Genomic DNA, 56,928 nt, shown 5'->3' on the forward strand with positions numbered 1-56,928 from the left:
CGTTCGGCCGGCCGCCGGAGGATCGCGGGGAAGTGAACGCCCCGATCGGCCGGCTTCCGGAAGATTCGCACCGTCGCGCGGTACTGCCGGACGGCGCTCCTTCGCTTACTTATTACGAGACGGCGCGGGCCTACCCTTGCGGCGCCACGGCGCTCGACCTGCGGCTGGGGACCGGCCGTACGCACCAGATTCGCGTGCATATGAGCCACATCGGCTGTCCGCTGATCGGCGACGCCTATTACGCCGATCCCGTCTGGGCGGATTCGGCGCTCGGCCGCTCCCTGGACGGCGCGATCGCCCGGCAGGCGCTGCACGCCGCCCTGCTCGCGTTCCGCCATCCCGTTACGGGCGAACCGCTGCGGCTGACCGCGCCGCTGCCGGCCGATCTGCTGGCGCTGGAAGAGAAGCTGGAAGCTTTGCCTTCAACCCCGATAAAGCCGGCCGTGTCCGTTGAAGGAGGATTTTCAGAAGAATGAAGAACAAGCTGCGAGTCTATCAATATGCGAATTGCGATACGTGCCGCCAAGCGGTCAAGTGGCTCAAGGGGCAAGGCTACGAGCCGGAACTGCTGCCGATCTTCGAGGCGCCGCCTTCGGAAGAGGAGCTCTCGCGGCTCATCCCGCTCAGCGGGCTGCCGATCGCCAAATGGTTCAACGTGGCTGGAGAAGCGTACCGGGAGCTGGGGCTCAAAGACAAGCTCCCTTCGATGACCGATGAGGAGAAGATTCGGTTGCTCGCCTCGAACGGCCGGCTGATCAAGCGTCCTGTCATCACGGACGGGAAGCGCGTAACCGTCGGCTTCCGCGAGGACGCGAAGGCGGCGTGGAGCAAGGACATCTAGGCCGCAAGAGGAGATAGAAGATCATCCGAGAGGAGGGAGGCGAACCGTTGGCACCGGGAGAGAGAGAACGGGAGACCGGACGCGGCAAAAGCAAGGGCAAAGGAGCATGGGCATGGGGGACGGGACTGCTCGTGCTGCTGTCCAAAGGCAAGGGCATTCTGCTCGCGCTGCTCAAATTCGGCAAGCCGCTTCTGTCGATGGCGCTGACGGTCGGGGCGTACGCGCTGCTTTTTCCATGGACGTTCGCGCTCGGCTTCGTCGCTCTCCTGCTCGTCCATGAAATGGGCCACGTCTGGGTCGCGAAGCGCAAAGGGCTGTCCGTCAGCGCGCCGATCTTCATCCCTTTCCTGGGGGCGATGATCCTGCTGAAGCGGCAGCCCAAGGATGCCGTGACGGAAGCGGCTGTCGCCCTCGGCGGACCGGCGCTCGGTTCCGTTGCGGCGCTTCTTTGCCTCGGAATCGGCATTTGGACCGGCGGCGAAGTGTGGCACGCTCTCGCTTACGTCGGCGCGTTCGTCAACCTGCTCAACCTGCTGCCGCTGCACCCGTTGGACGGCGGCCGGATCGCCGTCGCCGTCAGCCGGTGGCTCTGGGTGGTCGGCGTCATTGCGGTGCCGCTGGCGATCTGGTTTACGGGCAGCTTTCTGTTCGCGATTTTATGGATCTGGTTTTTGTGGGAGATGTACCAGCGGTTTTTCGGAAGCAGGCGGGCCGGCCGGCCCCACTTCGCGGAGGGCGTCTACCGGGTCGCGACGGATCCGCTGCTTCCCGCTTGGTATTTGTCCGGGGAAGCGCACCGGCGGGAGCTGCCGTTCACGGCGTATTGCCGAATGGACGGAATGCACGTGGTCGAGTTCTGGTGGGAGCCGCTCTCGTTCAGAGGGCAGCTGGAGTTCGTCCAGCCCTGCACGATTCGAAGCGTACATATCGTCCAGGTCGGGCAGCCGGATTCGGACGGAATGGCGGCGGTGCGGGTACGGGCGGAAGGGCATACGCACGAGCCTCAAAACTACTACGAAGTGCCGGCGTCGACGAGATGGCGCTTCGGTCTCGCATACGGCGGACTGGCGGCCGGACTGGCGTGGATGATGTGGTGGGTTCAGCATTGGGGACTATCGATCTAGAGAGGAATAACGAGATGATGAACGGGAAATGGAGATCCGGGCGGCTGGACCGCCTGGGCTCGTCGATCTTCGCGGAAGTCGGGGCCTGGAAGGAGGAGGCGCGGGCCAAGGGGCTCGACGTCATCTCGCTCGACATCGGCACGCCGGCCAGCCCGCCGGCGGAGGAGGTGCGCTCCGCGCTGGCGGCGGCCGCCCTGGAGCCGGACCGCTACCGGTACCCCGGCTCGCACGGCTCGGCCCGGTTCCGGGACGCCGTCCGCCGGTGGTTCCTCCGCCGCTTCGGCGTCGAGCTCGATTCCGAGCGCGAAGTGCTGTCGCTCATGGGGACGCAGGACGGCCTCGCCCATCTGGCGCTGGCGGTCACCGATCCCGGCGACGCCGCGCTGCTTCCGGATCCCGGCTATCCGGTCTATCAGGCCGGGCTTGCGGTGGCGGGCGTGGAGACGATTCCGCTGCCGCTGCTGGAGGAGAACGGCTACCTGCCGGACTTCGGCGCCGTCCCGGAGGCGGTCTGGACGAAAACCAAGTTCATGCTGCTCAATTATCCGAGCAACCCGCTGTCGGCGGTGGCCGGCCGGGACTTTTTCGCCGAAGCGGTGGACGTGGCGCGCCGCAGGCGCGTTCTGCTCGTGCACGACAACGCCTACAGCGAACTGGCGTTCGACGGGTTCCGTCCGCCGAGCGTGCTGGAAATTCCGGGGGCGAAGGACGTCGCGATCGAGTTCCACTCGCTGTCGAAGTCGTTCCACATGGCCGGAGCCCGGATCGGCTTCGCGGTCGGCAATCCCGACGTGCTGGGAGCGCTGCTGAAGCTGAAGGACAACATCGACTTCGGCGTGTTTCTGGCGGTGCAGGAGGCGGCGGCGGCCGCGCTGGAGCTCGATATGGCCGATCCGCGGCCGGCTTCGGTCCTTTACGAGCGACACAAAGACCGGTTCGTGCGGGCGCTGCGGGAGGAAGGCTGGGAAGTGTCGCCTCCGAAGGCGACGATGTTCGTTTGGACGCGGGTTCCGGCCGGTTGGACGTCCCGAGGCTTCGCCCGCGCGCTGCTGGAAGCCGAAGGAGTGGCGCTCATTCCGGGCAACGCCTTCGGCGAGCGGGGGGAAGGCTACGTCCGCATGGCGCTGGTCGAACCGGAAGAGAGACTGATCGAGGCGGCCGGGCGCATCGGGCGGTTCCTTCGCGAACGTTCGCCGGAGCGGGCCAGCGAGGGAACGGCAAGAGATTAAAACCTCGGCGGTCGCAGAGGACTGTCGGGAAGAAGAAGGGAGAGGCAAGATCATGTCCGACGGAGAGAACAAAATTTTGATCGTCGACGGAATGGCGCTGCTGTTCCGGGGCTATTTCGCGCAAGCGTACCCGCGGCGGCTCGCGGACGGGACGGCGACGAACGCGATCTTCGGCTTTCTGCAATATTTGTTCGACGCCGTGAATACGTTCGGGCCGACGCATGTCGTCTGCTGCTGGGACATGGGGAGCAAGACGTTCCGATCGGAGCTGTACGACGGCTACAAGGCGAACCGTCCCGAAGCGCCGCTCGATCTCGTGCCGCAGTTCGATCTGGTCAAGGAACTCGTCGCCGCGCTCGGCATTCCGAACGTCGGCATTCCCGGCTTCGAAGCGGACGACTGCATCGGCACGCTGTCCCGCAGGCTGAGCGAGGAGGGACACGTGTACGTTTTGTCCGGCGACCACGACCTGCTGCAGCTCGTGTCCGAGACGATCCACGTCGTCATCATGAAGAAGGGCCGGGCGAATTATCACGTCTACGACCTGGAATTTCTGAAGACGGAGAAAGGGCTGCATCCCTACCAGGTCGTGGAGCTGAAGGGGCTGACGGGCGATACGAGCGACAACTACCCCGGCGTCAAGGGCATCGGCGAGAAGACGGCGGTCAAGCTGCTGGCGGAATACGGCAGCGTGGACGGCATTCTCCGCAACCTGACGGCGCTAAGCGGCAGCTTGCGGCAGAAGATCGAGAGCGATCTGGACATGCTGCACCTGTCCCGGACGCTGGCGCAGATCCGGCTCGACGTGCCGATCGAATGCACGCTGACCGAATGCGTCTGGCGGGCTTCGGGCGAAGAAGCGCAGCCGGTATTCGAGAAGTTTCGTCTGAGCGCCCTGCTTAAGATGATCGGGTAGGGCGGGAAGGGGCTTGCCGCTCGCGGAGATGGACGCGAGCTGTCCGCCGACTTGACCCGCAACAAGGAAAACCGCCAGGTTCGGCCGCCTGGCGGTTCTTCTTATTTCATCTCGTCGTCGGTTTCGTCGTGAAGATCGTGGTCGCCCGGATAATCGCGGGGAAGCCCGGCATGCAGCTCCCGGTTCTCGTACGTATAGGTGTTCGGCGGGCGCTGCTCCGGTCTCCAGGGCGTGCTCTTGCCGAGCTTGGCGGGCTCGATGCTAGAGCCGTACGGTCCGTCGGGAAATTCCTCGGCGGTCAAGTCGTTGCGCCGGGACTCGACGGTCGAGACGTCGGGCGTCGGGTCCCGCTGATCGTAACGTCGCCAGGACATGGAAGTTCCTCCTTCCGTCGGATTTCCTTCTAGATTGCCCCGGCTTCTTTTTTTCAATCCGTCCGCCCGTCCTAGACCAAGCCCGCTCTCAGCCGCGTAACGCCGAATTCCAGATAAGCTTTCAGGCACGTCAGCGCGTACACCCAGCCTTCTTTGTTCCCCAGCAGGCTGCCGATCAGATTGGCGTCGTTCTCGTCGAAGCCTTCTTCGGTCACCTCGACGATCGTGACGCCGGGTTCCGGCTCTTCCAGCCGGATCGTAACGACGTGATCATCTCCGTACGACCATTTGAAGACGATCCTGCGGTCCTTCTCGATCGTCAGAATGTCGATATCGCCTTGGGCATCGTATTCTTCGTACCGCAGGGTAATCGTCTTGCCTTCCTCCCATCTCGCCGAGCTGGAGGAGAACCAGAAGTTTCCGATCCGGGCCGGATCGACGAACGCTTCGAACGCTTCGCTCGCGGGCTTGTAAATTTGGATTCTCGTGACGTTGTTCATGGCGCTTCTCCTTCTCCTTTTTCTTCTACCGGATGTCCTTCAGCAGCTCTTGATACCCGTCGTACAGCTCCTGCCATCCGAAATTCATCGCGTTATGGCCTGCCATCGAAGGCATGCGCTTGCCGGCCAGCGTGCCGGTCAAGCCGTCCAGGCAAAGATGCCATCCCGCTGCGTAAGAGGGAGCTTGTTCCCGATCCGCGAAGCGGTGCCGGAGTGTCAGCAAAGTCCGGGGCCCCTCTTCCTCGAGTTCCCATCGAAGGATGTCGGGCCCCCATTCGTAAACGAGCAGGCGCGGGGCTTCGACTTCCAGTATGGAGCCTTCCGTCGTTTCCAGCTCGGGCATGTCGATCTGGGCGAGCCGGACCGCGCCGGCCGTCGTCATGTCCCGATTCGGCGCGAACGGTCCCCAGGCGGGGATTCGCTCCGCGTCCGTCAGCGCTGCCCACACCTCCTCGCGGGGATGCTCCAGAACTCTCTCCAGCACCAGCTCCCACTTGTCGTCTTGCTTGACAAGGTGGGGATTTTCCAATTTGCGCGAATTCATTTGCCGTTTTCCTCCCGTGATTTTTTTCGTTGATCGAGATGCGCGGCCAGGGCGTCGATATGCCGGTTCCACTTCGCCCGGTAGGCGCTGAGCCACTCGTCGACGTCCTCGAGCGGCCCGGCGTCGAGCGAGTAGATCCGGCGCTGGGCTTCGATCTGAACCCGCACCAGACCGCTTTCGCGAAGCGTCCGGAGATGCTTTGAGACCAATGGCTGCGACAAGCCGAGATCTTGGACCAGATCGCCCACGCTTGAATCGGAGATCAGAAGCCGATCCAGGATGCGCCGGCGGGACGGTTCCGCGATGACGGCATAGGTGTCAAGCATGTATCCTCAAGCTCCTTTCATGCTTGTATTATAAACTATTGGTTATATAACTACAATAGCATATATAAATGCACACAACTTGCCAGTTGCCGACCTTCGAGGGAATTCTTGTCGGCCCGTCCTCCGGCGCTTCGGTCTGGACGGCTCTGAAGGAAGCGCGGCGGCTGGGCGCGGGCAAGCGGGTGCTGTGCATCGCGCCCGACAACGGAGAGAGGTATTTGAGTTCGGACTTGTTCGGCGAGTAGAATAAACGGAGCGGGTATCGTTCCGCAAAACGGAAGGGGGTATGCAACAGTTGGTTTTCGAACCTCCGTTCGATCCGCTTTATCATCCGTATCCCTCTTATCGCGCACCGGTTTACGCCCGCCGCGGCATGGTCGCGACATCGCAGCCGTTGGCCGCCCAGGCCGGGCTCGACGCGCTGAAGCGCGGCGGCAATGCCGTCGATGCGGCGATCGCGACGGCGGCGGCCCTGACCGTCGTCGAGCCGTGCTCCAACGGCATCGGAGGGGACGTCTTCGCCCTTGTCTGGACGGGCGGCAAGCTTCACGGATTGAATGCCAGCGGTCCGGCGCCGCGCTCGATAACCGTGGAGGCCGTCCGCGCCGCGGGCTTCAGCGAGATGCCGCCGTACGGTCCGCTGCCGGTCACCGTGCCGGGAGCGCCCGCCGCATGGGCCGAGCTGTCGCGCCGGTTCGGGCGGCTCTCGCTTGCGGAGACGCTGGAGCCGGCGATTCGCTATGCCGAAGAAGGCTATCCCGTCTCGCCGACGGTCGCGGACATTTGGGGCCGAACGTTCGAGCAGTACCGGCACACGCTGAAGGAACCGTGCTTCCGGAGCTGGTTCGACGTCTTCGCCCCGGCCGGCCGGCCGCCGGCCGCCGGCGAACTGTGGGCGTCGCCCGGTCACGCCCGCAGCCTGCGGGCGATCGGAAGCAGCGGCGCGGAGGCGTTCTACCTCGGCGAGCTGGCGGAGCGGATCGCGGCTTGCATGAGGGAAGCCGGAGGCTGCTTGAGCGAAGAGGACCTGGCGGCATTCCGGCCGGAATGGGTCGAGCCGATCGGCGTTTCGTACCGGGGCTACGAGGTATGGGAGATGCCTCCGAACGGGCAAGGACTCGTCGCTTTGCTGGCTCTCAACGCGCTGAAAGGCTTCGAAGGGCTGCACGCCGGCAGCGTGGACACGTACCATAAGCAGCTCGAGGCGATGAAGCTGGCATTCGCCGACGGCCAGCGCTATATTACCGATCCGGCTTGCATGACGGCGAACGTCCGCGATCTGCTCTCCGACCGCTACGCGGCGGAGCGGCGGGCGCTGATCGGACGGCGGGCGAGCCTCCCCGACGCGGGCAAGCCGCAGGGAGGCGGAACCGTCTATCTGGCGGCGGCCGACGGGGAAGGCGGCATGGTGTCGTTCATTCAGAGCAATTACATGAAGTTCGGCTCGGGACTGGTCGTTCCCGGCACCGGCATCGCGCTGCAGAACCGGGGCTGCGATTTCTCGCTGGAAGACGGTTCGGTCAACCGGCTGGAGCCGGGCAAGCGGACGTATCATACGATCATTCCGGGCTTTCTGACCCGCGAAGGAGAAGCGGTCGGGTGCTTCGGCGTCATGGGAGCGTATATGCAGCCGCAAGGCCATGTGCAAGCGGTCATGAACATGATCGACTTCGGTCTGCATCCCCAAGCGGCGCTTGACGCCCCGCGCTGGCAGTGGACAGGCGGCCGCACCGTCCTCGTCGAGCCCGGATTTCCGCCCGCCGCGGCGCAGTCGCTCGCGCGCCTCGGCCACGACATTCGCTTCGCGCCGGACTCGGGCGGGTTCGGCCGCGGGCAGATCATTCGGCGCGATCCGGCGACCGGCGTCCTGTGCGGCGGCACCGAATGGCGCACCGACGGCGCGATCGCCGTCTGGTGAGGATAGGACGTCACCGCAGGGGCAGGACAAGGACGCAGGGCCTGCAACCGCCCTGCGTTTTTTTCTACGACAGCATAATTAACGTACATGATTCATGTCCATGGTTTTGTCTATGCCCCATAACGGCACGGTGTGCCGCTAAGTCCCTTGGGAGAGGGCTCGCATGTCCCACAAGCTTTGTTTGTTAATTATGCCGTCGCGGTTTTTTTCAGGATCAGGAGCGGAACGGGCAGGAGATGGGCGGCGTACGCGAAATAGGATGTAGAGAGTCAAGACAGAATGGGACCGGCCGTTTCGACAAAGCGGAACGCTGCGATTCAAGGAGGAACCGAATGAAGCTGCGCTGCGCGGTATTGGACGATTATCAGAACGTTGCCTTGTCGCTTGCCGATTGGTCCGTGCTCGGTGACCGGGTGGAACCGGTCGTGTTCCGGCAACATATCGAGAGCGAACAGGAGTTGGCGGAGAGATTGCAGGATTTCCCGATCGTGGTCATCATGCGGGAGCGCACGCCGTTCCCGGCGTCGCTGTTCGCCCGGCTGCCCCGGCTCAAGCTGCTCGTGACGACCGGCATGCGGAACGCTTCCGTCGATTTGGCGGCGGCAGCCGCGCATGGAGTGGCCGTATGCGGCACGGGGGGCGCCGGGGCGGGCACGGCCGAACTGACCTGGGCGCTCATCCTCGGGCTTGCCCGGTCACTGGTGAAGGAGAACCAAGCGCTGCGGATGAACGGCAGATGGCAGGGTACCGTCGGCGCCGATCTTAGCGGCAAGCGTCTGGGGATAATCGGCTTGGGAAAGATCGGCAGCCAGGTGGCGCAGGTCGGACGGGCGTTCGGCATGGAGGTGTCGGCCTGGAGCCAGAACTTGACCCTGGAGAAAGCGGAGCAGGCGGGCGTCCGCTATGCGGCCAAAGAGGATTTGCTGGCGGAGAGCGATTACGTAACCGTCCATCTGGTGCTAAGCGATCGCACGAGGGGTCTGATCGGCGGGCGGGAATTGGCGCTCCTCAAGCCGACCGCGTACTTGATCAACACCTCGCGCGCGCCGATCGTCGATCAGGCGGCATTGATCGATGCGCTGCGGCACCGGCGGATCGCGGGGGCGGGACTCGACGTCTTCGAGGCGGAGCCTCTGCCCGACGATCATCCGTACCGCTTCTTGCCCAACGTGCTGGCGACTCCGCATATCGGCTACGTGACGGAAGCCGGGTACCGGGTGTTTTTCGAGCATGTCGTGGAGAACATAGGCGCCTATTTGGCGGGCTCGCCGATCAGGACTTTAAGCTGATCGGCGAGCCCGATGGGAGGTTGCCGCTTTCGCGAATCAATCCGTAAAATGAACCTCGCCGAGCACAAAAGTCAAAAACTGGGCCAACTCTCCGGCTTCTTCTTCCGTGAGGCGGAATACCGATTCCAGCACGCCTTCTTCTTCGAGGTCGTCGGCCCCGAGCACGGCGCTCAGGCGCGACTGCATGTCGACGACGAGCTTCTTGCCGTAGAAGCGGTTGGTCGTCATCACCGCCAGGTCAAAGCGTTTGAGTCCCGGCGTGATGAACGTCACGAAGCGGGTCGAGGTCGGCTCCGTGCTGTCGGACAGGAAGTCGTAATCTTTGAGCTGCATGGCGAATCTCCTCCTGGCTTTAGGAATAAGGGCGATCCTGGTAAACGAATCCGGGCATGACGGTCGCGTCGTCGTAGGAAGTGTGGAAAATGTCGGTCGTCGCGGGAGACAGCGGCGGGATTAGCCAAGACCAGCGTCCGGTCGCATTCCGTCCTTCCTTCTCTTCATTGCGGACGAACGATTTGAACTGCTGCGCCGCCGTGTGGTGGTCGACGATCGTGACGCCGGCCGCGCGGAAGGAATGGAGCACGGCGACGTTAAGCTCGACCAGCGCCCGGTCCTTCCAGAGGGTGGAAGCACGGCTGCGATCGAGGCCCATCCGATCGGCGATCATGGGGAGCAGGTTGTAGCGCCGATCGTCCGACAGGTTGCGCGCGCCGATCTCCGTGCCCATGTACCAGCCGTTGAAAGGCGCGGCCGGATAGCGGACGCCGCCGATCTCCAGCGCCATGTCGGAGATGACGGGCACGGCGTACCATTTGGCGGGGAAGCTTCCGAACAGATCGAGCTCGGGATGGCGCAGCGGAACTTCCAGGACGGCGGAAGCGGGAAGCGGAAACCATCGGGGCGCGCCGCCCGCGGTTTGGATGACGAGGGGGAGCAGGTCGAAAGGCGTTCCTGCGCCGCGCCAGCCCAGATCCAGGCAGACGCGGGTAAAGGCGACCGAGGCCGGGTCGCCGACGATGCCTTCGGCCGTCTCGTACCCGGCATACCGCAAAAGCTGGTGATTCCAGATGCGGACGGGCTCTTCTCCGGAAGGGGAGGCCGGCCCGAACACCGTAATCGCCGGTCGAATCTCCCCGCCGTTCGTCGCATAGGCCAAATGGCGGAGCAGCGCCTCGTATACCTGCTCTTCCGTCACGCATTCGCGCGCGTCGAACACGGTCATCCGGTTCCAAAACAGCCTTCCGATGCAGCGGTTGGCGTTCCGCCAGGCCATCCGGGCGCCGTGCTCCAGCTCCTCGTAGGCAAGATCCAAACGGCCGTCTGACCGAATCCGTTCGAGCGCCTGGGCGATCCGGAGCTCCGAGCCCCCCGGATCCGTGCCCAATTCCCGGTGGCAGGTTCGCAGGAACTTCTCCGCCTCGCTAAGCAGATATTCGTTCGTCTCCCGGGCGCAAAAGTTCGTCTCCATTTCCATTTCTTCCTCTCAGACAGGCTCAGCCGCCGGTCATGCTGTCGTTGCTTTAACAGTACCACAGGACGAAGAAGCGGCGCAAAAGACGATCTCGTGACGCTTGTCAAATTCCGGTTCGTCTGCTAAAATGGGATTACATGTTCGGGTTCGGATGAGGAAGCACCTCTTCGTTTTGTGCGGAGAGGTGCTTTTTTGCGTTCGTCTCCGCCTGGCGACGTTCCCCAACGTCATATAGCGCCGCTGGCGCGCCGAGGAGGAGTCAAGGATGGAGATCGTGTTTTTGAATCGGTTCGAACGCGCGGCCGGACCGGCCGACGCCGAGCGGGGCCAGGTATTCATCGGAGAAGACCAAGGGATATGGACGGCGGGCTGGCATCGTTTGTCCGACGACGGGGAGAAAGCCGAGGAACCGTGGTTCGAAGGGACGAGCTGGGAAGAGCTGCTGGCCTCGTTCCGTTTCGGCATCGCGCGCAAGATGAGGGAAGGCTTCCGGCCGATGCTGGACGGCATGCTGGAAGAAGTGCCGTTCTGGGAGCGGCGGCCGCCGCTGCCTTCGATGCTGCAGTGCTACGCCGATCAGTTCGATGCCGAGAAGGAGCTGGCGCCGCTGCGCGCCTGGAGAAGAGCGAAGTCGGCCGAGGAGAAGCGTTCGGCATATCTTGTGGCGACGAACAGGGAGCTCCAGATGGTGGCCGTTTACGTGCCGAAAACGGAAGAAGAGCTGAAGCAGATTCCGGGCTTCGGCAAGACGAAGGTCGAAAAGTATGGGAAAGAGCTGCTGCAGCTGGTGGGCGATCTGCCCCGCGAGCATGCGTTCCCGCTCGATTGGGTAGCGGCCGCGGTGGCGGACGAGACCTACAGCGACTGGGCTTTCCGTCAGAAGGAAGAGAGATTCGGCAAGCAGCAGTCCTTGGTCCAGGAGAAGAAGCGGCTGCTGAGCGGAATCCGGCAAGGCCGGTCGCTCGCCGAATTGGAGAAGGAGCTGAGCTTGACCCGCCGTCTGCTGATCGAGCGCGTCGACCGGCTGGACGAGGAAGGCTACGACGTGCTACCGCTCGTCGAACGGGAGTTGTCGGAACTGCCGCCGGAGGAAGTGCTTGAGGCCGAGCAGGCGATGAATGAGATCGGCGATCAATTTCTGAAGCCGCTTTACCAGCGTCTATACGCCGCAAGCGGAGAGACGGAGCGTTCCTACGAGAAATTGCGAATGCTGCGCATTCGCTTCCGCCGCGCGGGCAAATCGGCGGTATAGCCTTCCATTCCGGCCGAAATCTCGCCACAGCGTCCCCGGCCGGCCTTCCGGCCGGGGAACGCCGCATGATATGATGCCAATTGTGCGAAACAACGGCATTGCGGGGAAGGCGGCTGGCATCGGTGCGGAAGGACAGGAAGATGTCGATCGGAGCGCTGGCGTGGCCGGTCATGATCGAGATGTTTTTACAGTTCGCGATCGGCAGGTCCGATACGTTGATGGTCAGCCGGATTTCCGACGACGCGGTGGCGGTCGTCGGTTTTTCCAACCAATTTTTCAACGCCGTCATGGTGCTGTTCATGCTCGTCTCGAGCGGTGCCGGCATTCTGATCGCTCAGCGGTTGGGAGCAGGCATGGTTCGCGATGCCCGCGTGCTCGGGACGATGGCGATCGTCCTCACCGGCGGCATCGGTCTCGCCGTCAGCCTGACCGTGCTGCTGGGGGCGGGCTGGTTCGCCGACATCCTTCAGGTTCCCCGCGAAATCCAGCCGATGGCCGCCCAATATATGAGCATCGTCGGCGGAGGGATGATCTTTACCGCCCTCGGAACCGCGTTCAGCACTTGCATTCGCAACACGGGCGACACGCGTTCGCCGATGCTTATCGCGTTCGGGATGAACATCGTCCATATGATATTGAACGGCCTGTTTATATTCGGCGCGCTTGGATTTCCCAAGTGGGGACTGTTCGGCGTCGCGCTGTCGACCTTGTTCGTCCGCCTTGCTTCCGCCGTTCTTCTGCTGCATTTGTTCCGCCGGGCGTTCGGAGGCAAGATCGCCTGGCGGGAATTCCCGCATTTCGAGCCGAAGCTGCTGAAGGAGATTTTCCGAATCGGCTGGCCGCTCAGCGTCAACGGCGCTTCGTGGACGTTCTCGCAGCTGGCGATCTTCAGCATCATCGGGCTGATGGGGGCGCAGTCGCTTGCCGCGCGTACTTATATGAACTCGATGGAGTCGTTCGCCTTTACGATCGGCTGGTCGATCGCGCTGGCCGTGCAGATTCTCGTCGCCTATCAATTCGGGTCGGGGAAGCTCAAGGAGGCCTACTTCAGCTGCTACCGGGCGCTTTGGCTCGGCGAGCTGCTCGTGCTGGTCAACACGGGGCTCATCCTTCTGTTCCGCAGGCAGGTCATTTCCTTTTTCACGGGAGATCCGTGGATCGTGGACATGGCGATCTCGCTGCTGTGGCTGAATCTCGCGCTGCAGCCGGGGAAGATGCTGAATATGGCGATCGGGCAGTCGCTGAACGCGATCGGGGACAGCCGGTTTATGATGTCGCTCTCGCTTCCCAGCCAATGGATTGTATCGGTCGGTCTGAGCTATACGCTCGGAGTACGGATGGGATGGGGACTGTACGGGGTGTATGCCGGCATGATTCTGGACGAGTGGCTGCGCGGCGTCATTCTGCTGTACCGCTGGCGCAGGCATCGCCGCAAAGGCTTGTTCGCGTCCGTCTTCGGCAAGAAACCGCCCGCACCGGTCTCCGCTCCCGCGGCCGGAGCCGGGTTGCGGTGACGCGGTCGGGCGGCTTCTCCGCCTCAATGATCGAAAACGCCAGTTATCCGCCGAGGGGGTATCCATCACAGCCAATCTTTCTTGCGGAAGAAATAAAACATGCCCAAACCGAGAAAAGCCATGATGCACAGAAGAACGATCGATCCGGCGCGGTCGTGCATGCCGGGAATATAGTCGAAGTTCATGCCGTATACGCCCGTTATGAACGTGAGCGGCATGAAGATCGTCGTAAGCGCCGTAAAGACGCGCATGATCTCGTTCGCGCGATTGGCGACGCTCGATTGATAAGCTTCGCGCAAGTTGCCCATCAAGTCGCGGTACGTCTCAAACGTTTCGTAGATCTTGACCGCGTTCTCGTGAATGTCTCCGAAGTACTTCTGCAGTTGAACGTCGAACAGCTTAAGCTCCTTCTTGTTCAAAGCGCCGATGACGTCGCGCTGCGGGCCGAGCACCTTTTTAAGCCACAGGATTTCGCTTCGCAAACCGATGATCTCGGTCAAATGAGATTTCTTCGTATGCATCAGAATGTCTTCCTCGAGACCTTCGATGCGCGCCTCGATCCGGTCGCCGACGACGAAATAGTTGTCGACGACGAGGTCGACCAGATGATACAGCATCCGGTCCGGCCTGCTGACTTCTTCCTCCCACAGGATCGGCTTGATTGCCCTCAGCTCGTTGATCTTTTGCTTCGTGACCGTAATCAGGTAATGCCGGCCGAGGAACATGTTGAGCGCCCGCAGGAAAATCTCTTCGTCGTCGAACCGAATGCTGTTGATGACGATAAAATAATGGCTTTCGTACACTTCGAGCTTGGGACGCTGCTCTTCTTCGGTCATGCAATCCTCGACCGCCAGATCGTGGATGCCGAACAAGGGCTGCAGCTCCAGCAAATCGTCGATATCGGCGTCGATCCAATAGAAGCCGTCGTCCGGCGGAATCAGCGCTTCCGTAATGTCGTCGACCATCGTAAAAATTCCGTTTTTTACCAACCGGATTTTCACCGGAATCCGCTCCTTTGCATGTCTGATCATGCAGGGCGATATTCCGCGCGAGAAGGGACGTCAGACGGCGGAGCCGGTCCGCGTCGTCCCTATGACGGCGCAAAGTCGTCCTGCTTGGATGTTTGTCAAGCTGCGACTCGGGCCAGGATGATCTCCTTCCATGGCCGGCTCCCCCCTTTGTTCCCATGTTTTCATCGTTTGCAATTCGTGATAAGTATAATCTTCCGCTAGGTCCCTTTCAAGGACAATTTGACCGCGGACGGGCTGCTTGACTCCCGCGGATCGTTCGGGAACAATCCGCTTGACGGTAGGCCTTTTTTGCAGTAAATTAGGGATAGTTTTCGGCATGACTACAATTGAAGAGGTTTTGCCATCTTATCAAGAGCAGGCGGAGGGACTAGCCCGATGAAGCCCGGCAACCGGCGGCGTATTGCGACGCACGGTGCTAATTCTTGCAGGAATCGCGGAGATCCGCGTTTCCGGGAGATGAGAGAGGCGCACTCGTATCCGTTCTGACGATGACCCTTTCTCATTTATGCGAAAGGGTCTTTTCATGTTCCGTCGCGAAGTTGAAATCTACGAAGGAGGGATCGGAAATGCCGATCAAAGTGCCCGATCACTTGCCCGCCAAGGAAATCTTGGCCTCGGAGAACATTTTCGTCATGGACGAAAGCGTCGCATACCATCAGGATATTCGGCCGCTGCGCATTGCGATCTTAAATTTAATGCCGACGAAGGAGACGACGGAGACGCAGCTTCTCCGGCTGATCGGCAACACGCCGCTCCAAGTGGAGATCGTGCTGCTGCATCCTAAGACGCACACGTCCAAGAACACGTCCGCCGAACATCTCGCGTCCTTCTACCAGACGTTCGACGACATCGCCGATCAGCGTTACGACGGCATGATCATCACGGGAGCGCCGGTCGAGCAGATGCCGTTCGAGGACGTGAACTATTGGGAGGAGCTCAAGGACATTATGGACTGGAGCGCCCGGCGCGTCACTTCGACGTTCCATATTTGTTGGGGAGCCCAGGCAGGTCTGTACCACCACTTCGGCATTCCGAAAGTGGATCTGGACAACAAGCTGTTCGGAGTATTTCCCCATACCTTATCCAAGCGAAACGTTCCGCTGCTGCGCGGCTTCGACGAAATGTTCTACGTGCCGCAATCGCGCCATACCGGCGTGAACCGGGAGGATATCGCGAAGACGCCGGAGCTGGAGATTTGGTCCGAATCCGATGAGGCGGGCGTCTATATCGCGGCGACTTCGGACGGCCGCCAGATCTTCGTAACCGGGCATTCGGAGTACGATCCCCATACGCTTAAATGGGAGTATGACCGGGACAAAGCGAAAGGACTTAGGATCGATGTTCCTAGGAATTATTTCCCGAGCAATGATCCGACGAGACAACCGCTGTCCACCTGGCGGGCGCACGCCAATCTGCTGTTCTCGAACTGGCTGAACTACTACGTTTACCAGCAGACGCCTTACGATCTCGGCGCGGGAATTTAATGCCATAAAATAATTGGGGGCAATGCCTTCCCAAACGCCGGGAGTTCGCCGGTCTCATCACCGCCGGTCCAATCTAAGACCAAGTTCATAGGAGGAGTCATACGCATGCAATTGGAGAGCCGTTTGGCCCAAATCGGGTCCCAGGAGGATCCTGCTACGGGAGCGGTCAGCTACCCGATCTATCAAGCGACGGCATTCCGTCACCCCCGCCTCGGTCAGAGCACCGGGTTCGACTATGCGCGGACAAAGAGCCCGACGCGTTCCGTGCTCGAAGCGGCGGCAGCCGACCTGGAGAGCGGCGACGCCGGGTTCGCCTGCAGCTCCGGCATGGCTGCGCTCACGACGATCTTCGCGTTGTTCTGCCAGGGCGACCACCTGATCGTCTCGCTTGACCTGTACGGGGGAACGTACCGCCTGCTGGAGCAAATTTTGTCCCGGTACGGCATCTCCGCTTCCTATGTAGATACGAACGATATGGACGGGCTGGAGTCGCTCTGTACGGAGAAGACGAAAGCGGTGCTGATCGAGACGCCGACCAACCCGCTCATGATGATTACCGATCTGGAGAAGGTGTCGGCATGGGCGAAGCGCCATAACCTGCTCACGATCGTCGACAATACGCTGCTGACGCCGTTCCTGCAACGCCCGTTGGAGCTCGGAGCGGATATCGTCATTCATAGCGCGACGAAATATTTGGGCGGCCATAACGACGTGCTGGCCGGACTGATCGTAACGAAGGGCGAAGAATTGTCCCGGAAAATGGGCGTCCTTCACAACTCGCTCGGAGCCGTGCTCGGACCGCAGGATTCATGGCTGCTCATGCGCGGAATGAAGACGCTGGCGCTCCGGATGGAACGACACCAGGCGAACGCCCAACGCATCGCCGAATGGCTGCATGAGCATCCGGCCGTGGAAGACGTCTACCATCCCGGCTTGCCTCACCACCCCGGCCATGACGTTCAGAAGCGCCAGTCGTCGGGCAATACCGGCATCTTCTCGTTCCGGATGAAGGACGCCCGGACGGTCGAGCCGATCCTGCGCCACTTGAAGCTGATCGCGTTCGCGGAAAGCCTCGGCGGAGTCGAATCGCTGCTGACGTATCCGGCCGTACAGACCCACGCCGACATTCCGGCGGAGATTCGCCGTAAAGTCGGCGTGGACGACCGCCTGCTGCGGTTCTCGGTCGGGATCGAGCATGTCGACGATTTGATCGCGGACCTCGGCGGCGCGATCGAGGCGGCGCTCCAAGAGATCGGGGAGGCGTAAACAATGGATCCGAAAGAAATAAACGATAAGCAGTTCGCGACGAAGCTCATTCACTTCGGCCAGGAGATCGACCGGACGACCGGCGCGTCGAGCGTCCCGATCTTCCAGGCGTCGACTTTTCACCACTTCGATCTGGACAACCCCCCCGCCCACGACTACAGCCGCTCGGGCAATCCGACGCGGGAAGCGCTCGAGTCTTACATCGCGCTGCTTGAGGGCGGAACCCGCGGCTTCGCGTTCGCCTCGGGCATGGCGGCGATCTCGACGGCGTTCCTGCTGCTCTCCGCAGGCGATCACGTCATCGTGACGGAGGATGTCTATGGCGGCACGTACCGGCTGCTGACGACGGTGCTGAATCGGCTGCAGATCGATTCGACATTCGTGGATATGACGGATTTCGACCAGGTGAGAGCGGCGCTTCAACCGAATACGAAGGCGGTCTTCATGGAGACGCCGTCCAACCCGACGCTGAAAATTACCGATATCGGTCTCGTAACGTCCTGGGCGAAAGAACGAGGACTTCTGACGATGCTGGACAATACGTTCATGACGCCGCTGCGTCAGCGGCCGATCGAGCTGGGCGTCGACGTCGTCATCCACAGCGCGACCAAGTTCCTCAGCGGCCACAGCGACGTCCTCGCAGGACTTATCGTTACGAAGGACGACTCGCTCGGGCGTCGCGTCAAACAGCTTCAGAACGGCCTCGGCACGGTGCTCAGCGCGCAGGAAAGCTGGCTTTTGATGCGCGGCATGAAGACGCTCCAAGTGCGGATGGAAGCGAGCGAGCGGGGAGCCGCTCAATTGGCGGAATGGCTGGATGCCCACCCGGGCATCGAGCGCGTCTTTTATCCGGGCCTCGCGGCGCATCCGGGCCGGGACGTTCACGCGAAGCAGTCGACCAGCTTCGGCGCGGTCATTTCGTTCGATGCAGGCAGCGGCGAGCGGGCGCGACGGTTGATGAGCCGCGTCAAGCTGCCGATCGTTGCCGTCAGCTTGGGAGCGGTGGAGAGCATCCTGTCCTATCCGGCAATGATGTCTCATGCCGCCATGCCCCGGGACGTTCGTCTGGCGCGCGGCATCACGGACGGACTCGTCCGGTATTCGGTAGGTCTGGAGGCCCCCGAGGACCTGATTCGGGACTTGGAGCAAGCGTTGGAAGAATAGCGACGAAAGGCCTGAGACGGCTAGTTCTGACGAACGATATATGAGGGCGGGCGCGGCATGTCCGTATTCACCGCCCCTTTGTTCGTGTTACAATAATCGCAAACGTTTTCAGGACAAGGTGGTTGATCGGATGTGAGCGTGCGCAAGTGGATCGACCATATCTTATTCGGTGCCAAGCTGCTGAGGAGCAACCGTTCGCTCAAATATTTCCCGCCGGATTTTACGGTTCGCCGCCCGCTGCACACTTTGCTGGACCGGCACTCCCGGCGGGGAGACGAGATTTACCTAGCCTTGTTCCGGTTGGAATGTCCGGATTCGCTCCTGGAAGTCTGGCCCGACCTGCTGCCGGCGCTTCGCGAGGACATCCGGCGGCAGCTCCGCCTGCTCGCTTCGGGCCAGTGGGAGGACGACGAGCTGATCGGCATGGATCAGATCGCGCCTCAGGAGTTTATCGTGCTGGTGAAAGGGGATCCCTCGGACGGAGAGGAATGGCTCCCGGACGCGCTTCGCCGGAAGTTCGATCAGCTCAGGCGCGGGCTTGAGCTGGAGCTGTCGGCGGGCGAAGCGAATTATCGCCGGCTGCTCCGTTTGACCGGCACTTACGTGCCCATGCGCAGCGTTCCGATCTCGAACGGCGGCGCTTCCGCGGATCGCCTCGAGGAAGCCTGCCGATTCGCCCTGGCGCTGGCGACCCGTCAGTTGACGCCTCAGACGCTGGCCGCCCGGCGCCAGCTGGACCGGATCCTGCGGGAGTGCGACATCTCCGTCCTGGCCCAGCCGATCATGGACTTGCGCAGCGGCGATATTTTCGGCTGGGAGATTCTGACGCGCGGACCGGCGGCAAGCGTCTTCCATCTGCCGGAAGAGCTGTTCCGCTTCGCGTCCCAAAGCAACCAGCTATGCAAGCTGGAGTTCCTGATCGTGAAGACGGCGCTGGAGGAGATCGCGGCGCGCCAAGTCCGCGAGCCGGTCTTCCTGAACGTGACGGCCGTAACGCTCGGACATCCGCAATTTCTGGACCATGTTCTGGAGTGTCTGAAAGAGCATCCTTCGCTGCGGCCGGCCCAGATCGTGTTCGAAATTACGGAACGCCACGAGGTGAAAGATTTCGTCGAGATGGCGGAGGTGCTAGGCCGCTTCCGCCGGCACGGATTCCGCTTCGCGGTCGACGACATGGGCGCGGGCTATTCCAGCCTTCAATGGATCGGCGAGCTGTCCCCGGAGCTGATCAAGATCGACCGTTCCGTTATCCAATACGTCGATCGGATCGCGGTCAAGATGAGCCTGCTGCGCGCCATCGTCACCGCGGCGCGGGAGATGAGCTGCGAAGTCGTCGCCGAAGGGGTCGAACGCGAGGAGGAGGCCGACGTGCTGTTCCGGCTCAACGTAGGCATGGGGCAAGGCTATTACTTCGCCAGGCCGAACGCTCTGCCGCGAGAGACCGATCGGGAAATTTACAAAATGATGAAAGAGTTGATTCAGCACCGCCGTCAAGCCGCCTCTTAAGGTGGCTGCGGCGGTTTCTTTGTGCTAGGATAAAGAAGTGAGGTATACCTAGACAGACATTCGTTTTACTCGGGAGAGGAGAGTGCGGGAATGAGCCCAATAGACCGCATATTGGATCGTGCGCTGCGAGATCAGCGTTTGGAAACGGAAGATATCATCGCGCTGTTCGACAGCGAGGAAGTCGAGAAGATCGGAGCGGCCGCGAACCAGGTGATGCTGAAGCACCACCCCGAGCCGATCACGACGTTCGTCGTCGGGCGGAACGTCAACTATACGAATATTTGCGACGTATACTGCCGCTTCTGCGCCTTCTATCGCGCGCCGGGTTCGGAGCAGGGATACGTGCTGCCGGACGAGACGATTCTGCAGAAGATTCAAGAGACGGCGGACGTAGGCGGCACCGAGATCCTGATGCAAGGCGGGACGAACCCGAACTTGCCGTTCTCGTACTATACGGATTTGCTGCGCAAAATCAAAGCCCGGTTCCCGAACATTACGATGCATTCGTTCTCTCCTGCCGAGATTCGCAAAATGCAGGAAGTATCGGACGGCTTGTCGCTGGAAGAAGTCGTGCGCCAAATTCACGAAGCCGGGCTCGACTCGCTGCCGGGCGGCGGGGCGGAGATCCTGGACGACCGCACGCGCCGGAAGATCAGCCGGCTTAAGGGAACGTGGCGCGAGTGGATGGACGTCATGACGGCCGCCCATAAAGTCGGAATGACGACGACGGGCACGATGGTAATCGGCTTCGGGGAATCGATGGAGGAACGGGCGCTTCACCTGGTCCGCATTCGCGACGCGCAGGACGAATGCGTGCGCAACGGCTATCCGTCGCGGGGCTTCCTGGCCTTCATTCCGTGGACGTTCCAGCCGGACAACACGAACATGAAGCGGGAGAAAGCGTCGCCGGAGGAATATCTGAAGACGCTGGCGATCAGCCGCCTGGCGCTTGACAACATCCCGAACTTCCAGTCGTCCTGGGTGACGATGGGACCGGAGATCGGCAAGCTGTCGCTATCATACGGCGCGAACGACTTCGGCAGCACGATGATGGAGGAGAACGTCGTCTCCGCCGCCGGCACGACGCATAAGGTCAATATCGAGCTGTGCCTCAAGCTGATCCGCGAAGCCGGCAAGATCCCCGCGCAGCGCAACACCCAGTACGAGATCCTGAAGATGTTCGACGACGAGAACGAAAAAATCGAGCGTGACTTTGTCATGCAAAACTAAACTCGTTTCTGCTTTTTATCGGGGGCTCCCCCAAAAGTAATCGGAGTTCGCTACAGAGCTTCGCGTCACTTTTGGGGGTTCATTCTCGGGGGCTCCCCCAAAAGTAATCGGTGTTCGCTACGGAGCTTCGCGTCACTTTTGGGGGTTCATTCTCGGGGGCTCCCCCAAAAGTAATCGGAGTTCGCTACAGAGCTTCGCGTCACTTTTGGGGGTTCATTCTGGGGGTACTAACCGGACTATCGCGCCATGTGAACGACCGAGGCGACGGCAGTCCGGTTTTTTCCGCGCCGTTTGGCATCGTAAAGCGCTTCATCGGCTCTGCGGAAAAAAGCCTCTTTGCCGAGTCCGGGAACGTAAGTAGCAAGGCCGGCGCTTAACGTGATCGGTACGTGGGGCAGCGCCTCGCAGGAGGTGGTCGCGATCATCCGGCGAATGTCCTCGAGCCTGTCCAACGCTTCCTGAAGCGTCTGGTTTTTGAACAAGATGGCGAATTCCTCGCCTCCGTAACGCGCGAGAACGTCGTTCGAGCTCATCTGCGTCGCGAGCAAGCCTGCAATCTCCCGCAGAACCTCGTCGCCGATCCGGTGACCGTACGTATCGTTGATCGCTTTGAAGTTATCGAGGTCGACCACGGCCAACTGCAGCAGAATCGTCCGGGCCTCGCATTGCGCGACGAACCGGTCCATGTACTCCTGAAAAGCCCGGTGATTGCCGATGCCGGTGAGCGCGTCCGTCCGGGACAGCTTCTCCGCCAGCTTGCCGCGCAGAAGCAGTTCCTGCTGCGCCTCGTAGGTGGCGAGCAAATGCTTGGACAACTCCCGTCCCCTCAGCATCGCACCGACCGCAAGCGCGGCGAAGACAAGAAGAATGGCGGCGATGCCCGCAACGGATCCGAGCGTGAGCGATTCCTTCGCCTCCGCGCTGAACAGGCAGATGGTGACAAAGGAGATGATCGTATTGAAGACGGCGTAAATCAGCGCCGTTACTTGGAAATAGAAAATACTGACCATAACAGGCAAAAAGAGCGACAGCAGCACGTACGTCTCGCCGCAGTGGATAACGGATAAGATGACGGAGATCAGCGTCGAGGTCGAGATCAGAATATAGTCGTGATGCTTGGAGGAACGCCGAATGCCGACTTCGGCCAAGGCGATGACGACGGCAAGAAGAGCTGTCGGGCGAACAATGGACATACATATGAAGGTGGAAGTGACGGTCTTCGTCAAGCCGATGTAGCACACTTCCACCAAGACGGAAATCAGCAGCACGCACCAGTAAAACAGCAAAAGCAGCCGATTCCAGCGGGAATGGCTGAATGTCATCTTGTGTGAAGTCAAATTGTCATTCATTGATGGCCTCGCAATTCGCGTAACGTCCGGATTTTCCCTCAATATACCATACGCCATTCCGTGCGTATATCCTTTTTTTGGACGAATGTCCGCCTCTCTCCGGCCTGTCTCGTCCGATCCGCTTCCTCAAAAAAATACCACCGCGCCCGGTCGATCGTATATCCCTTTTTCGGTCACCATATAGTTAGAAAAGGGATGCGGAGGTGATCAGGTGAAAAGAGACGAGTGGACGATCGACCCGGGGGTCGACCCGACCTTGTCGAAGCGGCTTGCGGCCAAGCTTAACCAGCCGTTCGCCGGATTGGCGGACAGCAAGGGGCAAGGGCCATGGATCGTTACGGAACCGGACGGGCGCATTCGGTGCAGCTTGACGATCGCCAAAGGGCGGGAGGATTTCTGCGGCAAAACGGGCGCCGTTCTGGCCGAATATATGGTGACGGATCGAGAGCCGGCGTTTCTGCGGCAATGGCTCCGGATGCGATTCGGATTGCGAAGCGACGGCTCCGAGATGGACGGAGCGATCGCGGACACGGTTCTGCTGTTGAACGGCGAGCCGGAAGCGGCGGGAGCGGGCAGGGGCCGGCAGCGGCGCATCCGGAAGTGGGGGCCGGCGTTCGCCGCTTATCTGATGGAGAACGGCTTCGTCCATCTGGAGGGATTTATCCGATTCCGTCTGAAGGACTACGGAACCGAGCTGAGAGAGGCGGCGGAGACGGCGGTCGAAGAGCGGCTGATGGAGCGGCAGTACGAGGAGTTCGTCACGCTGCTGCAGTCCATGGTCGCCTGGCAGGAAGTAAGATTGCCCGCCGTTCACGTCATGCACGCCGGCGGACATGCCTTCCGGCTGTTGGATGAGAAAATGCGGCCGCTGGAGCGGGACGGCGGCGAAGAGGAGCTGCTGTCGGAAGACGAGAAAACGGAAGGACTGACGGACGAACAAGAGGAGGAGAGCTTGCTCGTCAGTCGTCTGCTCGCCGCTTCGCCGAGGCATCTGTACATCCACACCGCAGAACCGGACGCGCAGGTCATCCGTACGCTGATGGGCATTTTTGGAGAACGGGCCGCATTGTGCCCGGAGATGAACGCGCCGACTTGACGAGCGCCGCGGGCAGGCGGTATAATGCCGTTATTCAACCTTGCGCGACGCGAAAACTCCGGTTCTTCGCGACATCACGCAGCAGCGATGAGAAAGCCAGCGATGCCCGATACGGACGGCCCAGAGAGAGGAACCTTCGGCTGCGAGTTCCTTCCGGTACCGGCAGGCATTTACCCCTTTCGAGCTGCAGCGCCGAACCCGCCGACGGCGGCATTAAGCGCTGCCGGGTCATGACCGTTATCCTATGCCCAAGAATCGGCTGTCCGAATGCAGCGGCCGGTTGAACAAGGGTGGAACCACGAACGCACGCGCGCTCGTCCCTTCCGGGGACGGGCGCTTTTTTGCGTCGGTCGGACTTTTCGCGCCAAGGTGATCTACTTGAAGGAGGCTGCACAGCCATGGCTTTGCAATTGCAGATTCAATTGCCGGACGGATCGGTGCGGGAGTACGCTTCCGGGACGACCATCGAGGACGTCGCCGCATCGATCAGTTCCGGACTTCGCAAAAACGCCGTTGCCGGCAAGGTGGACGGAAAAGTCGTCGACCTCGCGACGCCGCTCATGCAGAACGCGTCCTTGGAGATTTTGACGCTGGACGCGCCCGAAGGGCTGGAAGTGATGCGCCACAGCACGGCCCATTTGATGGCCCAGGCGATCAAGCGGTTGTACGGCAGCGACAAGGTGAAGCTTGGGATCGGTCCGGTTATCGAAGACGGCTTCTACTACGATATCGATCTGGAGCAGTCTATTACGCCGGACGATCTGGCGAATATCGAGCGCGAGATGGAGAAAGTCGTCAAGGAAGACCTGCCGATCGTTCGCCGCGTCGTCAGCCGGGAGGAAGCGCTGCGGATCTACGAAGAGCTGCAGGATCCGCTCAAGCTCGACCTGATCGCCGGGCTGCCGGAAGACGCCGTTATTACGATTTATGACCAGGGCGAATTTTTCGACTTGTGCCGCGGCCCTCATCTTCCTTCGACCGGACGCATCAAGTCGTTCAAGCTGCTCAGCGTGGCCGGCGCGTACTGGCGCGGCGACAGCCGGAACAAGATGCTGCAGCGCATCTACGGCACGGCCTTCGCCAAGAAGTCGCAGCTGGACGAGCATCTTCACTTCCTGGAGGAGGCGAAGAAGCGCGACCACCGCAAGCTCGGCAAGGAACTGGAGATGTTCACGTTCTCGCGCGAAGTCGGGCAGGGATTGCCGCTCTGGCTGCCGAACGGCGCGAAGCTCCGGCGCACGCTGGAGAGGTACATCGTCGACCTGGAGGAGAAGCTCGGCTACCTGCACGTTTATACGCCGGTGCTGGCGAACGTGGATCTGTACAAAACGTCCGGGCACTGGGAGCATTATAAGGACGATATGTTTCCGCCGATGCAGCTCGACAACGAGGAACTCGTTCTTCGCCCGATGAACTGTCCGCACCATATGATGGTTTACAAAAGCGAGCTGAGAAGCTACCGCGATCTGCCGATCCGGATCGCCGAGCTCGGCATGATGCACCGCTACGAGATGTCGGGCGCCCTCACCGGTCTGCACCGGGTGCGGGCGATGACCCTGAACGATTCGCACATCTTCTGCCGGATGGATCAGATCAAGGACGAGTTTACGCGCGTCGTCGAACTGATTCGGCAAGTGTACGAGGACTTCGGCATCAAGGAGTATCGCTTCCGTTTGTCCTACCGCGATCCGCAGGATAAAGAGAAGTACTGGCCGGACGACCATATGTGGGAGACGACGCAGCGGATGCTGCGCGAGGTCGTCGAAGAGATGGGATTGCCGTTCTTCGAGGCGGAAGGCGAGGCCGCTTTCTACGGACCGAAGCTGGACGTCCAGGTGAAGACGGCGCTCGGCAAGGAAGAGACGCTGTCGACCGCGCAGATCGACGTCTTGCTTCCGGAACGGTTCGAGCTTGAATATGTCGGCGACGACGGCAAGAAACATCGCCCGGTCGTGATCCACCGCGGCATTATCAGCACGATGGAACGGATGACCGCCTTCCTGCTCGAAAACTTCGCGGGCGCGCTGCCGGTCTGGCTGTCTCCGCTGCAGGCGAAGGTAATCCCGGTCAGCATGGCTTACGAGGACTACGCGCGCACGGTAACCGACAAGCTGCTGGCGGCCGGCGTTCGCGCGGAGAGCGACTTGCGCAACGAGAAGATGGGCTACAAGATTCGCGAAGCCCAGCTGGAGAAGGTGCCGTATATGCTCGTCGTCGGCGAGAACGAAGCGGCGGGCGGCACGGTATCGGTTCGCCGCCGCGGCGAAGGCGACTTGGGCGCCCAGGCGCTGGACGACTTCATCGCGCGCATCGCGGGCGAGATCGCTTCGAAGCGGGTTGACTGACGCGGGACCGGGACCGAAGACCCGGAGCCGCATAAAGCTTGCAGTCATGGGGCACCCTTCCCTACAAGGGAGTGTGCGACCATGTCTGCAAGCTTTTTGTTTCGCAAGGCTCGATCGGCTGCACGCCTGGGCGTCTTTCTGCCGCTCTTGCTGGCGCTGGCCGCCCCGTCGCCCTGCGCTGACGCCGCGCCGCCGCATTCGGCCGGACAGGGCCACGGGAAGGCGGCTCCGGCGCACAAGGCGAAGACGCATGCGGCGCATCGCCCGGCTGTGAAGAAACAAGCGAGCAAACCGGCCGCGAAGCGCGCCGCTCGGAAGGGCGGCACCGTGTCCCGATCCCGCCCTCCGAAGCAAAAGGCCGCCTCGCGGACGCAAGCTTCCCGGACGAAAGAGAGCGAGACGGTTCGCGTCTTCTCATCCGGCATCGGCCGGACATTCCGGGTCGTGGCGACGGGGTATACCGCCGGGATCGAATCTACGGGCAAGAGCCCCGGGCATCCCCAGTACGGAATCACCTTCTCCGGCGTCAAAGTTCGAAGGGGGAAGCTGTCGACGATCGCGGCGGACCCCAAGCTGTTCCCGATCGGCACGGTGCTGTACATCCCCGGTTACGGTTATGGCGTCGTCGCCGACACCGGTTCCCGGATCAAAGGACGGAGAATCGATCTGTATTTTCCCTCCACGAAGCAAGTTTTTCGGGAGTGGGGCAAACGTACGGTCGACGTCAGGGTGGTTCGAAAGGGAGAAGGCACCGTCACCGAGCCCATGATCGCGGCGATTCGCGAGGCGCTGTTTCGGGAGGAAGAGACAAAGTACCGCGGCTGATCGCGAACCAAAGAGAATTTTCCCTGCTAAATGGGAAATATTCTCTTTTTCTCGCGGTTATGCTACAATCACTATAGATTCATATGTTCTCTCCAAGGAGTGACCTGGGGGCTATGACGAACTTCCTGCGAGATATGGAGCCGTCGAATCGGATGGAGATGGACAAGGACAAGTTGGACGAGCTTTACAGACAGATGATCAAGGTGGTTCGGCACAAGCTGATCTGCAAGAACGACGTGGGCGATGTCGTTCAGGAAGCATGGGTTCGCATCCTGGAGAAGATCGACACGCTGCGGGAATCCGACAAACTCGTTCCATGGGCCAAGACGATTGCGGCCAACCTGGCTTCGAACGCCAACCGGGCTCGCCGCATTACATACGCTTACGACGGGGACGAGAACTATGAGAAGGCACTGTCTCCCATTCCCGATCCGGAACTGCTGACCGAATTGTCCGACCTGCTGGGCCGCCTCGATCCGGTGACGAGAACGCTGCTGCTTTACAAGTTTTATTACGGCTTCCGCGATGATGAGATCGCCGCTGCGCTGGACATGCCGGTCGGAACGATCAAGTCCCGCATTCATCGGGGCCGCGAACGGCTGAAAGCCCAGGAGAAGAAAGATGACCGCCCGCCTGATCCGTAAAGCCGATGGATGAGAATAGAAATTCAAGCGAAAGAGAAGCGTCGGCGCGCTGCTCTTTCTTTTTTTTGTAAGCCTTTCGAGCATCCGGAACAGGGATTGCGCGTTTTGGTCGCTATTCGCTAAAAATACCTGACATGAGCGTTCTCAAAAGGGGTGTTTTCCTGTACAATATGTGTATGTGTTACGAAAGTTAACAAGAATAGACAGGTGAAATCTCATGAATGACCCGGTCAATTCCGTTCCGACAGGCGTACCGCAACGCCGTAAAAACGCCGAGGTGCTTTTGTTCCTGGAGTCGCTGATCGAGAAGCGGACTCAGGAAGTCGCCGAGATCGAGCAGATGGTCGAAAGGTACGAACGCCGCATTCGCAAGGAAGAGCAGGCTTACCGGGCCATGTCGCCGATTCGGCGCATGTTGGCCGGCAAGAAGCCGGATCACCACGTCGCGGTCGAATATATTCATTATGTGAAGAAGCCGTTGGAGAAAGCGAAAGCGATCCGCGAAGAAATCGCCCGTTACCGGGGGATGTTGGACGGCACCGTGCCCGTGGAGCTACCCGAGCGTTAATCGGGCCAGGCTGCCGTCATCTCCTTCGGTCCCCTATCGTTCGCTTGTCCGCGCCCTTCGTTTTAGCACGCCCCCTTCAGGGGGAGCTTGCTCCCGGTTTACTCCTCTCCCAATTATGGCCTTTCCCGCATTCTTTCGAAATCCCCGCCGCTCAGGTAGTCCGCAACGTTACCGCTTTTGGCCTATCGCACGCCAAGTCCGGCATGGCTTTCTTTCGTCATCCCCTTCGCTCAGATTCATTTTGCCTTTATCGCATTGAATCGAATGCGTACGATTTGGCGTGTCTTTCTTTCAAAATGAGAGGGAGGCGGTTGCCTGAAGGAAGGGGATTTCGGCGGAAAACGGTTCGACAACCGAAAGAGAAGCGGAGATTGCAACGGATTGAGCGTGCTAGCGAACGCGCGCGCCAAAGCGAAGTTCGGCGCGCGCGGAGAGAGGAGAAGCGGTCAGCGTTGCTTGGGAGGGAAGGGATCGGACTGGCGCAGAAGGTCGATGTCGATAAAGTCGCGATCCTGGCTGTACGCCGGGACGCCGTGGATGCTCACGTCCAGGCCGACGAGCTCTTCGTCGGCCGTCACGCGGACAGGCCGCCACCAGCCGATCAGGCGCAGCGTCACCCAGGTCAGCGCGAAGCCCCAGACGGCGACGACGGCAAGACCGAGCGCCTGCACGCCGAGCAGCCGCCAACCGCCGCCGTAGAACAAACCGGCATGCGCGGCGGCTCCGGGCTGAGCGAACAGGCCGACGGCCAGCGTGCCGATCGCTCCGCTGACGCCGTGGACGGCGAAGGCGCCGACCGGGTCGTCTACCTTCCGGCCTTCCAGCCACTCGCTGGCCAGCACCATGGCGACGCCGGAGACCGCGCCGATCAGGATGGCCGCTCCGTCCGAGACGTACGCACACCCTGCCGTGATGCCGACCAGCCCGGCGAGAGCGCCGTTGATGACCATCGGCGGATCGGCTTTCTGATAACGGAGAATCGTAAACAGAATGCAGGCGGCGCAGCCGGCGGCGGAAGCGAGCATGGTCGTTACGGCGATATGGCCGATGGCGGCGTTCGTCGCGCTCAGGGTGCTGCCGGAGTTAAAACCGAACCAGCCGAACCAAAGAACGAAGGCGCCGACCGAAGCGAGGGGCAGGTTGGACGGGGGAACGATGTTCACTTTCCCTTCCGCGCCGTAACGCCCGAGTCTCGGCCCCAGGAACAGGGCGGCCGCCAGCGCGGCGAACCCGCCGAGCGCGTGAATGGCCGCCGAGCCGGCGAAATCGATCATGCCGAGCTTGCCGAGCCAACCGCCGGACGACCAGATCCAATGGCCGGAGATCGGGTAGATGAGCCCGGTCATCACGATCGTATATACGATATAGGCGCGAAAGTGAATCCGTTCCGCCGCGGCCCCCGAGACGATCGAGATGACCGCGATGACGAAGGCGCATTGGAACAGCCAATACGTCTCGTGAGAAATGTTAACGGGAAGATGAGCCAGATCGCCGCGCATAAAAAAGCCGCTTCCGCCGATCAAGCCGAACGCGTCCTTGCCGTACATAAGAGCGAAGCCGATCAAATAGTAGACAAGCGCGCCGAACGCGATGTCGACGAATACTTTCATAATGATGCTGACGGCGTTTTTCTGCCGGACAAATCCGGCTTCGAGCAAGGCGAATCCGCCTTCCATGAGCAGAATCATCGCCGCGGTGAGAACGACCCAGACCGTATCCAGGCCGCGTGACAAATCGCTAAGCTGCATGTTTTCAACTCCAACTTGATTATGAAAACCTAACATAAATTCGACGAAACCGCCCTCATTATATAGTGGGAAGTTACCTATGTCAACGAGAGATGTTAGGCTATGTAACATTTATGTGAGTTTATATGGAAAATTACGGAAACCTTCTCGGTCTCGGGACGGAGAACGATTTCCACCCCGCGCCGCTGGGGAGAAAACGAGCGATCCCGTATAATGATGGCATAAAGAGCGGCCGGCCAAACGGCCGACAATCGATAACACGCTAAAATCGGAGGAACGTATCATGCGACATTCGGCTGTGAATCGCTTGCTGTGGGGGATCGTTCCGGTTGGAATCGGGGTCGTGTTCCTGCTGAATTATTTGGGGTTCACGAATTTCGACATCGGCGACTTGTTCAAGACGTTCTGGCCGGTCATTCTCATTGTGATCGGACTTCAGGGATTGCTGCTGCAGCCCAAAGGAAGCCTTTGGTGGAATCCGCTCGTCGTGTTGCTGGGCGTCTTTTTCCTCGGACGGAACTTGAACTTGTTCGAATGGGAGCTTTCCGATCTGATCAAACTGTTCGGTCCCATCATCTTGATCCTGTACGGACTCAGCGTCATCTTCCGCGGAGGCGGCCGCGATCGCAACCGCCGTCGTTCCCGGCGGGACGAGAACCGCTGGAACTCGATCGATCCGCCGCCGCAGGCGCCGCCCCATCCGCCTTACGAGAACATGGGGCCTCCGCCCCCGCCGCCTCCGGAATCCTATGACGGCCGGCCTCCGTTCGAGCCGACGGCGGGACCGAATCCGAATCCCTTGGGCGGCGGAGCGTCGTACGGTCCCGGAGCGCAGACCGGCTACGGCGGAACGAACCATACGCATGCCGATCCGAAGGGCTCGGAGCACTGGAGGCATCAGTATTGGCGCGACCATCATCAGCCCCCGTGGAAAGGCCAGTGGCATCAAGCCGACGGGCGGGAGAATCATTCCCGTTTTATCGGCGACATCTCGATCGGGCACGACTATTTCGAATTGAAGCCGATCAACATCTCCCACTTTATCGGAGACACGACGCTGGATTTGACCCGGGCTCAGATCCCGGCGGGGGAGACCAAAATTTATATCTCCGCCTTTATCGGAGATACCAAAGTGTATGTGCCGAACGACTTTACCGTCGGCGTGCGGGTCGTGTCGAGCTGCCTGATCGGAGACGTGAAGGTCATGGACCAGAAGCGCAGCGGCCTTTTCAACCAGATGAACACGGAAACGCCGGGGTTCTCGGATTCTCCCAAACAAGTGATTATCGTCGTCAGCTCCTTCATCGGCGATGTTCGCGTGACGAAAGTAGGTTGAGACGGACGTGATGCGGCTGATTCGCAACAGCAAGTGGGAATGGGCGGTCTATGCGGGGGTGTCCACCGCCGTATGGATCGCGCTTTTCTACGCCGGCTGGACGGCCGCGCCGGAAGCCGCCCCGATGCCGAAATGGCGGACCGGGTGGGCGATCGCGCTGCTCCTGCTCAACCTGGCGTCCGCCTACGCGCTGGGCAGAAGAACGCAGCGGCGGCTGGATCAGCTCCAGCTCGCGATGAAGCAGGCGTCGGCGCACAATTGGCAGATTCGCCTTCCGGAGCTTAAAGGGGATTCGTTCGCGGAGGTTTACGCCGAGTTCAACCATATGGTGGGCAAGCTGGAAGCGCGGATGAAGCTGCTTCAGCAGCTTGGCGAGCAGAAAGTCATGGAGGAGGCGCCCACTCACGAAGCGGCGGTGCTGGAGGAACGGCGCCGGCTGGCCCGGGACCTGCACGACTCGGTCAGCCAGCAGCTTTTTGCCATGCATATGGCCGCTTCTTCGCTGCCTCAGCTGATGGAGCGAAATCCGGAGCAGGGGGCCGAAGTGATGCAGCAGCTGATCGTCATGTCGACCGCCGCCCAGAAGCAAATGCGCGGCTTGATCGCGCAGCTTCGCCCGATGGAATTGCAGGGGAGAACGCTGTCGGAAGCGCTCGACCGCTGGTTCCCCGATTATTGTCGGCAGAACGGGCTGCAGGGCACGCTGGACGTCCGGCTGGACAATCGGCTGACGGAAGCGAAGGAGCATCAGATGTTCCTGATCATCCAGGAGTCGATGGCCAACGTCGTCAAGCACGCAGGGGCCAAAGTCGTAAGATTGACGCTGGGCGAGACGGAGAACCGGGTGTCGCTGCTGATCGAAGACGACGGAGCGGGATTCCGGTCCGAGCAGGTGCGCCAAGGTTCCTACGGCTTGTCGACGATGAAGGAAAGGGCGCAGAAGCTTGGCGGCGAAGCCGAGATCGTGTCCAAGCCGGGAACCGGCACGACGGTGAAGATCTGGTTCCCGAATTTCGAGCGAAAATAACGTTTGGGCAAAGGAGTTCGAGCGGCATGGGAGATGCGGCTACCTGCAACGTACTGATAATCGACGATCATGAGATGGTCCGGACGGGCCTCAAAACCTACCTGATGCTCGATTCGCGCTTCGAGGTCATCGGGGAAGCTTCCGGCGGGGAGGAAGCTTTACGCGCACTGGAGCGCGGAGGCTTCCAAGACCGAATGCCGGATCTGGTGCTCATGGACCTGATGATGCCGCGGATGGACGGCGTCGAAGCGACGAGGGCGCTGCTGGCGCGTTTTCCTCATTTGAAGATCATTATTCTGACCAGCTTCCTAGAAGACGACAAAATCGTCGAAGCGATCGAGGCGGGAGCCGTCAGCTACGTGCTCAAAACCGTGTCGGCGGACGAGCTGATCTACGCCATGCAGGGCGCGCTTCGAAGCATGCCGGTCATGAGCGGAGAAGTGTCGCAGGCTCTGACGCGCGGTCTCCGGCGCCGCTCGGCGCAAGAGCCGGACGAAGGGTTGACGGAACGCGAGCGGGAAGTGCTCCTTCTGATTGCCGAAGGCAAATCGAACAAGGAGATCGGGGACGAGCTGCACATCAGCGTGAAAACCGTCAAGACGCATGTCAGCAACTTGCTGATGAAGTGCGAGGCGGAGGACCGTACGCAGCTGGCGATATACGCCCACCGCAAAGGATGGGCGCAGTAGGGCGCATGCGCGCACGGCGGATAAAAGAGGGAAAAAGCGGGAACGATAGTGGAGAAAAGGGGGATTCCCATGATTCCGCTCCATTCCCGACTAACTTCCAGCGTCCGGGACTACCGCCCGGTTCGGGACGCGCTGACCGAGCGAGGCTTCGCTTTGGGCGGGGCCTGGGATTACGATAACGGCTCGTTCGATTGCGCGCTTGACGAAGAGAACAAGGTGTGGCTCCGGCTGCCTTTTCAAGTGACGGACGGACATCTCGACGGCGAATCTCCGGAAGCGGACGCGCAGATCCGGTTCGGGTCGCCATTCGTGCTGAAGCATCTTTACAACGAAGGGCTTGACGCCGAAGCGCAGCCGAGAACGATGGGCGCGCTGTTCGATCAATTCCAAGATCCTGTCGATGCGGATGCCGAGATCGAACCCCAATGGGTCGACAAAGCTCGCCGGCGGCTGCAGGAGGCCGAATCGGCCTGCCTGCCGTAAAACGCGCGCGACCGGCGCCCTCCGGATGGTCCGGAGGGCGCTTGGTTTTGCCGATTCTTTCCTCGTTCGAACGGTTTGTTCATCTTCCGTTCATCTTTTTAGTTGGTGTTCATTTCGATTTAATCTATCTTTAAGGTTGAAGAGTGAAGATAGAATCAAGCCAAACGAAATGAAATCCAATGCCGGTTACGGCGAGCGATATGACTTGAGGAGGAATGCCAAATGGACGATCAGTTCAAAAAACCGGAAGATTTGTACGGGTTCCGATATGGGGAAGATCAGCACGGCAACAAACGGGAAGCGGAGGAATCCGAGACGCGCGCCGAAGCGAGCGATTCGGGGGAAGAGACGGTTTACCGTCCGTCCGGTTCCGAGCGCGTTACCGAAGCGACGTATACTTACGGTCCGTACAGCGTAGGAGGCGGCAGCCAGGACGGCGCGGGCCAACCTCCGAGCGTCGTGCCCGCAAGCCGCGAGTACCGGCCTTTTACCGTGTCCGGCAACGGGCGCAACTGGGATCAGCCGCCGCGCCGGCGCAGCTCGTTCCGCGCGATGTTCGCTTCCTTCCTGGTCGGCGTCGTTGCCGTGGGCGGTTTGATGTACGCGGCGGACCAAGGCAACTGGTTTACCGACAAGGCGCTGGCCAGCACGTCCGCGCCGGCCGCGCAAACCTCTTCGGGCAGTTCGACGGGCGGCACGGTGAGCAACGCGGCCGACGTCGTTCGGCCGAACAATATCTCGAAGATTTTCGAGCAGGCCAGCCCCGCGGTCGTCAAGATCGAAACCTACGCGCCCGTGCAGTCGAGAGGATCGGGTGGCAACAACCTGTTCGACGATCCGTTCTTCCGCCAGTTTTTCGGCGATGATTACGGCGGCGGCAATGGCGGAAACGGCGGAAATGGCGGCAACGGCAGCAACGGCGGGAGCAACAGCGGCTCCGAGCAAGAGCTGGGCATGGGCTCCGGATTTATTTTCGACTCGTCCGGCTACATCCTGACCAATGAGCACGTCGTCGACGGCGCCTCCGACATCAAGGTAACGGTGAACGGGTACGATCAGCAATTCACCGCCAAGCTGCTCGGCTCCAGCTACGATCTGGACCTGGCCGTCCTGAAGATCGAGGGCAGCAACTTCCCGACCCTGAAGCTCGGGGATTCCAACGCAACCAACATCGGAGACTGGGTCGTGGCGATCGGCAATCCGTACGGCTTCGACCATACGGTGACCGTAGGCGTGCTGAGCGCGACGGAACGTTCGATTCCGATTCAAGACGGCAATAGCACTCGGAACTACCAGCACTTGCTGCAGACGGATGCCTCGATCAACCCCGGCAACTCCGGCGGCCCGCTGCTGAACCTGAACGGCGAAGTCATCGGCATCAATACGGCGGTCAGCACGGAAGCGCAGGGCATCGGCTTCGCGATTCCGACCAGCACGATCAGCGATGTGCTGGATAAGCTGAAGACGAACACGAAGATTCCTGCCGCGCCGGCTCCGTTCATCGGCGCTACGCTCCAGGATCTGGACGCCACTTCGGCGAAGCAGCTTGGACTCAGCTCCGATACGAAAGGCTCCATCGTCATCACGGTACTCTTTGATTCTCCCGCCTACAATGCCGATCTTCGTCAGTATGACGTCATTACGGGCATCGACGGGAAATCGTACGGGAACAAGGAAGACTTGACTGCGGCCATTCAGGCGAAGAAGGTCGGAGACAAGGTGACCTTGAACGTCGTTCGGAACGGCAAGAAAATCGACGTTCCCGTCACGATCGGAGACAAAAATACGTACCAGGAACAGCATCCGACCGACGACCAAACGCAACAATAAGACAACGCCGACGCTTGACGCCGGAGAGGGGCAGCCTTTCGAGGCTGCTCCTTTTGTATAGGCGGCCCCGCAATTGGAGGGGAATTTGTACACAAGGAACGACATCCGCCCGGGCAGCATGTACAATAGATCATAGCCGAACCTACATTCGAATCGATAAAGGGGATTTAGATGAGATCTCACATTGTAGTCATTGACGACGACGAGAAAATCACTTCTCTGCTTCGCCGCAGCCTCGCATTCGAAGGTTACGAGGTGACGACGGCGCCGAACGGGCAGGAAGGGCTGCGCATTCTGCAGGGAAGGCATGCGGATCTGGTCGTGCTGGACGTGATGATGCCGATGCTCGACGGCTGGGAAGTGTGCCGTCGCCTGCGCACGGCGGGCATTCATTCGCCGGTGCTGATGCTAACGGCCAAAGACGACGTGCAGGACCGGGTCAAGGGACTCGACCTGGGAGCGGACGATTACCTCGTCAAGCCGTTCGCGCTGGAGGAACTGATGGCGCGCGTCCGCGCCTTGCTTCGCCGCCGGCCGGAGCAGATGGAGGAGAACAACCAGCTGCGGTTTGAAGATCTGGTTCTCGACGTCGACGCCCGGGAGGCGATCCGCGGCGACCGCCGCATCGAGCTGACCGCCAAAGAGTTCGATTTGCTGCATTTCTTCATGCAAAATCCGAAGCGGGTATTGTCCCGCGACCAAATCATGGAGCGGATCTGGGGCTACGATTACAGCGGTGAATCCAATGTGCTGGAAGTATACGTCGCCATGCTTCGCCAGAAGCTGGAGGAACATGGAGGCAGCCGGCTCATCGTGACCGTCCGCGGCGCCGGGTACGTGTTGAAAGGAGAAAGCTGATCCGTCATGTCCATCCGGCTCCGCCTCACCTTGTGGTATTCGGGACTTCTTGCCGTCACGCTGGTGGCGTTCGGATTTTTGGTTTATTACATCGTTTATCATAATACGATGCAGGATTTGAAAGAAAAGCTTGCCGATCAATCCAGGTCGATTTCAGTGCAAGTGAATCCCTTTTCGGGGGCAATGAGCCTTCAATTGATTGGCCGGTTGAACCCGTCCATTGGCGTACAACTTGTCAACTATGTTGCGGGAGGCGATAAGGGGAAAGTCGTTCAACAATCGAACAATTTGGGAGCTGATCCGAATATACCGGATAGTAAAGAAATCGAATTACCACACCCGTCTTTAGACCAAATTGATTTCAGTTATCGGTTTATGAAGTATACGGTGAATGATCAGCCGGTTTATGTGTTTGAATCTCCGGTTTCCATAAATTCAAATCAGACAGCAGGATTGGTTCAAGTTGTCGCTTTTATGGACAGCCAAGAGGGCTTTCTGGCCCAACTCCGCAACATTTTTTGGTTGGCCGGAACAGCCGGAGTTATCGTCGCCTTCGCTCTCGGCATGTTCCTCTCCCGTAAAGCTTTAAGGCCGATCGAGCAGGTGACGGAGGCCGCGGAGCAGATACAGAGCGGATCGGACCTGAGTATCCGCATTCCGGGCAACAGCCAGGACGAGATCGGACGGCTCCGGTATACGCTGAACCACATGCTGGAACGGATCGAGCGAGCGTATAACGGCCTGGAGGAGACGAATATCGCGCAGCGCCGTTTCGTGTCGGATGCTTCCCACGAGCTGCGGACGCCGCTCACGACGATCCGGGGCAATGTCGATTTTCTGGAAAAGATTTGGTCTCAGCCGCAACAGCCTGCCGTGCAGGACGTAGCGGACCGGGAAGGAACCGAGGTCAACCGGACGCTCAGCGCCGAGGAACGCGAGACGATGTCGCGGGAGGCGCTGCACGATATCGCGGACGAGTCGCGCCGGATGAGCCGGCTCGTCAACGACATGCTGTCGCTGGCCAGGGCGGACGCGGGGTACGTAGTCGACAAGGATCGAGTCAGCTTGAAGCCGCTCGCCGAAGAGGCGGCGCGGAGAGCGGCGTTCCTGCCCCGCACGGCGGAATGGAAGATCGGTCCGCTGGACGCGCTCGAAGGCGTATGGGTTCAGGGGAACCGCGACTATTTGCTGCAGCTTTTGTTTATTTTTATCGAGAACGGCTTCAAGTACACGCCTTCCGGCGAAGTCCGGCTGGAGGCGATTCGAGCTGGAGACCGGATCGGCCTCGTGGTCGCGGACACCGGCATCGGCATGAGCAAGGAAGAAGTTCCGCATATCTTCGACCGGTTCTACAGGGTCGACATTTCTCGCGGACAGACCCCGGGGACCGGCCTCGGCCTGTCGATCGCGAAGTGGATCGCGGATATGCACAACGCCTCGCTGGAAGTGCGGACGAAGCTCGGGGAAGGGACCCGATTTATCGTCTGGCTGCCCATCGACTTTTCCCAACCACCCGAATACGGTATAATGGAAGCATCGGCACGCCCGGAGCTTCCGGATCGGGAGTCTTAAGACCTAATATACAGGGGCGGGAAAGCAGGCGTTTGACAATGGAGGTCGTGAAAATCTCCCCGAGGGGATATTGTTACGGCGTGGTGGATGCCATGGTCTTAGCGCTTCAGACGGCGCGCAACCTGGATCTGCCACGCCCCATTTATATTCTGGGCATGATCGTTCATAATAGCCACGTGACCGATTCGTTCGAGAACGAAGGGATCATCACGCTGGACGGCCCGAATCGGCTCGAAATTTTGGAGCGGGTCGACAAAGGCACCGTGATCTTCACCGCTCACGGCGTCTCTCCCGAAGTTCGCCGCCGCGCCAAGGAGAAAGGGCTGACGATCGTCGACGCCACTTGTCCGGATGTTACGAAGACGCACGATTTGATCCGCGAGAAGGTCGACGACGGCTACGAGGTGATCTATATCGGCAAGAAGGGGCACCCCGAACCGGAAGGGGCGATCGGCATCGCGCCGGACCGCGTGCACCTGATCGAGAAGGAAGAAGAAATTTCGGAACTCAAGCTCTCCTCCGAGCGTATAATCATAACGAACCAAACCACGATGTCGCAATGGGACATCCGGCACCTGATGGCCAAGCTGCTGGAGGCATTCCCCCAGGCGGAGATACACAACGAGATCTGCCTGGCTACCCAAGTACGACAAGAGGCGGTCGCGAACCAAGCCGGACAAGCGCAGCTCTGCATCGTCGTCGGCGATCCGAGAAGCAACAATTCGAACCGGCTCGCGCAAGTCTCCTCCGAGATCGCGGGCGTGCCCGCCTACCGGGTATCCGACGTGACGGAGATCAAGCGGGAATGGCTGGAGGGGATCGAGCGCGTATCGGTCACTTCGGGCGCCTCGACGCCGACTCCGCTGACGAAGGAAGTCGTTCAGTACTTGGAGCAGTACGACCATCAGAATCCGGACACCTGGGAGATCCGCAGAACCGTAAACATGAACAAGCTGCTGCCTGCCGTGCGGGAGAAGTCGGTTTAGATATGTGAAGGGTCAACGGCGCCTTGGTCTTGCGAGGAAGGAGCGCCTCATGAAACGGTTACGCAAAATCGGACGTTTTTTTAAATATCAATACGTCAAGCTGCTACGAGCCAAGGGCGGGGCTTCGGTCGTAGCCATGGGTTTCGCCGTCGGTTTATTCGTCGAAATGTTCAATCTTCCGACATACGGGACTTCGTTCTTGCTCGTATTTCCGTTAAATTTCTTGTTTCGGGGAAGCTTCGCGGCCGCGCTCGTCGGCTTTCTGTTCGGCAAAATGATCTACATTCCGATGTCGATCCTGAACACGAAGATGGCGGGATGGGTGCTGCCCAAGCACTTCGTCGTTCAGATCTCGTTCCTGCCGAATTGGATCAACCACGCGCTGCTGCTGAATTTGAAGCTGATCATCGGAGGGATTATCGACGGAGCCATTCTGGGCTTGCTGTTTTATTTCCCGATCCGGTACAGCGTCAACGCCTTTAAGCGCAAACGCCGCGAGAAACGCAGATTGAATCGGGCCAAGATGGACGCGAACGCCGTGCTGGAGTAACAACTCCCGCGCGGCGTTTTTCGTTTTTCGGCCGATGCGAAAACTCGTTGACAGCCGGTAAGCTTGCGGATATAATCACTTTAACGAGTCAAAGCTTAAAAGCGTATAAGCGTCGAAGCGTATAAGCGCTAAAATCTTGTTTCAGGAGCGTGGAATCATGATCGTCATTACATCCCCGAACATTTCCGAAGAGCGGATCTCCGAGATCGTCCGCCAGATCGAGCTGGGCGGCGTGAGCGCGCACGTCTCGCGCGGCGTCGATCGTACCGTCATCGGCATTATCGGCAAGGCCGACCCGCATCTGGCCGAACATATCCGTTCCATGAACGGCGTCGAGAACGTCATTAAAATTTCGAAGTCCTACAAGCTTGCCAGCCGCGACTTCCATCCGGACGACACGGTCATCGAAGTGAAGGGCGTCAAGATCGGCGGCGACAATCTGGTCGTCATGGGCGGACCTTGCGCGGTGGAGACCCCCGAACAGATCGACGAGATCGCCCGGCTGGTCAAGGCCGCAGGCGGCCAAGTGCTTCGCGGCGGCGCGTTCAAGCCGCGCACGGGTCCTTACAGCTTCCAAGGCATCGGCGTCGAAGGCTTGAAATGGATGAAGGAAGCCGGCGACAAATACGGCCTCGTCACGATTACCGAGGTCATGACGCCGGAGTACGTGGACGTGTGCGCGGAATATGCGGACATCATGCAGGTCGGCACGCGGAACATGCAGAACTTCGACCTGCTGCGCAAGCTCGGCACGATCCGGAACCCGGTGCTCCTGAAGCGGGGCTTCAGCTCCACGTATGACGAGTGGCTGAATGCGGCCGAGTATATTCTCGCCGGCGGAAACCCGAACGTCATGCTCTGCGAGCGCGGCATCCGCACGTTCGAGACTTACACGCGCAATACGTTCGATCTCGCGGCGATTCCGGCCGTCAAGACTCTGTCCCACCTTCCGGTGATCGCCGACCCGAGCCATGCGACGGGCCGACGCGAGCTGGTCGAACCGATGACGAAGGCTTCCTTGGCGGCCGGCGCCGACGGCATGATCATCGAGATGCATACCGATCCGGACAACTCCGCGACGGGCGACGGCGTTCAATCGCTGTTCCCGGACCAATTCGCGAATCTGCTCAAGGATCTGGAGAAGCTCGCTCCGCTGCTCGGCAAGAAATTCGATACGCCGAAGGAGCCCGCCGAAGCATTCGCGACATGGGTGAAATAATCGATCGCTTCAAACGAACCGCCCCCGGGGACTTGCGACCCGGCGGGCGTTTTTTTATCGTAAACATCCGATAAGGAAGACGAGCGCGGCCAGACATTATTCTTCACGCGACGGTCCTCCTTCGACAATCAGACGCAAGACCTCAACGTAATCTTGAAACGCAGCTCGTCCGGCATCGGTGATCGCAAGCCAGGTTCTGGGCCGTTTTCCCGCGTACCCCTTGAAGACTTGGACGTATCCTGCCGCTTCAAGGACACTAAGATGCTTGGACAGAAGAGAATCGCTGACTTCAATCTCATCGCGCAAAAATCGAAAGTCGACCCGATCCGCCGGCGCCAGCGCGGCCATAATGGATAACCGAACCGGTACATGGATCAATTCATCCAGCCTATGCCGAAAATGATTCTCCGATGGGCTCATGAACGCCACACCCGCCAAGCTCCATACCAGGCCGGCAAGGCCGGCAGAACCCCCAAAATGACGACCCAGACGGTAAGACGATCCGGCTGCGTCCAAAGGCGAAACATCACATCCGCCGCTACCAATCCGCAAAAAATCCAGGTAATGGGGAGTTTAAGCCGTCCATAGACTTGACTAACGACTCTCTGACGCGCTGCGAAGAACAGCGTGATCAAGCCTAGAACAGGAATGGCAGCCGCGGCGGCGTTCGCCGGCCAACCGGTCGTAACGGGAGGAGCCAACACGCCGAAAGCCGCGATGGCGGCCCCCATCGCGAACCACAACCATCCGGTTCCCTGACCTCCAAGCTTGACTCTTCGTTCCAGTCTTTTGATTTCAGCAAGCGCGTTCCGGGCATTGATCGGTTCCTTATCTTGGATCATCCATCTTCCCCCTCCTTCAATTACTTGAATGATATCATTTACTTTACTGTGATTCAAGTGAAAAGCTCTCCGATTCTCGCCGCGCCTCCCGAAGCATAAAAGTGAGAAGGAGGAGGGGAACGATTATGCTCAGCTTGGGGGTGCTGGACCAATCGCCGGTCGGTCCGGACGGCAGCGCGGAGGCTGCCCTGAGGCGGACGATCGAGCTGGCACGGTTGGCGGATCGGCTAGGATACTCGCGTTTTTGGGTGTCCGAGCATCATAACGCCAGAAGTCTGGCGGGCGTCTCGCCGGAAGTGCTGATCTCGGCCGTCGGGGCGCATACGTCGCGAATCCGGATTGGCTCCGGCGGCGTGCTGCTTCCGCATTACAGTCCTTATAAAGTAGCGGAAAATTTTCGCGTGCTGGAGGGATTATATCCTGGCCGTGTCGATCTGGGAATCGGGAGAGCGCCGGGCGGCCTTCATCTCGTGTCGCAGGCGCTGCGCAACGGCGCGCCTTTATCGGGCGACGAGCGTTTGCCGGAGCTGCTGAAGGAGCTGGCGGCATATCTGGAGATCGGCAGGCCGCTCGGTCCGGACCATCCGTACCGCGAGCTGGAGGCGACGCCGCGGGTCGGGACAGCCCCGGAAGTTTGGCTGCTAGGCTCCAGCGGCTTTAGCGCCGCCTTGGCCGCTCAGTTCGGAGCTGGCTTCTCGTTCGCGCATTTCATCAACGGGGAGGGAGGGCAGGATGCGGTTCGCTATTATCGGAAGCATTATCGTCCGGGGCCGTTCGGTTCCCGACCGCAAGTGAGCGTGTGCGTGTACGTTCTTTGCGCGGATACCGACGAGCAGGCGGAATGGGAAGCGATGGCGATGGATCTTCGCCTCCTGGCCAACGAGAAGGGAGAGTTCCGGCGTCCGTTCCCGACTCCGGAAGAGGCGGCGGCCCGTCCGTATACCGAGCGGGAGCGCGCGTCCATCGCGAAAAACCGGAAGCGGATGATCGTCGGCGGGCCGCAGCGGGTCCGCGAAGCGCTGGAAGCGTTCGCCGAGAGCTACGGCGCCGAAGAAGTGCTCGTCGTTTGCGGCATGTCGGACTTCCGCCTGCGGCTTCGCAGCTACCAGTGGCTGGCCGCCTTATTCCCGAACAGTTCGGAGAGGCATTTTCGCTAAAATTCGACATGCCGAAAGAGCGATCGGTTTCCGGGAGAAGGGATCGGAAAATCCGAACCTTCCCCCGGACTCGAAGAGAAGGCTGACAGGCCGGGAAAAATGTAAGGGTTTACAATTGGAAGCTTGCCGGGCTGCCGGGAGGCTTCTTTGCGTGTGCGAAGACGGATTCGCTTCGGGCGCATCAACCCGCTCTCGGAGCCCTTCAAAATCCCGCGCAGGCCCCGTCAATACTGAAATGTGAACCTTTTTCGAAAGTGTGAGAATAGCTAACACTTCCACAAAAAATACCTGACATAACTATTGACGCTCCCTATACCGAGAATTATAATAGCATCATTGAGTTGGGTGAAAACTTGAACGATCAACACGAATTGCGAACTAATTGTTCGGAAATGGGGAGGAAATTCGAAGATGTCCGTTCAACAAGTTTTGGAACTGATTAAGGAAAAAAATATCGAATTTGTCGATTTCCGCTTTACCGACCTTGCCGGCCGCAGCCACCATATCACGCTCCCGGCCAGCGAAGTCGAAGCAGAGACGTTCGAGAACGGCGTCGCATTCGACGGTTCTTCGATCCCGGGCTTCCGCGGCATCGAAGAGTCCGATATGGTCATGATGCCCGACCCGGAGACGGCTTACGTCGATCCGTTCACGGCTCATGCCACCCTGATCGTCATCAGCAACATCCATACGCCGGACGGCCAGCGCTATGAGCGCGACCCCCGCTCGATCGCCCACAAGGCCGAAGAATATCTGCAATCCGCGGGCGTCGGAACGGCAGCGTTCTTCGCTCCGGAATCCGAATTTTTCATCTTCGACGACGTTCGTTACGAGAGCACGATGAACTCCTCCTCTTTCTTCGTAGATTCCGAAGAAGCCGCTTGGAACACGAACCGCAAGGAAGAAGGCGGCAACCTGGCGTTCAAAGTGGGCGTCAAGGGCGGATACGTTCCGGTCGCGCCGGTCGACTCCCAGCAAGACATCCGCAGCGAAATGGTTCGCCTGCTGCAAGAGTCCGGCCTCCGCGTCGAGCGCCATCACCATGAAGTGGCGACGGCCGGCCAAGCGGAGATCAACTTCCGCTTCGACACGCTGACCAAGACCGGCGACAACCTGATGAAGTACAAATACATCGTGCACAATACGGCTCGCCAATACGGCAAAGTCGCGACGTTCATGCCGAAGCCGCTCTTCGGAGACAACGGCAGCGGGATGCACGTTCACCAATCGATTTTCAACGAAGGCCAGCCGCTGTTCTATGACAAGGACGGCTATGGCAGCCTGAGCCAGCTGGCGCTGAACTATATCGGCGGCATTCTGTACCATGCTCCGGCGCTGATCGCGATCACGAACCCGTCCACGAACTCGTTCAAGCGTCTCGTTCCGGGCTACGAAGCGCCGGTTAACCTGGTCTTCTCCAAGGGCAACCGTTCCGCTGCCGTTCGGATTCCGATCGCTGCCGTATCGCCGAAGGGCTGCCGCATCGAGTTCCGTACGCCGGACTCCACGGCCAACCCGTACCTGGCGTTCGCCGCCATGCTGATGGCCGGCCTGGACGGCATCAAGCGCAAGATCGACCCGACCGCTCTCGGCTACGGTCCGTACGACAAGAACATCTACGAACTGTCCGACGAAGAGAAGAAGGAAATCCGCAGCGTTCCGGGTACGCTCGACGAAGCGCTCGACGCGCTGGAAGCCGATTACGAATTCCTGACCGAAGGCGGCGTCTTCACGAAGGAATTCATCGAGAACTACGTGGCCTTCAAGCGTTCCGAAGCGAAAGCCGTCTCCATTCGCGTACATCCGTACGAGTACGGCCTCTACTTCGACTGCTAATCGCACTTATGGATGATGAAGCGGGCACGCTCCTTTTGCCGGAGCGTGCCCGCTTTTTATCCTTAATGAATCTGTAAGCTTTGGAGTCCCCGCTTTGTGGGGATATTTTACGTGCGTGGCGAGGATTATTAAGGCTGGCGGAGGCCGAACGGAAATTCGGCCAGCCGCTCATAGGCGGGACGCCGGCCGAAATGCGTGCGGAAGAGCGCGAAGCTCTCGGCCGTCCAGGAGAGCGCGTCCGCGGGCAGCGGCGCGAGCGCCTGGACGGCGTCATGCCAGGCGGCGGACACGGCGTCGGGGCCGCCGCCCGGACCGCCCCGGCGCGCGAGCGTGACGTGCGCGCGGTAAGGGCGCGCCTCCAGGGCGAAGCCGGAGGCGGCCAGCGGCTTCGCGAGCGCCGCGTATAGCGCGGCGAGCGCGGGAAGCGTCCCGGCAGCGTCTCCGTGATCGCCGCTGCCGCAGCCTTGACTGCCGCCCGCAGCCACGGCGGCCGGCTCCGTCAGCCCGCACCAGAGGACGCGGGGAGCGTCCGGCGGGCCGAACGTGCCCGGCCGGCCGAGCGCCAGCGCGAACGGAGCGGTCCGATCGGCCGCCTCCCGCGCGGCGGCCTGTATGGCCGGAATGCGGTCCGGCGGAAGATCGCCGAGAAAGTGCAAGGTAATATGGTAATCGGCGGGATGGGTCCAGGAACGGTAAGGAAGGCGGTCGGCCAGCCGCTTGGCCAGATCGCCAAGCCGTTCACCGACGGAGGCGGATAACGCCACGCCGAGAAAAAGACGAAAATTATCCAATCGTACCCCATCCTTCGTTCGGAATTATCATCAATTCGCCTATCTTTTGCCGCGCTTTCGGTTGCTTGATGGCCCGGCGCTTTGATATGATAACTTTATTATGACTTTTGCACAAGGTGGGAAACGTTAATGGGCAATCGGGCTTTCAATTTCAACGCCGGACCGGCCGCGCTGCCGCTTGAAGTGCTGGAGCAGGCGCAGGAGCAGTTCGTCGAGTACAAGGGCGCAGGCATGTCTCTGATGGAGATGTCTCACCGCGGCGCGATTTACGAAGGCGTTCACCAGGAAGCGGAACAGCTGCTCCGCGAGCTGATGGGCATCCCGGACAACTACAAAGTATTGTTCCTTCAAGGCGGAGCCAGCACGCAGTTCGCCATGGTGCCGATGAACCTGCTGCAGCCGGGCAAGGTCGCTTCGTATGTGGCGACGGGAAGCTGGGCGGCCAAGGCGATCTCGGAAGCCAAGCTGTTCGGCGAGACGCAGATCGCCGCTTCTTCCGAAGCGGACAAGTTCATGCGCATTCCTTCGGCGTCGGAGCTGAACGTTCCGGCGGAAGCCGCCTACCTGCACCTGACTTCGAACGAGACGATCGAGGGCACGCAATGGGCCGAATATCCGGATACCGGCTTGGTTCCGCTCGTCGGCGATATGTCCAGCGATATTTTGTGCCGTCCTTTGAACGTTTCCCAATTCGGACTGATCTATGCCGGCGCGCAAAAAAACCTCGGACCTTCCGGCGTCACCATCGCGGTCATTCGGGAGGATCTGATCGGAACGCCTTCGATGCCGGTTCCGACGATGCTGCGCTACAGTACGCATGCGAAGAACGATTCGCTTTACAATACGCCGCCGACTTTCGCCATCTACATGACCAACCTGGTGCTGAATTGGGTCAAAGCGCAGGGAGGCACCGCTGCGGTCGAGAAGATCAACCTGGAGAAAGCGTCGCTGCTTTACGACACCATCGATGCAAGCAACGGCTTCTTCCGCGGCTGCGCCCAGGAAGGAAGCCGCTCGATCATGAACGTGACGTTCCGCCTTCCGTCCGAAGAGCTCGAGAAGCTGTTCGTGAAGGAATCGGAAGCGGAAGGCTTCGTCGGACTGAAAGGGCACCGCAGCGTCGGCGGCCTGCGGGCGTCGATCTACAACGCCGTTCCGCGCTCTTCCGTTCAAGCGCTGGCCGGATTCATGAACGAGTTCCAACGCCGTCACGGCTAATAGGGAAGCGCGCCGGTCCGTTTCGCGAACAAGCCCGCGAACCGCGATCCGGCGCGTTTGTCTTCCAAGATCGAATGGAGCAAGGAGGCAGCCGTCTTAAAATGGCTTTTCACATCGTGCTGGTCGAACCGGAAATTCCCGCGAATACGGGCAATATCGCCCGCACCTGCGCGGCAACGGGCGCGCATCTCCACTTGGTGAGGCCGCTCGGCTTCTCCACCGACGACCGGGAGCTGAAGCGCGCCGGGTTGGATTATTGGTACGCGGTGACGATTCATTATTATGATTCATTCGAGGAAGTATTGGGTAAATACCCGGAGGCGCGGTTCTTCTACGCAAGCACCCGGGTAAGCAAGCGGTACAGCGATTTCGCTTTTCGGGACGGAGATTTCTTCGTCTTCGGCAAAGAGACGAAAGGGCTGCCGCAGGAGCTGTTGGACGCCAATCCCGACACCGGGATGCGAATGCCGATGACCGATAAGGTTCGCTCGCTCAATCTGGCGAACTCGGTCGCCATCATCGTGTATGAGGCGCTGAGACAGAACGATTTCCCGGGGTTGGAGGGCTGAAGCCGAGCCAACCTCGTTTTTTGGCAAACAATCGCAAAATCTGTCGAATTTTTGTACGATTTTAAGCAAAATTCGTCGAAAGAAGGAATCAAAAGGGGTACTAGCGAAAAAGTAGACAAGGTAACGTTTACAGACGGCTATCCCTTAGATATTACCGGGAACGAATGGGAGGAACTGGCATTGAAACCTGCTGGCGTGGTTCGAAAAGTGGATCAGCTCGGCCGTATCGTCTTGCCGAAATCGCTGCGCAAGAGATACCAGATGAATGAGGGAGATCCTGTCGAAATTTTGGTGCAGGGCGATCATATCATTTTGGAGCGTTATCGGCCCCGCTGCGTCTTCTGCTCTTCGATGGAGAACGTAGGCGAATTCAAGGATCGTTACGTTTGCGCAACTTGCATGAACGAGATGCATGGCATGATGTAACGACCGGCCGGAATTCGGGCAGTCGGCCCAAACGACAAAAAGGCACCGGACGATACGCATGACGCTGAGCGTCGGCGATATCGATCCGGTGCTTTCTTGTGCGGAGATTACATTCCTTTGGTCTTGTCGTCCTGATAAGCAGCGGTCAGAATCGCGGTCAGGATCATGGCGAATACCAGAATGACAATCCAAAATTTATCGCTCATTCCCAGTAACATTTCCCACACCTCCACTTAACTTCCTATATTATAACCAACCCCGCCCAAAAAGAAAACGCAAAATGTTGCGACGGCGCCGCATAGAATGGTAACGGAAACGCGATCGTTTTTCGGCCCTGGCCGAACGGGAGGGACGCCGATGGGAGAGTTGATCAACTGGATGGGCGGCTGGCCGCGGGAAGGGTTGATGGCGCAGACGGAATGGGAAGAGCGGGTGGCGGAGGCGTCGGAACGCGACAGAGAGCCGGACGCGGGTAAGACGGAACGGCACATACGCGCGGCGACGACGCAAAGCCGGCTGGGCGAGCATATGGCCGCGGCCGGTTGGCTGAGGGACGGCGCGGCCGATTCGGGCGGCTTCGCGGTGACGGCCGGCGCGGACGCGGCGATCGAGCGGGTGGCGAGAGGTTGGCTGCGGCCGGGGGATGCCGTGCTGACGGAGAACCCGACGGGCCGAAGCGCCCTCCGCCTGATCCGCAAAGCCGGGGCGAATCCGTACCCGGTGCGGAGCGACGAGGCGGGCATGCTGCCGGACGACTTGTCGGAAGCGCTGGCCCGCTTGCGGCCCCGTCTCGTCTATGCGGCCCCGGCCGGCACCGATCCGCAAGGCCGGACGTGGAGCAGCGAGCGGCGGGAAGCGCTGCTAGCGAGCTGCCGGGAAGCCGGCGTGGCGGTGCTGCTGGATGAACGCCAAGGGATGCTGAACTTCGATGCAACGAAGGGGACGGAAGCCGTCTCGCGCGAAAGGAACGATGCGGGAGGAACGGTGTTTACGGTCGGGGAACTTCCGCCGGGCACGATCGCCGGAACGAGGCTCGGCTGGCTAGCGGCGTCGGGCGACGCGAAGTCGACGCGAGCCGTGCTGGCAGGAGCGCATGCGGATGCGGCCGAGGGCACCGAGGCGCCTTCCCCGGCGCTGACGCCGTCCGAGGCGGAACAGCGCGCCCTGCTGGCGCTGATGGAAGAGCGCGGGGCGGAGCCGCTCGTCGAGATGATGCGATTCGTCTGCCAGGCGAGAATCGGTCTGCTCTGCGAGCTTCTCGGGAATTCGCGATTGCCCGGGCTAAATTGGCGGGAGCCGGAAGCCGGCATGCATCTGTGGCTGAGCCTGCCGGAGGGACTCGACGGGGACGCGCTGCTTCGGGCGGCATGGCGGGAGGGGCTGTTGTTCCAGCCGGGCGGCGATTTCTATGCGACCGAACCGAACCGCTTCCGCATTCGGATGACCGTCGTCCATTCGGAAGAACGGGAGATTCGCATGGGCGTTCATCGTCTCGGAGAAGCGATGGCCGGGTTTCTCGGCCGTTCGGCAAGGTAAGGGCTTGCCGATCCTTTTTAATAAGGAGAACCGATGGCATAGAGAACGCCGTTCCGGTTCTCCACATTCCTTCGCATCAGACGTTCGTCGGCCATGTTGAGACAGCTGCCGTCGTTCTCGTCGAACGTCCAGAAGTGAAGCGGGCAAAAAAACATGCCGTCGATCTTGCGGACGTCCCCGCCCGCATGCGGGCAAATCGCCATCAGCAAGCCGTATCCTTTTTCCCCTTTACGGACAAGCCAGTAGGGCGTGCCGTCCACTTCCACTTCCGCCGGCAGCTTGGCGTATTCATCCGCCGGACCGATAAGATGATCTTCGCTCATGTCGATGAGTTCTCCCTTCGGATGACGGATCGTCATTTTCGTTCGGCCGCCGCCCCGGTCTCCGCCGCCGCAGACCCGGAAGCCCGTGCGGCCAGCCAATCGGCGGCCCATTCGAATTTGGCTGCCCATACCGACGCGACTTCGCCGAACTCGCGCAGCGCCGCCTCTCCTTCGCGGGTCAGCTCGTAGACGCCCCGCCCCCGCTTGCGGAACCAGCTGTAATGGTTGTCGCGCAGAACCGAACCCGGATTCGGGCAGCCGGTGAGCGCCCGAATGTCCCGCGGCGCGAGCGCCCCGCGGCAAGCGAGCGCGAGCGCGCACTGGATCGCCCGCTCGCGATAGGCGGTTACCAGCTTGCGCCGCAGGCTGCCGCCGACGTTGTAATCGCCGCTTCGCCCGGCGAATTCCTTCAGCAGCGGCTTCGCGCCCGCCCGCTTGCGCCCGCCCGCCGAAGCGGCGTACCCGGCGGCGAACGCCTCCTCGGCGACGCGAACGGCCGCTTCCGCTCCGGCCTCGCCCGCTGCGGCCGAGGCGCCGGCGCGGGCGCTTCCCGGGCCGCCGCGCAGCGCGTAAGCTCTGGCCCCGGGCCCGGGCTCGCGCCACACTTCAATGACCGGCTCCTTCGTCTTGAAGAAGGTGACGGTCATAAAGCCCAGGCCGAGCCGGCCGCACAGCGCCGACAGCTCCGCGAAGCGCTGGTTGTGCGCTCCTTTCTTCGTGCGGTTGCGCTCGACCGCCAGCCAGACGTCCGCGCCGGTCCGCTGCCGATCCACGCCCTGCAGAAGGAGCGGAAGCGTAAACGTCTTTTTCATCTCGACGATAACCGGCTCGTCCTCTCCGGGGCGTACCGCCACCAGGTCGCAGCCGCGCACCTCCGCTTTGACTTCGTAGCCCCGATTCGCGAAGAAGGCTTTAACGGGCGGGTACAGATCGGTCTCCAGCTTGACGGCCACGCTGATTCCTCCATTTTATACCAATCGCATTCTGCGTTACTCTATCTGAATTATATCTCATGTTAAGCTTTTTTCGTAAGCGTGGCGCGGTTTTTCCGCCCGCCGGGACAACTTGTGCCGTTTTCATCGCCTTTTCGGAGCAATTTCGTCCCTTCTATCGCATAGTTATGTAATACGTTTCGCAAGCGGGAATGGACTAGGTGAGGGAGGTAGCGGCAATGGATCTATTCAGACGTCTCGCGGAGCATCGGACCGAGAGTGAAAAGCTGACATGGTCTGGAACTTTTCGGGATTACATCGACTTGCTGCGCCGCGATCCGGCTCCGGCGATGACAGCTCACGCCAGGGTATACGATATGATCGTATCGCACGGTGTAGAGGAGGCGGGCGGCCACCGAAGATACAAATTTTTCGAGAAAGAGATTTACGGGCTGGACCGCACGATGGAGAAGCTCGTGGAAGAATACTTCCATTCCGCGGCGCGCCGGCTGGACGTTCGCAAACGGATCCTGCTGCTGATGGGACCCGTGAGCGGCGGCAAATCGACGATCGTGACCATGCTCAAGCGGGGGCTGGAGCAGTATGCGCGGACATACAGGGGAGCGGTCTATGCGATCAAAGGCTGCCCGATGCACGAGGATCCGCTGCACCTCGTTCCGAACGAGCTTCGATCCGAGTTCGAGAAGGAGCTCGGCGTCCGCATCGAAGGCAACCTGTGCCCTTCCTGCCAGATGAGGCTGCGGACCGAATTCGGCGGGGATATCGAGAGCGTGCCGGTGGAGCGCGTATTCCTGTCGGAAGAGAACCGCATCGGCATCGGGACCTTCAGCCCGTCCGATCCGAAGTCGCAGGATATCGCCGACTTGACGGGGAGCATCGACTTCTCGACGATCACCGAATACGGCTCCGAATCCGACCCGCGCGCGTATCGGTTCGACGGCGAGCTGAACAAGGCCAATCGCGGCCTCATGGAGTTCCAGGAAATGCTCAAGTGCGACGAGAAGTTCCTCTGGAATCTGCTGTCGCTGACCCAGGAAGGCAACTTCAAGGCCGGCCGCTTCGCGCTCATCAGCGCCGACGAGCTGATCGTCGCCCATACGAACGAGTCGGAGTATCGCGCGTTCATCTCCAACAAGAAGAACGAAGCGCTTCAGTCGCGCATGATCGTCATGCCGGTGCCGTACAACTTGCGGGTGAACGACGAGGAGAAGATTTACGCCAAGCTGATCGGCCAGTCGGACATGAGCCACATCCACATCGCTCCGCATGCGCTGAGAGCCGCCGCCATCTTTTCCATCCTCACGAGGTTGAAAGACTCGAAGAAGCAGGGCATGGACCTGGTCAAAAAGATGAGGCTGTACGACGGCGAAGAGGTGGAAGGGTTCAAGGAGGCCGATCTGAAGGAAATTCAGAACGAATATGCGGACGAAGGCATGTCCGGCATCGATCCGCGCTATGTCATCAACCGTATCTCGAGCGCGCTGATCAAGCACGATCTCCCCTGCATCAATGCGCTAGACGTGCTGCGGGCGCTCAAGGACGGCCTCGACCAGCATCCTTCGATTACGAAGGAAGAGAGAGAAAAGTACTTAAACTTCATCTCGGTGGCGAGAAAGGAATACGACAGCCTGGCGAAAAAGGAAGTGCAGAAGGCGTTCGTCTACTCGTTCGAGGAATCGGCGCGCACGCTGTTCGAGAATTATCTGGACAACATCGAGGCTTACTGCAACTGGGCGAAAATCCGGGACCCGCTGACCGGGGAAGAGATGGACCCGGACGAGCGGCTGATGCGGTCCATCGAGGAGCAGATCGGCGTGTCCGAGAACGCGAAGAAAGCGTTCCGCGAGGAAATTCTGATCCGCATGTCCGCCTATTCGCGCAAAGGCAAGAAGTTCGAACACAGCACCCACGAGCGGCTGCGCGAGGCGATCGAGAAGAAGCTGTTCGCCGACCTGAAAGACATCGTCAAGATCACCACTTCGACCAAGACGCCCGACGAGAACCAACTCAAGCGCATCAACGAGGTGAGCAAGCGCCTGATCGACGAGCACGGCTACTGCCCCGTCTGCGCCAACGAGCTGCTGCGGTACGTGGGGAGTCTGCTTAACCGGTAACGGAAGACTGGCCCGTCTACTTCAAGGCCGGCGTCGTCCTTCTTCGGAAGGATGGCGCCGGCTTGTTCTTTTGGCATGTATTGTTAAGAAATTGTTAAGCGGGGCTTGGTAGACTGAACGTGCTTGTTCAACGAAAAATGACAAAATCAGACAACGAGAGGGCAACGGGAGGGTTAAGGTGAACAGAAAATGGCTGTTAGGCGCGACCATCGGCATAACCTTGCTGGGTTCGGGTTATCCGCTGGCCGCTCATGCGCAAGCCGCTTCGGCCTCGTACCATGATTTGGATACGGCGTCGAAGTGGGCGCTCGATTCGATCCGGTTCTTGAACGAGCGGGGCATCACCCAGGGTTACGTTAATCAAAGCTATCAACCGCACAAGCTCGTTACCCGCCAGGAAGTCGCCGCGCTGCTCGCCCGGGCGCTGAAGCTTCCGGCGATTCCGTCGGGTCTGGCCGGTCCCTCCGACATGAGCCCGGCTTCATGGTCCTACGCCAGCGTTCAAGCCGTAAGGAATCTCGGCTTGATGGGGGATCCGTCGGAGCCGTTCCGGCCGCTCGAACCGGTGACGAGAGAGGAACTGGTGTCGATCTTCGCGCAGGCGACGGGAGCGCAGGGCAGCGGTCAAACGACGCTCCCGGAGATGGATGCCGGCGAGGTGGATCCGGCGAATCGCCAGAAGGTGGAGGCGTCCGTCGAGCTCGGGCTGCTTCAAGGAGACGGAAGCACGCTGGACCTGTCCAAGCCGACCGAACGCCAAGAGGTCGCGGTCATCCTGACGCGTCTGATGCAGGCGCTCGGCGGCCCTGCGGACAAGGAAGCGGTTCTGACCGTCGTCGGAACGGACAAGGTGCGGCTGGGAGCGTTCGAGTATCCCATGACCGACGAATTGAAGAGTCTGCTCGGATCCGCGAACGCGGAGCTGCTGAACGGCGCAACGATCAAAGTGAAGCTTGGCGACGATTATCGCATCGAGCAGATTGTGGATATGACCATTCCGGCTTCCAAGCACGACCTGGAGCTGGACGGCGGACAGCTTCGTATCGCCGGCAATCTCAAGATTCTCGGCGACAATCTGACGCTCAAGAATCTTCACGTCGACGGCAGCGTCGTCGTTCAGGGCGACGCCAAATCGTCGCTTGCGTTCGAGAATGTCGGAATCGGAACGCTCGAGCTGGGAACGGCGGCTCGTCTGACGCTTAGCGGCGATTCGAAGGTCGCGTCCCTCCGCATTCCGGACGAGGCGGTCGAGGGTACGCAGGTGGTGCTTCAGGATGAAGGCGCCATCGACGATATCGTCGTTCCGGACAAGCTGCTCGTTCCGGCTCTCGTCAAGGACTATGGCGTCAATAGGGGCAAGGTTCGGCTGATCAACGGACAGCCGCCCGAACAGCCCGCGACGGGCGGATCGTCTTCGAGCCAGCCCGTAATGCTGTACGCCGTTCCGATCGGGACCGTTCAGCCCGTAGGCGGCTCCTACAAGCTGCCCGACCAGGTATCGGTCCGCATGTCCAACGGGACTTCCGTTGACAAGAGCGTCGTTTGGACGCCGCCGGAAGGCGTCGAGATCCGAAACGGGGAAGTGCGGTTGTCCGCGCCGGCCGTCTACTCTTTCAGCGGCGCGGTCGAAGGCCTTTCTGCTGCGGCGGAGCTGAAGATCGACGTCCGATTCCCGCTGAAGCTGAGCTTAAGCCCGGCCTATCAGACGGTGAGCGCGGTTGCCGGACAGACGGCGACTTTCGCCTTCTCGGCGGCGCCGGATACCGATCTTACGGCGTCCGTCTCCGATGTCGCTTACCAGCTGCAATGGTTTGACGGAAGCGGCGTCAATCGCACGTCCGAGGTTCAACTGTCGGATGTCGGCAGCATGCATGCATCCAGAACCGGAAGCTACTGGATTTTAAGTTATACAGGGAGCCATGCCGTCGCCGCTCCGGAGACGTTATCCGTCGGAGTCGCATTCGACGAGGCGGGTACGTATACGGCCCAAGTGACGGCAATCCAATATAATCCTCAATAGAAAAAGGAGAGTTCGCACCATGAGAGTACCCAAGTTCGCCAAAGTCCTGCTTTTGTCCACCGCCATCCTTACGGCAGCCGCGCCCGCTTACGCCGAACGGAATATCACCCCCTTGTCGAATACGCTGACCGCCACGTTTAACGTGACGTCCAATTTCACGCTGCAATGGACCGATGGCGTAGGCGTGCTGCCGAGCGCGGAGCTCCCGGAGATTACGGCCGGCACCGGCGAGGTTAAGGACCTAAACATGAAGGCCACCGTCTCCCGTCCATATGATTATCAAGTGCTCTTCGTGATCTCGCGGACCGACGGCACGGCTATTAGCGAAACCGATGCCGTGCTTGAAGATGATTCCGTGACTCCGGCAGACGAGATCGACGGCAATATCAGCGGTTTGGACAACAAACTGCATATTTACTCCAGGGGGCGGTCGATCACCGATACGGATGATTTGCATTTCGGCGTTAAATTCCTAACGGCGGGGCAGTACAAAATCGAAGCCTTTGCCGTTGAAGAGCCTATGTGATCCAATTGGCGAAGCAGACAGGTTAACCGTGAGCTCCTCTTATCGCAGACAGGGAATCCTGCTGCCGTAAGGGGAGTTTTTGCTTATTCCTGAAACGACTCTAATGACTGTTAAAGCGTTTTCAGCGTATAATATGGAGATGGCCGTATATTCCGTTTGTGTTCTCCGGAAAGAAAGGCAAGCGGACTTTTCTTTCGTTCCTGGATTGTTTGCGTTTGCAAAGAACCGTAAATCCTTATATTCTGTAAGTAAAAGTAAATGTGGAGGTAAGATATGGAACCGGTGCTTTCTTTATCGGACCTGCTGGCCGATCATGCGGACAGCGGATCGTATGTAGAAGTCGCGGGTCAACGGTCGCGGACGTTCAGCCAGGACACGTTCTCCGCCACCATCCCGATGAATCGGTTGTTCTCCATCTACGAGATCGACCTTGAAGTTCAGCGGCAGCTCATCCCGAGGAACGTGTCCCAGCTGGTCGATTACCTGCTGCTGTATTTGGATCACGGCCAGAACATTTATTTCCCGGGCATTATTTTGTCCGCGAGAGGCGCCGGCGTGTTCGATCCGGAACGCGGCGTCTACCGGCTCCAGCCGATGGAGAAGTGCTACGTCGTCGACGGGCAGCACCGGCTGGAGGCGTTCAAGCGGGTCATGGAGACGCTGCAAGGCAATTTGGCCCGGGCGAAGGACCGCAGGGAATACGAGAGAGCCGACGAGATTACCGCCAAGCTGCGCAAGCTTTACGAATTTCCGATGTCCGTCATGATTTACCTGGACATCAGCGCCAGGCAGGAGCGCCAGCTGTTCTCGGACATCAACAAGCTTCCCCGCAAGATCGGCGGGAACCTGGCGATGCTGCGGGAGCAGCGGCGTTACTATCATGTGATGGCGAGCCGGCTCGTCAAGGAATACCCGGTGATGAAGCGTCTGCCGACCGATATCTATTCCGAGCGGGGAAGAGGTCAGGATTACCTGTTCTCGTATTCTCTCCTGATCGAACTGCTCGTCGGGCTGTTCGAAGGACGCCTGAAGTCGGCGGCGCGGCATAACGGCTATTATTTCACGGAGCGGGACCTTCAGGAGCAGCTGGACCAGGCGGCTTTCTACTTCGAGAACTTGCTCGAGCGTCTGCCGGAGCCGGCTCCCGGAGAGCTGGTCTGGTCGGAGAACATCCAGATCGCGCTCGCGCTGTTCCTGCACCAGGAAGCGTTCAAGACCCAGCAGTTCAACCGATATACGCTTGTCTACGCGACGAAGATATTGCCCCATCTGGATTGGAACGAGATCTACAAGAACGACGAGAAAGACCGGTTGCCGCGAAGAAGCCGAATCATGAAAGCTTATCAGCATATTCGAGCCTTTTTTGACGAGCAGCATCTCTTTCTTATTACCGATCGGGAGGACGATGCCGGATGACGGAAGGCTTGAAGCTGAAGATGGCGATTCACCCGTATTGCGGAAAATACGGCCTTGCGACCGTATCGCTGCGGGTTCATGATCTGCTCAATTACACGGGAATCGATCCGTTCGTTCAGCGCAAGCTGAGCAGCGGCCAGCAGCGCAAGATCGCGAAGTACCTGCAGGAACGCGAGCTCGATCACGTCTTCTTCGGACCGGTGACGCTGTCGCTGCGGGACGTGGGCTCGCTCATGAAGGAGGACGATCACTTTATTCTCCTTCACGGATCGAAGCTGAGCATTCTGGACGGCCAGCACCGGATTATGGCGCTCGGCTATACGAACGAACAGCTCCAGAAGGAGACCCGCAAATACGAGCGGGAGCTCCGGAGACTGAAGCTCAAGGACCGGCAATTCCCGGATGACGCCTGGGTCAAGGATATGCTGGAGCAAACGGAAGGCATCCTGAGCCAACTGGAGGCGAGAAGGCTCGACCTGCTGGAGAGCGAGCTGTCCGTGCAGATGTACGTGGGCCTCAGCGAAGAAGAAGAGCGGCAGCTGTTCGGGGACATCAATTCCAAGGTGCAGCTGGTCAGCAAGGAGCTCGGCCACGCTTTCGACGGCAGCGATCCGCTCAATACGGTACTGCAGCAAGTCGCGGCGAACAACGAGTTGCTGAGGACGGCCGGGATCGAGAGCCGCAACAACCTGACCGCGTTCAACAAAAATTTCACTTGCTACAGCTGGCTGCACTCGATCGCTTCCCTGCTCTATTCCGGTACGATGCAGCCGTCCTACGAGCTTACCCGGCGTATCCGCAAGGATCCGACGACGCACGTCGAGATTCTGCACCAGTTCATGAACGGGGTGCTGCCGAGCTTGCCCGCCCAGCCCGGACTCTCCGAATATTTGTCCGCCAGCCGCGTCGTCCAGGAAGCGATCGCCCTGTTCGCGCACGAATATCTGGTCGGCGACAAAGGGTACCGCCGCGACTGGACCAACTGCCTGCAAGCGCTTCGCGACATCGACTGGACCCACGACAACGAGGACCTGGCCGAGGCGTTGGGCCGTCTGGACAACGGCAAAATCAATCTCGTCCACGAAAAATCGATGCGC

Annotated in this window: 54 protein-coding genes, 1 pseudogene and 1 riboswitch (2 of these 56 running past the window's edge); of the genes and pseudogenes, 41 read left to right on the forward strand and 14 right to left on the reverse strand. The window is 60.1% G+C overall.

The features are described 5' to 3' along the window. The 5 genes in view from H7C18_RS09430 to H7C18_RS09450 are tightly spaced (at most 52 nt apart) and all read left to right on the forward strand, a layout consistent with a single transcriptional unit that may run on beyond the window. Positions 1-476 carry the 3' portion of an RluA family pseudouridine synthase gene (locus H7C18_RS09430; protein ID WP_185128763.1) on the forward strand. The gene continues 526 nt to the left of window position 1, outside the view, so the window shows 476 of its 1,002 coding nt (coding positions 527-1,002); its start codon lies off the left edge, out of view; the stop codon is at positions 474-476. Further along, entirely contained in the window at positions 473-841 is a 369-nt protein-coding gene (locus H7C18_RS09435; protein ID WP_185128764.1) for an arsenate reductase family protein, read from the forward strand. The genes H7C18_RS09430 and H7C18_RS09435 overlap by 4 nt, the downstream gene beginning before the upstream one ends. A 47-nt stretch (positions 842-888) precedes the next feature. Beyond that, positions 889-1,965, forward strand: coding sequence for a site-2 protease family protein (locus H7C18_RS09440; protein WP_185128765.1), 1,077 nt, complete (start codon positions 889-891; stop codon positions 1,963-1,965). Between the two features lie 17 nt (positions 1,966-1,982). Then, positions 1,983-3,194, forward strand: coding sequence for an aminotransferase class I/II-fold pyridoxal phosphate-dependent enzyme (locus tag H7C18_RS09445; protein ID WP_185128857.1), 1,212 nt, complete (start codon positions 1,983-1,985; stop codon positions 3,192-3,194). A 52-nt stretch (positions 3,195-3,246) separates the two neighbouring features. Next, positions 3,247-4,110, forward strand: coding sequence for a 5'-3' exonuclease (locus H7C18_RS09450; RefSeq protein ID WP_185128766.1), 864 nt, complete (start codon positions 3,247-3,249; stop codon positions 4,108-4,110). 101 nt (positions 4,111-4,211) lie between these two features. Here H7C18_RS09450 and H7C18_RS09455 read toward each other — a convergent pair whose 3' ends face one another. From H7C18_RS09455 to H7C18_RS09470, 4 genes are all read right to left on the reverse strand, one after another. Further along, positions 4,212-4,484 carry a hypothetical protein gene (locus H7C18_RS09455; RefSeq protein ID WP_185128767.1) on the reverse strand — a complete coding sequence of 91 codons (273 nt, stop codon included), beginning with the start codon at positions 4,482-4,484 and terminating at the stop codon, positions 4,212-4,214. A 71-nt stretch (positions 4,485-4,555) separates the two neighbouring features. Then, entirely contained in the window at positions 4,556-4,984 is a 429-nt protein-coding gene (locus H7C18_RS09460) for an SRPBCC domain-containing protein (RefSeq protein ID WP_185128768.1), read from the reverse strand. Positions 4,985-5,009: 25 nt separating this feature from the next. Then, positions 5,010-5,528 carry an SRPBCC family protein gene (locus H7C18_RS09465; protein ID WP_185128769.1) on the reverse strand — a complete coding sequence of 173 codons (519 nt, stop codon included), beginning with the start codon at positions 5,526-5,528 and terminating at the stop codon, positions 5,010-5,012. Beyond that, a complete protein-coding gene (locus tag H7C18_RS09470) occupies positions 5,525-5,854 on the reverse strand; it encodes an ArsR/SmtB family transcription factor (protein WP_185128770.1) in 330 nt (109 codons plus the stop codon). The genes H7C18_RS09465 and H7C18_RS09470 overlap by 4 nt, the downstream gene beginning before the upstream one ends. A 98-nt stretch (positions 5,855-5,952) precedes the next feature. Here H7C18_RS09470 and H7C18_RS09475 point away from each other — a divergent pair. The 3 genes and pseudogenes from H7C18_RS09475 to H7C18_RS09485 all read left to right on the forward strand — a co-directional run. Continuing rightward, positions 5,953-6,099 (forward strand): annotated as a pseudogene (locus tag H7C18_RS09475) (cysteine synthase A); the annotation flags it as partial. Between the two features lie 50 nt (positions 6,100-6,149). Then, positions 6,150-7,772 (forward strand): gamma-glutamyltransferase family protein, encoded by a 1,623-nt coding sequence (locus H7C18_RS09480; protein WP_238357567.1) that lies wholly within the window; start codon positions 6,150-6,152, stop codon positions 7,770-7,772. Positions 7,773-8,104: 332 nt separating this feature from the next. Next, on the forward strand, positions 8,105-9,061 hold the full coding sequence (locus H7C18_RS09485; RefSeq protein WP_185128772.1) for a D-2-hydroxyacid dehydrogenase family protein: 957 nt from the start codon (positions 8,105-8,107) through the stop codon (positions 9,059-9,061). A 36-nt stretch (positions 9,062-9,097) separates the two neighbouring features. Here H7C18_RS09485 and H7C18_RS09490 read toward each other — a convergent pair whose 3' ends face one another. Next, positions 9,098-9,394 (reverse strand): DUF3055 domain-containing protein, encoded by a 297-nt coding sequence (locus tag H7C18_RS09490; RefSeq protein ID WP_185128773.1) that lies wholly within the window; start codon positions 9,392-9,394, stop codon positions 9,098-9,100. A gap of 19 nt (positions 9,395-9,413) precedes the next feature. Next, positions 9,414-10,529, reverse strand: a complete 1,116-nt coding sequence (locus H7C18_RS09495; protein ID WP_185128774.1) for a nitric oxide synthase oxygenase — start codon at positions 10,527-10,529, stop codon at positions 9,414-9,416. 268 nt (positions 10,530-10,797) lie between these two features. On the opposite strand from H7C18_RS09495, the gene H7C18_RS09500 reads away from it, so the two are divergent. Then, positions 10,798-11,784, forward strand: coding sequence for an HRDC domain-containing protein (locus H7C18_RS09500; RefSeq protein ID WP_185128775.1), 987 nt, complete (start codon positions 10,798-10,800; stop codon positions 11,782-11,784). A 140-nt stretch (positions 11,785-11,924) separates the two neighbouring features. Beyond that, positions 11,925-13,298 (forward strand): MATE family efflux transporter, encoded by a 1,374-nt coding sequence (locus H7C18_RS09505; protein ID WP_185128776.1) that lies wholly within the window; start codon positions 11,925-11,927, stop codon positions 13,296-13,298. Between the two features lie 65 nt (positions 13,299-13,363). On the opposite strand, the gene corA is transcribed toward H7C18_RS09505, so the two are convergent. Beyond that, a complete protein-coding gene (gene corA / locus H7C18_RS09510) occupies positions 13,364-14,299 on the reverse strand; it encodes a magnesium/cobalt transporter CorA (RefSeq protein WP_185128777.1) in 936 nt (311 codons plus the stop codon). Between the two features lie 372 nt (positions 14,300-14,671). Continuing rightward, positions 14,672-14,792: riboswitch (SAM riboswitch) on the forward strand. Positions 14,793-14,895: 103 nt separating this feature from the next. Between corA and metA the strand changes: the two genes are divergently transcribed. From metA to mqnC, 5 genes are all read left to right on the forward strand, one after another. Further along, positions 14,896-15,813 carry a homoserine O-acetyltransferase MetA gene (gene metA, locus H7C18_RS09515; protein ID WP_185128778.1) on the forward strand — a complete coding sequence of 306 codons (918 nt, stop codon included), beginning with the start codon at positions 14,896-14,898 and terminating at the stop codon, positions 15,811-15,813. Positions 15,814-15,918: 105 nt separating this feature from the next. Beyond that, on the forward strand, positions 15,919-17,079 hold the full coding sequence (locus H7C18_RS09520; protein WP_185128779.1) for an aminotransferase class I/II-fold pyridoxal phosphate-dependent enzyme: 1,161 nt from the start codon (positions 15,919-15,921) through the stop codon (positions 17,077-17,079). Positions 17,080-17,082: 3 nt separating this feature from the next. Beyond that, positions 17,083-18,243 (forward strand): PLP-dependent transferase, encoded by a 1,161-nt coding sequence (locus tag H7C18_RS09525; protein ID WP_185128780.1) that lies wholly within the window; start codon positions 17,083-17,085, stop codon positions 18,241-18,243. A gap of 132 nt (positions 18,244-18,375) precedes the next feature. Then, positions 18,376-19,749 (forward strand): EAL domain-containing protein, encoded by a 1,374-nt coding sequence (locus H7C18_RS35040; RefSeq protein ID WP_185128781.1) that lies wholly within the window; start codon positions 18,376-18,378, stop codon positions 19,747-19,749. Positions 19,750-19,839: 90 nt separating this feature from the next. Then, positions 19,840-20,979 carry a cyclic dehypoxanthinyl futalosine synthase gene (gene mqnC / locus H7C18_RS09535; protein ID WP_185128782.1) on the forward strand — a complete coding sequence of 380 codons (1,140 nt, stop codon included), beginning with the start codon at positions 19,840-19,842 and terminating at the stop codon, positions 20,977-20,979. A gap of 236 nt (positions 20,980-21,215) precedes the next feature. On the opposite strand, the gene H7C18_RS09540 is transcribed toward mqnC, so the two are convergent. After that, positions 21,216-22,328: a GGDEF domain-containing protein gene (locus H7C18_RS09540; protein ID WP_185128783.1), complete on the reverse strand. Its 1,113-nt coding sequence runs from the start codon at positions 22,326-22,328 to the stop codon at positions 21,216-21,218. Between the two features lie 211 nt (positions 22,329-22,539). Here H7C18_RS09540 and H7C18_RS09545 point away from each other — a divergent pair, with 211 nt between their 5' ends. From H7C18_RS09545 to H7C18_RS09565, 5 genes are all read left to right on the forward strand, one after another. Next, on the forward strand, positions 22,540-23,424 hold the full coding sequence (locus H7C18_RS09545; RefSeq protein ID WP_185128784.1) for a sporulation protein YtxC: 885 nt from the start codon (positions 22,540-22,542) through the stop codon (positions 23,422-23,424). Positions 23,425-23,822: 398 nt separating this feature from the next. Beyond that, on the forward strand, positions 23,823-25,769 hold the full coding sequence (gene thrS, locus H7C18_RS09550) for a threonine--tRNA ligase (RefSeq protein ID WP_238357568.1): 1,947 nt from the start codon (positions 23,823-23,825) through the stop codon (positions 25,767-25,769). 270 nt (positions 25,770-26,039) lie between these two features. Further along, positions 26,040-26,594: a 3D domain-containing protein gene (locus H7C18_RS35510; protein ID WP_420481846.1), complete on the forward strand. Its 555-nt coding sequence runs from the start codon at positions 26,040-26,042 to the stop codon at positions 26,592-26,594. Positions 26,595-26,707: 113 nt separating this feature from the next. Continuing rightward, positions 26,708-27,238: an RNA polymerase sigma factor gene (locus H7C18_RS09560; RefSeq protein WP_185128786.1), complete on the forward strand. Its 531-nt coding sequence runs from the start codon at positions 26,708-26,710 to the stop codon at positions 27,236-27,238. A gap of 217 nt (positions 27,239-27,455) precedes the next feature. Next, the gene (locus tag H7C18_RS09565) at positions 27,456-27,806 is read left to right on the forward strand and encodes a hypothetical protein (protein ID WP_185128787.1); all 351 of its coding nucleotides are present in this window, start codon (positions 27,456-27,458) and stop codon (positions 27,804-27,806) included. 446 nt (positions 27,807-28,252) lie between these two features. Here the strand turns inward: H7C18_RS09565 and H7C18_RS09570 are convergent, their stop codons facing one another. Continuing rightward, complete coding sequence (locus H7C18_RS09570; protein ID WP_185128788.1) at positions 28,253-29,554, reverse strand: ammonium transporter; 1,302 nt, start codon at positions 29,552-29,554, stop codon at positions 28,253-28,255. Positions 29,555-29,837: 283 nt separating this feature from the next. Here H7C18_RS09570 and liaF point away from each other — a divergent pair, with 283 nt between their 5' ends. The 10 genes from liaF (at position 29,838) to aroF (ending at position 40,104) form a co-directional block, all read left to right on the forward strand. Continuing rightward, positions 29,838-30,890, forward strand: a complete 1,053-nt coding sequence (liaF, locus tag H7C18_RS09575) for a cell wall-active antibiotics response protein LiaF (protein ID WP_185128789.1) — start codon at positions 29,838-29,840, stop codon at positions 30,888-30,890. A 10-nt stretch (positions 30,891-30,900) separates the two neighbouring features. Continuing rightward, positions 30,901-31,917 carry a HAMP domain-containing sensor histidine kinase gene (locus tag H7C18_RS09580; RefSeq protein WP_185128859.1) on the forward strand — a complete coding sequence of 339 codons (1,017 nt, stop codon included), beginning with the start codon at positions 30,901-30,903 and terminating at the stop codon, positions 31,915-31,917. A 26-nt stretch (positions 31,918-31,943) separates the two neighbouring features. Then, positions 31,944-32,606, forward strand: coding sequence for a response regulator (locus H7C18_RS09585; RefSeq protein WP_185128790.1), 663 nt, complete (start codon positions 31,944-31,946; stop codon positions 32,604-32,606). Positions 32,607-32,675: 69 nt separating this feature from the next. Beyond that, positions 32,676-33,089, forward strand: coding sequence for a YugN family protein (locus tag H7C18_RS09590; protein WP_185128791.1), 414 nt, complete (start codon positions 32,676-32,678; stop codon positions 33,087-33,089). Between the two features lie 222 nt (positions 33,090-33,311). Beyond that, complete coding sequence (locus tag H7C18_RS09595) at positions 33,312-34,919, forward strand: S1C family serine protease (protein WP_185128792.1); 1,608 nt, start codon at positions 33,312-33,314, stop codon at positions 34,917-34,919. A gap of 171 nt (positions 34,920-35,090) precedes the next feature. Continuing rightward, positions 35,091-35,777, forward strand: coding sequence for a response regulator transcription factor (locus tag H7C18_RS09600; RefSeq protein WP_185128793.1), 687 nt, complete (start codon positions 35,091-35,093; stop codon positions 35,775-35,777). A gap of 474 nt (positions 35,778-36,251) precedes the next feature. Next, a complete protein-coding gene (locus tag H7C18_RS09605) occupies positions 36,252-37,349 on the forward strand; it encodes a sensor histidine kinase (protein ID WP_337913216.1) in 1,098 nt (365 codons plus the stop codon). A gap of 38 nt (positions 37,350-37,387) precedes the next feature. Then, the gene (locus H7C18_RS09610) at positions 37,388-38,335 is read left to right on the forward strand and encodes a 4-hydroxy-3-methylbut-2-enyl diphosphate reductase (protein ID WP_185128795.1); all 948 of its coding nucleotides are present in this window, start codon (positions 37,388-37,390) and stop codon (positions 38,333-38,335) included. A gap of 49 nt (positions 38,336-38,384) precedes the next feature. Continuing rightward, entirely contained in the window at positions 38,385-38,885 is a 501-nt protein-coding gene (locus tag H7C18_RS09615) for a DUF2062 domain-containing protein (protein ID WP_185128796.1), read from the forward strand. Positions 38,886-39,042: 157 nt separating this feature from the next. After that, positions 39,043-40,104: a 3-deoxy-7-phosphoheptulonate synthase gene (gene aroF, locus H7C18_RS09620; RefSeq protein WP_185128797.1), complete on the forward strand. Its 1,062-nt coding sequence runs from the start codon at positions 39,043-39,045 to the stop codon at positions 40,102-40,104. 96 nt (positions 40,105-40,200) lie between these two features. On the opposite strand, the gene H7C18_RS09625 is transcribed toward aroF, so the two are convergent. Next, positions 40,201-40,524, reverse strand: coding sequence for a winged helix-turn-helix domain-containing protein (locus tag H7C18_RS09625; RefSeq protein ID WP_185128798.1), 324 nt, complete (start codon positions 40,522-40,524; stop codon positions 40,201-40,203). Beyond that, positions 40,521-40,946 carry a hypothetical protein gene (locus tag H7C18_RS09630; RefSeq protein ID WP_185128799.1) on the reverse strand — a complete coding sequence of 142 codons (426 nt, stop codon included), beginning with the start codon at positions 40,944-40,946 and terminating at the stop codon, positions 40,521-40,523. Before H7C18_RS09630 ends, H7C18_RS09625 begins: the two co-directional genes overlap by 4 nt. 125 nt (positions 40,947-41,071) lie before the next feature. Here H7C18_RS09630 and H7C18_RS09635 point away from each other — a divergent pair, with 125 nt between their 5' ends. Next, positions 41,072-42,103 carry an LLM class flavin-dependent oxidoreductase gene (locus H7C18_RS09635; protein WP_185128800.1) on the forward strand — a complete coding sequence of 344 codons (1,032 nt, stop codon included), beginning with the start codon at positions 41,072-41,074 and terminating at the stop codon, positions 42,101-42,103. Between the two features lie 411 nt (positions 42,104-42,514). Then, positions 42,515-43,939, forward strand: a complete 1,425-nt coding sequence (gene glnA, locus H7C18_RS09640) for a type I glutamate--ammonia ligase (protein ID WP_185128801.1) — start codon at positions 42,515-42,517, stop codon at positions 43,937-43,939. Positions 43,940-44,067: 128 nt separating this feature from the next. On the opposite strand, the gene thpR is transcribed toward glnA, so the two are convergent. Beyond that, positions 44,068-44,730, reverse strand: coding sequence for an RNA 2',3'-cyclic phosphodiesterase (thpR, locus tag H7C18_RS09645; RefSeq protein WP_185128802.1), 663 nt, complete (start codon positions 44,728-44,730; stop codon positions 44,068-44,070). 129 nt (positions 44,731-44,859) lie between these two features. Here thpR and serC point away from each other — a divergent pair, with 129 nt between their 5' ends. The 4 genes from serC (at position 44,860) to H7C18_RS09665 (ending at position 48,479) form a co-directional block, all read left to right on the forward strand. Then, positions 44,860-45,948 (forward strand): 3-phosphoserine/phosphohydroxythreonine transaminase, encoded by a 1,089-nt coding sequence (gene serC, locus H7C18_RS09650; protein ID WP_185128803.1) that lies wholly within the window; start codon positions 44,860-44,862, stop codon positions 45,946-45,948. Between the two features lie 101 nt (positions 45,949-46,049). Further along, a complete protein-coding gene (gene trmL, locus H7C18_RS09655; RefSeq protein ID WP_185128804.1) occupies positions 46,050-46,517 on the forward strand; it encodes a tRNA (uridine(34)/cytosine(34)/5-carboxymethylaminomethyluridine(34)-2'-O)-methyltransferase TrmL in 468 nt (155 codons plus the stop codon). A gap of 180 nt (positions 46,518-46,697) precedes the next feature. Then, on the forward strand, positions 46,698-46,943 hold the full coding sequence (locus H7C18_RS09660; protein ID WP_185128805.1) for an AbrB/MazE/SpoVT family DNA-binding domain-containing protein: 246 nt from the start codon (positions 46,698-46,700) through the stop codon (positions 46,941-46,943). A gap of 357 nt (positions 46,944-47,300) precedes the next feature. After that, positions 47,301-48,479 carry an aminotransferase class I/II-fold pyridoxal phosphate-dependent enzyme gene (locus tag H7C18_RS09665; RefSeq protein ID WP_185128806.1) on the forward strand — a complete coding sequence of 393 codons (1,179 nt, stop codon included), beginning with the start codon at positions 47,301-47,303 and terminating at the stop codon, positions 48,477-48,479. A gap of 17 nt (positions 48,480-48,496) precedes the next feature. Here the strand turns inward: H7C18_RS09665 and H7C18_RS09670 are convergent, their stop codons facing one another. Together H7C18_RS09670 and H7C18_RS09675 are read right to left on the reverse strand one after the other, a co-directional pair. After that, positions 48,497-48,802: a Rieske (2Fe-2S) protein gene (locus H7C18_RS09670; protein ID WP_185128807.1), complete on the reverse strand. Its 306-nt coding sequence runs from the start codon at positions 48,800-48,802 to the stop codon at positions 48,497-48,499. A 32-nt stretch (positions 48,803-48,834) separates the two neighbouring features. Continuing rightward, positions 48,835-49,755 (reverse strand): DUF2161 family putative PD-(D/E)XK-type phosphodiesterase, encoded by a 921-nt coding sequence (locus tag H7C18_RS09675; protein WP_185128808.1) that lies wholly within the window; start codon positions 49,753-49,755, stop codon positions 48,835-48,837. Between the two features lie 218 nt (positions 49,756-49,973). Here H7C18_RS09675 and H7C18_RS09680 point away from each other — a divergent pair, with 218 nt between their 5' ends. From H7C18_RS09680 to H7C18_RS09700, 5 genes are all read left to right on the forward strand, one after another. Then, positions 49,974-51,869, forward strand: coding sequence for a PrkA family serine protein kinase (locus H7C18_RS09680; protein WP_185128809.1), 1,896 nt, complete (start codon positions 49,974-49,976; stop codon positions 51,867-51,869). A 178-nt stretch (positions 51,870-52,047) separates the two neighbouring features. Next, on the forward strand, positions 52,048-53,889 hold the full coding sequence (locus tag H7C18_RS09685; RefSeq protein WP_185128810.1) for an S-layer homology domain-containing protein: 1,842 nt from the start codon (positions 52,048-52,050) through the stop codon (positions 53,887-53,889). 19 nt (positions 53,890-53,908) lie between these two features. Then, a complete protein-coding gene (locus H7C18_RS09690; protein WP_185128811.1) occupies positions 53,909-54,415 on the forward strand; it encodes a hypothetical protein in 507 nt (168 codons plus the stop codon). A 273-nt stretch (positions 54,416-54,688) separates the two neighbouring features. Further along, positions 54,689-55,831, forward strand: a complete 1,143-nt coding sequence (locus H7C18_RS09695) for a DNA sulfur modification protein DndB (protein ID WP_185128812.1) — start codon at positions 54,689-54,691, stop codon at positions 55,829-55,831. Then, positions 55,828-56,928, forward strand: partial view of a DNA sulfur modification protein DndB gene (locus H7C18_RS09700; protein WP_185128813.1) — the 5' portion only. Its footprint extends 66 nt past the window's final position; the window shows 1,101 of its 1,167 coding nt (coding positions 1-1,101); its start codon is at positions 55,828-55,830; its stop codon lies off the right edge, out of view. Before H7C18_RS09695 ends, H7C18_RS09700 begins: the two co-directional genes overlap by 4 nt.

The sequence above is a fragment of the Cohnella zeiphila genome, from assembly GCF_014212055.1.
Lineage (GTDB): Bacteria > Bacillota > Bacilli > Paenibacillales > Paenibacillaceae > Cohnella > Cohnella zeiphila.

Coding starts and splice junctions, on each gene's coding strand:
- H7C18_RS09690 (WP_185128811.1), top strand. CDS start 53,909: ATGAGAGTACCCAAGTTCGCCAAAGTCCTGCTTTTGTCCACCGCCATC.
- H7C18_RS09525 (WP_185128780.1), top strand. CDS start 17,083: ATGGATCCGAAAGAAATAAACGATAAGCAGTTCGCGACGAAGCTCATT.
- H7C18_RS09635 (WP_185128800.1), top strand. CDS start 41,072: ATGCTCAGCTTGGGGGTGCTGGACCAATCGCCGGTCGGTCCGGACGGC.
- aroF (WP_185128797.1), top strand. CDS start 39,043: ATGATCGTCATTACATCCCCGAACATTTCCGAAGAGCGGATCTCCGAG.
- serC (WP_185128803.1), top strand. CDS start 44,860: ATGGGCAATCGGGCTTTCAATTTCAACGCCGGACCGGCCGCGCTGCCG.
- H7C18_RS09460 (WP_185128768.1), bottom strand. CDS start 4,984: ATGAACAACGTCACGAGAATCCAAATTTACAAGCCCGCGAGCGAAGCG.
- H7C18_RS09500 (WP_185128775.1), top strand. CDS start 10,798: ATGGAGATCGTGTTTTTGAATCGGTTCGAACGCGCGGCCGGACCGGCC.
- H7C18_RS09585 (WP_185128790.1), top strand. CDS start 31,944: ATGGGAGATGCGGCTACCTGCAACGTACTGATAATCGACGATCATGAG.
- H7C18_RS09445 (WP_185128857.1), top strand. CDS start 1,983: ATGAACGGGAAATGGAGATCCGGGCGGCTGGACCGCCTGGGCTCGTCG.
- H7C18_RS09490 (WP_185128773.1), bottom strand. CDS start 9,394: ATGCAGCTCAAAGATTACGACTTCCTGTCCGACAGCACGGAGCCGACC.
- thrS (WP_238357568.1), top strand. CDS start 23,823: ATGGCTTTGCAATTGCAGATTCAATTGCCGGACGGATCGGTGCGGGAG.
- H7C18_RS09520 (WP_185128779.1), top strand. CDS start 15,919: ATGCAATTGGAGAGCCGTTTGGCCCAAATCGGGTCCCAGGAGGATCCT.
- H7C18_RS09625 (WP_185128798.1), bottom strand. CDS start 40,524: ATGAGCCCATCGGAGAATCATTTTCGGCATAGGCTGGATGAATTGATC.
- H7C18_RS09540 (WP_185128783.1), bottom strand. CDS start 22,328: ATGAATGACAATTTGACTTCACACAAGATGACATTCAGCCATTCCCGC.
- H7C18_RS09680 (WP_185128809.1), top strand. CDS start 49,974: ATGGATCTATTCAGACGTCTCGCGGAGCATCGGACCGAGAGTGAAAAG.
- H7C18_RS09605 (WP_337913216.1), top strand. CDS start 36,252: ATGGACAGCCAAGAGGGCTTTCTGGCCCAACTCCGCAACATTTTTTGG.
- metA (WP_185128778.1), top strand. CDS start 14,896: ATGCCGATCAAAGTGCCCGATCACTTGCCCGCCAAGGAAATCTTGGCC.
- H7C18_RS09590 (WP_185128791.1), top strand. CDS start 32,676: ATGATTCCGCTCCATTCCCGACTAACTTCCAGCGTCCGGGACTACCGC.
- H7C18_RS09695 (WP_185128812.1), top strand. CDS start 54,689: ATGGAACCGGTGCTTTCTTTATCGGACCTGCTGGCCGATCATGCGGAC.
- H7C18_RS09615 (WP_185128796.1), top strand. CDS start 38,385: ATGAAACGGTTACGCAAAATCGGACGTTTTTTTAAATATCAATACGTC.
- H7C18_RS09450 (WP_185128766.1), top strand. CDS start 3,247: ATGTCCGACGGAGAGAACAAAATTTTGATCGTCGACGGAATGGCGCTG.
- H7C18_RS09505 (WP_185128776.1), top strand. CDS start 11,925: ATGTCGATCGGAGCGCTGGCGTGGCCGGTCATGATCGAGATGTTTTTA.
- H7C18_RS09470 (WP_185128770.1), bottom strand. CDS start 5,854: ATGCTTGACACCTATGCCGTCATCGCGGAACCGTCCCGCCGGCGCATC.
- H7C18_RS09610 (WP_185128795.1), top strand. CDS start 37,388: ATGGAGGTCGTGAAAATCTCCCCGAGGGGATATTGTTACGGCGTGGTG.
- H7C18_RS09565 (WP_185128787.1), top strand. CDS start 27,456: ATGAATGACCCGGTCAATTCCGTTCCGACAGGCGTACCGCAACGCCGT.
- H7C18_RS09485 (WP_185128772.1), top strand. CDS start 8,105: ATGAAGCTGCGCTGCGCGGTATTGGACGATTATCAGAACGTTGCCTTG.
- H7C18_RS09630 (WP_185128799.1), bottom strand. CDS start 40,946: ATGATCCAAGATAAGGAACCGATCAATGCCCGGAACGCGCTTGCTGAA.
- glnA (WP_185128801.1), top strand. CDS start 42,515: ATGTCCGTTCAACAAGTTTTGGAACTGATTAAGGAAAAAAATATCGAA.
- H7C18_RS09570 (WP_185128788.1), bottom strand. CDS start 29,554: ATGCAGCTTAGCGATTTGTCACGCGGCCTGGATACGGTCTGGGTCGTT.
- H7C18_RS09595 (WP_185128792.1), top strand. CDS start 33,312: ATGGACGATCAGTTCAAAAAACCGGAAGATTTGTACGGGTTCCGATAT.
- H7C18_RS09495 (WP_185128774.1), bottom strand. CDS start 10,529: ATGGAGACGAACTTTTGCGCCCGGGAGACGAACGAATATCTGCTTAGC.
- trmL (WP_185128804.1), top strand. CDS start 46,050: ATGGCTTTTCACATCGTGCTGGTCGAACCGGAAATTCCCGCGAATACG.
- H7C18_RS09580 (WP_185128859.1), top strand. CDS start 30,901: ATGCGGCTGATTCGCAACAGCAAGTGGGAATGGGCGGTCTATGCGGGG.
- H7C18_RS09665 (WP_185128806.1), top strand. CDS start 47,301: ATGGGAGAGTTGATCAACTGGATGGGCGGCTGGCCGCGGGAAGGGTTG.
- H7C18_RS09435 (WP_185128764.1), top strand. CDS start 473: ATGAAGAACAAGCTGCGAGTCTATCAATATGCGAATTGCGATACGTGC.
- H7C18_RS09670 (WP_185128807.1), bottom strand. CDS start 48,802: ATGAGCGAAGATCATCTTATCGGTCCGGCGGATGAATACGCCAAGCTG.
- H7C18_RS09560 (WP_185128786.1), top strand. CDS start 26,708: ATGACGAACTTCCTGCGAGATATGGAGCCGTCGAATCGGATGGAGATG.
- H7C18_RS09465 (WP_185128769.1), bottom strand. CDS start 5,528: ATGAATTCGCGCAAATTGGAAAATCCCCACCTTGTCAAGCAAGACGAC.
- H7C18_RS09600 (WP_185128793.1), top strand. CDS start 35,091: ATGAGATCTCACATTGTAGTCATTGACGACGACGAGAAAATCACTTCT.
- H7C18_RS09455 (WP_185128767.1), bottom strand. CDS start 4,484: ATGTCCTGGCGACGTTACGATCAGCGGGACCCGACGCCCGACGTCTCG.
- liaF (WP_185128789.1), top strand. CDS start 29,838: ATGCGACATTCGGCTGTGAATCGCTTGCTGTGGGGGATCGTTCCGGTT.
- mqnC (WP_185128782.1), top strand. CDS start 19,840: ATGAGCCCAATAGACCGCATATTGGATCGTGCGCTGCGAGATCAGCGT.